At 55.2% G+C, this 50,549-nt stretch carries 45 protein-coding genes; 16 read left to right on the top strand and 29 right to left on the bottom strand.

Annotated features, from left to right (window positions below):
• The 10 genes from RRY12_08565 to RRY12_08520 form a co-directional block, all read right to left on the bottom strand.
• A partial coding sequence (locus RRY12_08565) for a CGGC domain-containing protein (protein MEG2184715.1) occupies window positions 1-447 on the bottom strand: 447 nt, incomplete at its 3' end.
• A 222-nt stretch (window positions 448-669) separates the two neighbouring features.
• Complete coding sequence (locus tag RRY12_08560) at window positions 670-1,539, bottom strand: tetrahydrofolate dehydrogenase/cyclohydrolase catalytic domain-containing protein (GenBank protein MEG2184714.1); 870 nt, start codon at window positions 1,537-1,539, stop codon at window positions 670-672.
• Between the two features lie 23 nt (window positions 1,540-1,562).
• Window positions 1,563-2,192 (bottom strand): cyclodeaminase/cyclohydrolase family protein, encoded by a 630-nt coding sequence (locus RRY12_08555; GenBank protein ID MEG2184713.1) that lies wholly within the window; start codon window positions 2,190-2,192, stop codon window positions 1,563-1,565.
• A gap of 188 nt (window positions 2,193-2,380) precedes the next feature.
• Entirely contained in the window at window positions 2,381-3,787 is a 1,407-nt protein-coding gene (lpdA, locus tag RRY12_08550; GenBank protein MEG2184712.1) for a dihydrolipoyl dehydrogenase, read from the bottom strand.
• Entirely contained in the window at window positions 3,787-4,779 is a 993-nt protein-coding gene (locus tag RRY12_08545; GenBank protein MEG2184711.1) for a lipoate--protein ligase, read from the bottom strand. The genes lpdA and RRY12_08545 overlap by 1 nt, the downstream gene beginning before the upstream one ends.
• A 1-nt stretch (window position 4,780) precedes the next feature.
• The gene (gene gcvPB / locus RRY12_08540; protein MEG2184710.1) at window positions 4,781-6,211 is read right to left on the bottom strand and encodes an aminomethyl-transferring glycine dehydrogenase subunit GcvPB; all 1,431 of its coding nucleotides are present in this window, start codon (window positions 6,209-6,211) and stop codon (window positions 4,781-4,783) included.
• A complete protein-coding gene (gcvPA, locus tag RRY12_08535; protein MEG2184709.1) occupies window positions 6,208-7,530 on the bottom strand; it encodes an aminomethyl-transferring glycine dehydrogenase subunit GcvPA in 1,323 nt (440 codons plus the stop codon). Before gcvPA ends, gcvPB begins: the two co-directional genes overlap by 4 nt.
• 37 nt (window positions 7,531-7,567) lie before the next feature.
• A complete protein-coding gene (gcvH, locus tag RRY12_08530) occupies window positions 7,568-7,945 on the bottom strand; it encodes a glycine cleavage system protein GcvH (GenBank protein ID MEG2184708.1) in 378 nt (125 codons plus the stop codon).
• Window positions 7,946-7,991: 46 nt separating this feature from the next.
• Window positions 7,992-9,083, bottom strand: a complete 1,092-nt coding sequence (gcvT, locus tag RRY12_08525; protein ID MEG2184707.1) for a glycine cleavage system aminomethyltransferase GcvT — start codon at window positions 9,081-9,083, stop codon at window positions 7,992-7,994.
• An 87-nt stretch (window positions 9,084-9,170) separates the two neighbouring features.
• Window positions 9,171-9,749, bottom strand: coding sequence for a GDSL-type esterase/lipase family protein (locus RRY12_08520; protein MEG2184706.1), 579 nt, complete (start codon window positions 9,747-9,749; stop codon window positions 9,171-9,173).
• A gap of 524 nt (window positions 9,750-10,273) precedes the next feature.
• Here RRY12_08520 and RRY12_08515 point away from each other — a divergent pair.
• From RRY12_08515 to RRY12_08495, 5 genes are all read left to right on the top strand, one after another.
• Entirely contained in the window at window positions 10,274-11,176 is a 903-nt protein-coding gene (locus tag RRY12_08515; protein ID MEG2184705.1) for a LysR family transcriptional regulator, read from the top strand.
• A gap of 106 nt (window positions 11,177-11,282) precedes the next feature.
• Window positions 11,283-11,516, top strand: a complete 234-nt coding sequence (locus RRY12_08510; GenBank protein MEG2184704.1) for a hypothetical protein — start codon at window positions 11,283-11,285, stop codon at window positions 11,514-11,516.
• A 110-nt stretch (window positions 11,517-11,626) separates the two neighbouring features.
• Entirely contained in the window at window positions 11,627-15,784 is a 4,158-nt protein-coding gene (locus RRY12_08505) for an EAL domain-containing protein (GenBank protein ID MEG2184703.1), read from the top strand.
• Window positions 15,781-18,948 (top strand): diguanylate cyclase, encoded by a 3,168-nt coding sequence (locus RRY12_08500; GenBank protein ID MEG2184702.1) that lies wholly within the window; start codon window positions 15,781-15,783, stop codon window positions 18,946-18,948. The genes RRY12_08505 and RRY12_08500 overlap by 4 nt, the downstream gene beginning before the upstream one ends.
• Before the next feature lie 173 nt (window positions 18,949-19,121).
• Entirely contained in the window at window positions 19,122-20,762 is a 1,641-nt protein-coding gene (locus tag RRY12_08495; protein MEG2184701.1) for a GLUG motif-containing protein, read from the top strand.
• A gap of 125 nt (window positions 20,763-20,887) precedes the next feature.
• Here RRY12_08495 and RRY12_08490 read toward each other — a convergent pair whose 3' ends face one another.
• From RRY12_08490 to RRY12_08475, 4 genes are all read right to left on the bottom strand, one after another.
• Entirely contained in the window at window positions 20,888-22,861 is a 1,974-nt protein-coding gene (locus RRY12_08490) for a TRAP transporter permease (protein ID MEG2184700.1), read from the bottom strand.
• Window positions 22,845-23,996 carry an alanine racemase gene (alr, locus tag RRY12_08485; protein ID MEG2184699.1) on the bottom strand — a complete coding sequence of 384 codons (1,152 nt, stop codon included), beginning with the start codon at window positions 23,994-23,996 and terminating at the stop codon, window positions 22,845-22,847. Before alr ends, RRY12_08490 begins: the two co-directional genes overlap by 17 nt.
• A gap of 85 nt (window positions 23,997-24,081) precedes the next feature.
• A complete protein-coding gene (locus RRY12_08480) occupies window positions 24,082-25,035 on the bottom strand; it encodes a TAXI family TRAP transporter solute-binding subunit (protein MEG2184698.1) in 954 nt (317 codons plus the stop codon).
• A 116-nt stretch (window positions 25,036-25,151) separates the two neighbouring features.
• The gene (locus RRY12_08475; GenBank protein MEG2184697.1) at window positions 25,152-25,346 is read right to left on the bottom strand and encodes a helix-turn-helix transcriptional regulator; all 195 of its coding nucleotides are present in this window, start codon (window positions 25,344-25,346) and stop codon (window positions 25,152-25,154) included.
• A gap of 153 nt (window positions 25,347-25,499) precedes the next feature.
• Between RRY12_08475 and RRY12_08470 the strand changes: the two genes are divergently transcribed.
• Both RRY12_08470 and RRY12_08465 read left to right on the top strand, forming a co-directional pair.
• Window positions 25,500-25,895, top strand: a complete 396-nt coding sequence (locus RRY12_08470) for a helix-turn-helix domain-containing protein (protein ID MEG2184696.1) — start codon at window positions 25,500-25,502, stop codon at window positions 25,893-25,895.
• A 640-nt stretch (window positions 25,896-26,535) separates the two neighbouring features.
• Window positions 26,536-28,629 carry a M28 family peptidase gene (locus RRY12_08465; protein MEG2184695.1) on the top strand — a complete coding sequence of 698 codons (2,094 nt, stop codon included), beginning with the start codon at window positions 26,536-26,538 and terminating at the stop codon, window positions 28,627-28,629.
• A gap of 164 nt (window positions 28,630-28,793) precedes the next feature.
• Here RRY12_08465 and RRY12_08460 read toward each other — a convergent pair whose 3' ends face one another.
• From RRY12_08460 to RRY12_08440, 5 genes are all read right to left on the bottom strand, one after another.
• A complete protein-coding gene (locus RRY12_08460) occupies window positions 28,794-28,952 on the bottom strand; it encodes a helix-turn-helix transcriptional regulator (protein MEG2184694.1) in 159 nt (52 codons plus the stop codon).
• Window positions 28,953-29,014: 62 nt separating this feature from the next.
• Window positions 29,015-29,650 carry a DNA-3-methyladenine glycosylase 2 family protein gene (locus RRY12_08455; GenBank protein ID MEG2184693.1) on the bottom strand — a complete coding sequence of 212 codons (636 nt, stop codon included), beginning with the start codon at window positions 29,648-29,650 and terminating at the stop codon, window positions 29,015-29,017.
• Window positions 29,647-30,300, bottom strand: coding sequence for a GntR family transcriptional regulator (locus RRY12_08450; protein ID MEG2184692.1), 654 nt, complete (start codon window positions 30,298-30,300; stop codon window positions 29,647-29,649). Before RRY12_08450 ends, RRY12_08455 begins: the two co-directional genes overlap by 4 nt.
• A 152-nt stretch (window positions 30,301-30,452) precedes the next feature.
• Window positions 30,453-31,679, bottom strand: a complete 1,227-nt coding sequence (gene pepT, locus RRY12_08445) for a peptidase T (protein MEG2184691.1) — start codon at window positions 31,677-31,679, stop codon at window positions 30,453-30,455.
• A gap of 33 nt (window positions 31,680-31,712) precedes the next feature.
• Complete coding sequence (locus tag RRY12_08440; GenBank protein MEG2184690.1) at window positions 31,713-33,143, bottom strand: sodium:solute symporter family protein; 1,431 nt, start codon at window positions 33,141-33,143, stop codon at window positions 31,713-31,715.
• Window positions 33,144-33,576: 433 nt separating this feature from the next.
• Here RRY12_08440 and RRY12_08435 point away from each other — a divergent pair, with 433 nt between their 5' ends.
• Complete coding sequence (locus RRY12_08435; GenBank protein ID MEG2184689.1) at window positions 33,577-35,217, top strand: bifunctional aspartate transaminase/aspartate 4-decarboxylase; 1,641 nt, start codon at window positions 33,577-33,579, stop codon at window positions 35,215-35,217.
• A gap of 147 nt (window positions 35,218-35,364) precedes the next feature.
• On the opposite strand, the gene RRY12_08430 is transcribed toward RRY12_08435, so the two are convergent.
• The 4 genes from RRY12_08430 to RRY12_08415 form a co-directional block, all read right to left on the bottom strand.
• Window positions 35,365-36,207 carry an ATP-binding protein gene (locus RRY12_08430; protein MEG2184688.1) on the bottom strand — a complete coding sequence of 281 codons (843 nt, stop codon included), beginning with the start codon at window positions 36,205-36,207 and terminating at the stop codon, window positions 35,365-35,367.
• A complete protein-coding gene (locus RRY12_08425; GenBank protein ID MEG2184687.1) occupies window positions 36,197-37,099 on the bottom strand; it encodes a helix-turn-helix domain-containing protein in 903 nt (300 codons plus the stop codon). Before RRY12_08425 ends, RRY12_08430 begins: the two co-directional genes overlap by 11 nt.
• A 162-nt stretch (window positions 37,100-37,261) precedes the next feature.
• The gene (locus tag RRY12_08420) at window positions 37,262-37,867 is read right to left on the bottom strand and encodes a cytidylate kinase-like family protein (GenBank protein MEG2184686.1); all 606 of its coding nucleotides are present in this window, start codon (window positions 37,865-37,867) and stop codon (window positions 37,262-37,264) included.
• 78 nt (window positions 37,868-37,945) lie between these two features.
• Window positions 37,946-39,316 (bottom strand): MATE family efflux transporter, encoded by a 1,371-nt coding sequence (locus tag RRY12_08415; GenBank protein ID MEG2184685.1) that lies wholly within the window; start codon window positions 39,314-39,316, stop codon window positions 37,946-37,948.
• 141 nt (window positions 39,317-39,457) lie between these two features.
• Between RRY12_08415 and RRY12_08410 the strand changes: the two genes are divergently transcribed.
• From RRY12_08410 to RRY12_08400, 3 genes are all read left to right on the top strand, one after another.
• Window positions 39,458-39,676 carry a DUF1659 domain-containing protein gene (locus RRY12_08410; GenBank protein MEG2184684.1) on the top strand — a complete coding sequence of 73 codons (219 nt, stop codon included), beginning with the start codon at window positions 39,458-39,460 and terminating at the stop codon, window positions 39,674-39,676.
• Window positions 39,677-39,718: 42 nt separating this feature from the next.
• A complete protein-coding gene (locus RRY12_08405; GenBank protein ID MEG2184683.1) occupies window positions 39,719-39,946 on the top strand; it encodes a DUF2922 family protein in 228 nt (75 codons plus the stop codon).
• A gap of 159 nt (window positions 39,947-40,105) precedes the next feature.
• A complete protein-coding gene (locus RRY12_08400) occupies window positions 40,106-40,342 on the top strand; it encodes a (2Fe-2S)-binding protein (GenBank protein ID MEG2184682.1) in 237 nt (78 codons plus the stop codon).
• A 102-nt stretch (window positions 40,343-40,444) separates the two neighbouring features.
• Here the strand turns inward: RRY12_08400 and RRY12_08395 are convergent, their stop codons facing one another.
• Complete coding sequence (locus RRY12_08395; GenBank protein ID MEG2184681.1) at window positions 40,445-40,996, bottom strand: biotin transporter BioY; 552 nt, start codon at window positions 40,994-40,996, stop codon at window positions 40,445-40,447.
• A 241-nt stretch (window positions 40,997-41,237) separates the two neighbouring features.
• Between RRY12_08395 and RRY12_08390 the strand changes: the two genes are divergently transcribed.
• From RRY12_08390 to RRY12_08380, 3 genes are all read left to right on the top strand, one after another.
• Window positions 41,238-42,350 (top strand): NCS2 family permease, encoded by a 1,113-nt coding sequence (locus tag RRY12_08390; GenBank protein MEG2184680.1) that lies wholly within the window; start codon window positions 41,238-41,240, stop codon window positions 42,348-42,350.
• 12 nt (window positions 42,351-42,362) lie between these two features.
• Window positions 42,363-42,911 (top strand): phosphoribosyltransferase family protein, encoded by a 549-nt coding sequence (locus tag RRY12_08385; protein MEG2184679.1) that lies wholly within the window; start codon window positions 42,363-42,365, stop codon window positions 42,909-42,911.
• Window positions 42,912-43,077: 166 nt separating this feature from the next.
• Entirely contained in the window at window positions 43,078-44,004 is a 927-nt protein-coding gene (locus tag RRY12_08380; GenBank protein ID MEG2184678.1) for a LysR family transcriptional regulator, read from the top strand.
• Here RRY12_08380 and RRY12_08375 read toward each other — a convergent pair.
• The 4 genes from RRY12_08375 to preA all read right to left on the bottom strand — a co-directional run bounded on the left by RRY12_08375 (window position 44,001) and on the right by preA (window position 47,052).
• A complete protein-coding gene (locus RRY12_08375) occupies window positions 44,001-44,552 on the bottom strand; it encodes a hypothetical protein (protein MEG2184677.1) in 552 nt (183 codons plus the stop codon). The genes RRY12_08380 and RRY12_08375 overlap by 4 nt on opposite strands.
• A complete protein-coding gene (locus RRY12_08370) occupies window positions 44,545-45,303 on the bottom strand; it encodes an ImmA/IrrE family metallo-endopeptidase (protein MEG2184676.1) in 759 nt (252 codons plus the stop codon). Before RRY12_08370 ends, RRY12_08375 begins: the two co-directional genes overlap by 8 nt.
• Window positions 45,293-45,640 carry a helix-turn-helix transcriptional regulator gene (locus tag RRY12_08365; GenBank protein MEG2184675.1) on the bottom strand — a complete coding sequence of 116 codons (348 nt, stop codon included), beginning with the start codon at window positions 45,638-45,640 and terminating at the stop codon, window positions 45,293-45,295. Before RRY12_08365 ends, RRY12_08370 begins: the two co-directional genes overlap by 11 nt.
• A 221-nt stretch (window positions 45,641-45,861) precedes the next feature.
• The gene (gene preA, locus RRY12_08360; GenBank protein MEG2184674.1) at window positions 45,862-47,052 is read right to left on the bottom strand and encodes an NAD-dependent dihydropyrimidine dehydrogenase subunit PreA; all 1,191 of its coding nucleotides are present in this window, start codon (window positions 47,050-47,052) and stop codon (window positions 45,862-45,864) included.
• 513 nt (window positions 47,053-47,565) lie between these two features.
• Between preA and RRY12_08355 the strand changes: the two genes are divergently transcribed.
• Together RRY12_08355 and RRY12_08350 are read left to right on the top strand one after the other, a co-directional pair.
• The gene (locus RRY12_08355; GenBank protein MEG2184673.1) at window positions 47,566-48,216 is read left to right on the top strand and encodes a tetratricopeptide repeat protein; all 651 of its coding nucleotides are present in this window, start codon (window positions 47,566-47,568) and stop codon (window positions 48,214-48,216) included.
• Between the two features lie 41 nt (window positions 48,217-48,257).
• Entirely contained in the window at window positions 48,258-49,700 is a 1,443-nt protein-coding gene (locus RRY12_08350; GenBank protein ID MEG2184672.1) for a lectin like domain-containing protein, read from the top strand.
• A gap of 129 nt (window positions 49,701-49,829) precedes the next feature.
• Here RRY12_08350 and RRY12_08345 read toward each other — a convergent pair.
• Window positions 49,830-50,549: hypothetical protein (locus RRY12_08345; GenBank protein ID MEG2184671.1), on the bottom strand; the 720-nt coding region annotated here is incomplete at its 5' end.

The raw sequence follows: 50,549 nt of genomic DNA, 5'->3' as shown, positions 1-50,549 counted from the left end.
CTCGGCTTCGCAGTCGTGGAAGGTCTCCATTTCGTGATCCTTATAAAGGCCTTCTGCGCGCTTTTTTGTCGCGTTGGTGCTTTTGAAGGTGCCGTACGCAATATTTTTATAGCCCTTTTTCAGCACTATGGCCTTGATGTATTCGAGGTTCGGGCAGCGGTCGTGATGATAATTGTCGGTAGTCACGCAGGAGGCGAGATGCACCGCCACTTCATCCTTTTTGACGTCGGTCTGCGCGCGCAGCTTGTTTGAGAGATGCTCAAGGTGCGAGGCGACGCTCCCGCCGCAGCAGCCGCCGCAGTCGAAGGCGATGTAGCGCGTATCAGGGCCGTAGCCGCATTCCTCAAAAAATCCTTCGCGGTCGTAGAAGCATTTCATGCAGGCAAAGCCGCTGCACCTGCGGCGCGCCACTTCGCACTGGATGATGACGACAAGTTTGATGCTCATAAAAGATTCCCCCCGATAAAATTATTTCCCGTAAAGCTATTATAGCCGCAGAGCGGCGCCCTGCAAGCGCCGCAAATATAACCGGCGCATGGAGGTTTTGAAGCTCGCGTTATACTCCCATACGGCGCCAACGCGGGGGGGGGGGGGACGCTGCCTCCGTGCGCCGGTATTTCAAGAAACGGCGCACGGAGTTTTCAGCCTCAAGCGGGTCAGGTCAGAATATCAAAGGCTGTGCGCGCCACATTCCAGCGTTTTCTCCGCCGCGGCTATGACGTTGCCGGCAAGGATGGCGGTGGTGACGGCCCCAACTCCGCCGGGGACGGGGCTGATGGCCTCCACGATGGGCTCAACCTCGGAGAAGCGCGTGTCGCCGCAGATGTTGCCGCCGTCGTCCACATGTATGCCTACGTCCAGCACAACCTGCCCCTCTCTGGCACACTCCGCGCCAATCATGCCGGCCTTGCCGGCCGCAACCACCAGAATATCCGCCTCTTTGCAAATTGCGTGAAGATTTTTTGAGCGGCTGTGGCAGGTGGTGACGGTTGCGTTTTCGCCCAGCAGCAGCATGGAGACGGGCTTGCCAATGACGAGGCTGCGCCCTACCACCACGGCGCGGCGGCCTGAGATGGGAATGTTGTTGTATTTCAGCAGTTCCAGGCAGGAGGCGGCCGTGCAGGGCGCATAGCCGCCGTCGCTTCCGACAAAGACCGCGGCGAGAGAGCCATCTGTGATGCCGTCCATATCTTTAGCGGGCAAAAGAGAGGCGCGGACGGCCTCGCCGTCTATGTGCCGGGGCAGGGGGCGGAATATGAGCACTCCGTGTATCTTGTCGTCCTGATTGAGAGCGTGCATCTCCGCAAGCAATTTATCCTGAGGCACAGATTCCGGCAGTATCACCTGGCGGACGCTTATGCCCACCTTATCGCAGCGCTTCAATGCGCTGCGTTCATAAGAAAGATCGTCCTCGCGCGCGCCCACCCGCACTATCGCGAGGCAAGGAGTCACGCCTCTTGCCCGCAGCCTTGAAGCCTTGATCTGTAACTTCTCGGTCAGAGCTTTTGCCGTTTCCGCGCCCTTTAATAAAGCAGCCATAGCAGTTTCCTCCTTAGTTGACTCTATTTAAGCTGTGACATGACCGCCGTGAAAACCGCGTCAGCCCTGTCCGTGCCGGAGATGAGCATATCCACCGCATGCTTGTTGAGCTGCTGGGCATAGGCGCGATCGGCCATAGCTTTCGTGTTTATGAATACGTTCAAACTCGCGGCGCTTAGGGCCGCGCGGCAGCAGACGGCGGCGCATCCTGCGTCGCTTATTGCGATTTTTGAGCCGATTTGGGAGAAACGTTCTATCACTTCAAGAGCCTCTATGCAAAGCTCCATTATCTCCATAGGCGCGCCGCAGGCTTTGCGCAGCGCTTCTGCCATGACGCTGGCCTTCTTTGTTCGCTCTTCTTCCGTCTCATTCGGCATTCCATAGGCCCGAGAGAGGGGTTCAAATACTTCGGCGTCTTTTTCCACCAACAGAAGCAGCTTATCCTGCAGTTCGTCCGACCTGGCCTTCAGGTTTAATATTTCCTGCTGTACATCGGCGTATTTCTGTTTGCCTACGGTGAGGCTGCCCACCATGTTTCCCAGCGCTACTCCGATGGCGCCTACCAAGGCGGCCGCGCCGCCTCCGCCCGGCACCGGCGCACAGGAGGCGAGCCGGGCGACAAAGTTGATACCGCTCAATTCAGTTATTTTCATTATTTTTCTTCCTTTTCAAGTCGTCAGGGTCGCCCCCGCAGTTGATTAGGCAGTCTATGCTTATTGGGCGAAATTATTTGATCAGCGTTTCTCTAATGTTTATTAAAAAGAAGGCCCGGCCCCGGCCGCTTGTTGCATAGCCGGCCCTTGGAGCGGGCGAAAGGTAGTCTCAGGCGTGGTGCTCGCTTTTATTTTTTCTGAGGCATGCTGTGGATGGAGCGCCCGTGAGCGGACTCTACAGCCTCTGTGACGGCCTCGCAGAAGGTTGGGTGCGGCCTCATCGTCAGCGTCAGCTGCTCCGCCGTCAGGTGGTTCGCACAGGCGGTGGCAAGTTCCGCTATCATGTCTGTTGCACGCTCGCACATGAGCTGCGCGCCAAGAAGTATCTCGCTCTCCGCGTCAAATACCAGCTTGATAAATCCGCGTTCTCCGTTTTCGATGATCGTTTTCCCATTGCCGGACATCATATATTTGCCCACCAGCAGCGACCTGCCGTCGGAGATAGCCTCCGCCTCTGTCATGCCCACGCAGGCGATCTCGGGGTCGGTATAGATGCAGTTTGGTACAAATTCCAGACAAACGCTCGGTTCTTCTCCAGCAAGCCGTTCACAGACGGTGATAGCCTGAGCGGAGGCTAGATGAGCAAGCTGCATGCCTCCGGTGACGTCTCCTATGGCGTATATTCCCGGCACGGGCGTCTCAAAACGGTCGTTTACTACGATGCGGCCATTGCACAGAGGCAGGGTAAAGCCTCCGCAGAAGAGGCCCTCCGTCTCTGGGTCGCGGCCGTTTGCGACAAGTATGCTCTCCGCCTCAAGCTCGCATTCTTTCCCGTCGGAGGTGAAGCGGCACAAGAGTCCGCCGCCCTGTTGGACGACTTCGTTTACCGTGGATTTGCCGTAGACCTTTATTCCGCGTTTTTTGAGGACGGCTCCAAAGTTTTTGGAGATATCGGCATCCCAGACGCGCATCAGACTGCTGCGCACCACAAGCGAAACCTCGCAGCCAAGGTTTGCAAATACAGTGGCAAACTCGACCGCGATGACTCCCGCGCCGAATACCAGCAGTTTTTTCTTCACAATGCCGCTGTCGCTGAGAAGTTCGTCGCTAGTGATGACTCCGGGAAGTTCGCAGCCGGGAAACTGTGTACGCGCGGGAACTGAGCCGCTGGCTATCAGGATGTTTTTCGCATAGATCATTCTTTCATCGCCTGCGGGAGGGGTGAACTTCACGCGCCCTTGCCCCGCGACGGCACCGGAGCCGGCAAGACGCATGACGCCGTGGGATTTGAGAAGCTGCTCCACGCCGCCGCGCAGCCTTTCGACGACCTGGTCCTTGCGCGCGTACATTTTTTCCGGAGAACAGGAGACGTTGTCAGCCTTCAGCCCAAGCAGCTCAAAATCGTGGAGGGCCTTGGAGAAGAGCGTAGAGGTATAAAGCAAAGATTTTGTTGGGATGCAGCCGCGGTTAAGGCAGGTGCCGCCGACCTCCCTGCGCTCAATGAGACAGACCGAAAGCCCCAGCTGCGCCGCCCTGATAGCGCCCACATAGCCTCCCGGCCCGGCGCCGATGATTATCAGATCATAGTTATCCATTATTCCGCCTCCATAAGGATCGAAGAAATGTCAAGGAGCATTTGTTTGCGCGCCTCTTCGCAGGGAAGCTCGGCAAGCGCGCCGCAAAGCGCCTTTGATGAAAATTCCGCGCCGCGAAGGGCCTTTTCAGCCGTTTCGGAGAGCTCGGGGTCCATGGAGTCTGTAAAAAGACGCACCTCCGCGACCCTGCCCGCCTCTACCTTCAGATGCACTTCCGCGCCGCCCCAGACAAAACGTTTTTTTCTGGTGAATAAAAAGTCCGGCTCAGACTCAAGCCTCCAGGCGGCGGAGGCAAATTTTTCAGTAAGCGCCCGCAGGCGTCCGCCGTCCAGTTCGGAGAGCGCTCGCTCTTCGCAAGCTACGCCGTACTCTGCGCAAAAGGCGCTGCGCAGCGCCGCCGTCATGCTTTCGACTGTGATGGCGCTTTCAAGCTCCGATAGGTTGACTACCCTGGAGCGGACGGAACGGACGCCTTTATTTTCCAGCTTATCCTGCGCTACGTTTAGATATTTGACCATGCGCGAGGTGTCGGCGCTTATCAGCAGCGTGCCGTGATGACAGCGCCGCCGCGCGGAGGACATAAAGGCGTTGCCGGAGAACTTCCTGCCGTCTATCGTGATGTCGTTGCGTCCGGAGGCCTCAGCCGCCAGCCCGAAGGAGCGAACGGCGGCAAGTATCACGCGCAGCTGACGTGCCACATCGTAGTCTGGGTCAGCCGCCAGAAAGGAGAAGTTCAGGTTCCCCAGGTCGTGGAAGACCGCGCCTCCGCCGGAAAGGCGGCGGGCGAGATACCCGCCGTCCTTTTCAAGCTGCTCTACGCGGCATTCGGCGCGTCCGTTTTGGTTGCGGCCGATGACGACCGTCTGCCGGTTTTGCCAGAGGTACATGGTACAGCTCTTGGGCTCCGCCTCCCGCATCAAATATTCTTCAACGGCCTGATTCCTGTATGGAGTATATCCGTCTGCGATGACAAGAGCTGTCTTTTCAATCATCTTAGAAACCGTGACGGATGACCGGCGTCCTCGCCGCAGCCACTTCATCCGGGCGTCCTACCGCTGTGGCCAGGGGGGCGTTATGCAGCGCCTCAGGCTTGCTGGCCGCCATCTCAAGCAATTTGACGATAGAGCGCGCCGCCTCGTCCAAAGTATCTTTTGTCTCCGTCTCCGTAGGCTCGAACATCAGCGCCTCATGCACTATCAGCGGGAAGTACATGGTCGGGGGGTGCATGCCGCAGTCAAGCATCGCCTTCGCGACATCGCTTGCCGTGACGCCCGTCTGTTTATGCAGCTCCTCAAGCGTCAGCACAAACTCGTGCATACAGAGGCCGTCGTTTGAGGTGGGGCAATGCTCCTTGAGCAGGACGCGCAGATAGTTCGCGTTCAGCACGGCGTTCTGCGACGCCTCGCGCAGCCCGGCTCCGCCTAAAGAGAGGACATAGCACAGAGCGCGCACGCAGACGAGAAAATTGCCGTAGAAGGAGCGGACTGAGCCTATTGATGAGGGCGCCTCTTTAAACGCAAAGCCGCTCTCTTTCCGGACGATGGACTTGCCGGGCATATACTTCGCAAGTATTTGCTTCGCGCCCACCGCAGCTGCGCCCGGGCCGCCCCCGCCGTGCGGCGTAGAGAAGGTCTTGTGCAGATTGAGGTGGATGACGTCAAAGCCCATGTCGCCGGGGCGCGCCGCGCCCATAATGGCGTTCATGTTGGCGCCGTCATAATAGCAGAGGCCGCCCGCTTCGTGAACGATTCTGGTGATTTCGAGTATATTTTTATCGAACATACCGAGGGTATTTGGGTTCGTGAGCATGAGGCCTGCGGTATCGGGCCCAACTGCTGCGCGCAGGGCGTCAAGGTCGACGCTGCCGTCTGCGGCGGAGGGAATGTTCACCGCCTGAAAGCCCGCCATAGCGCAGCTTGCTGGGTTGGTGCCGTGAGCGGAGTCTGGAACTATTATCTTGTCACGAGCCGCGCCGCCGTTGTCAAGCTGGTAGGCCTTGATGAGCAGCAGCCCCGTAAGCTCGCCGTGCGCGCCGGCCGCCGGCTGGAACGTCATGGCGTCCATGCCCACAAGCTCGGAGAGCAGCTCCTCCAGCGTCGCTAAAACCTCCATGCAGCCCTGCATGGTATGTTCCGGCTGGAGCGGGTGGATTGCCTGAAAACCTTTGAGCGCGGCAATCTCCTCATTGACTGCGGGATTATATTTCATCGTGCAGGAACCGAGCGGGTAAAAACCGCAGTTGACCCCGTAGACCTGTTTGTTCAGCTCTGTATAATGGCGGCAGAGATCCACCTCCGCCAACTCTGGCAGACGTGGAACAGTTCTGCGCTTCATCTCGTCGGATATTCCGTAAAACGGCACGTCACAGACGGGCAATGGGGCGCATCTGCGTCCTGCGGCGCTTCTTTCAAAAATCAGCTTCATTTGCCGGCTACCTCCTTCAGGACAGAAACGAGCGTATCTATCTGCTCCCTGCTGTTCATCTCCGTGGCGCACCACAGTATACCCTCCGCTACGGCCAAGCCGCCCAAAATGCCCTTTTCCTCAAGGATAGAGAGCAGCTCCCCTGTATCTACTGGGCAGGCGGTGACAAATTCGTTAAAAAATACACCCGGATATGCCAGATGGAAGCCCTGGATATTTATTATATTAGCGGCCATATAATGCGCTTTAGCAAAGCACTGTTCGGCGACCTCGCGCATTCCCTCCGGCCCCATCACGGCCATGTAGACGCCCGCAGTCAGGGCGCAGAGCGCCTCGTTAGAGCAGATGTTGGAAGAGGCCTTCTCGCGGCGTATGTGCTGCTCGCGGGCCTGCAGCGTGAGGACAAAGCAGCGTCTGCCCTCTGCGTCACGCGTCTCTCCTACGATGCGCCCCGGCAGCTTGCGCTGCATTTTCTCCGTACAGGCCATGAAGCCAAGATAGGGGCCGCCGAAGGCCATCGGTATGCCGAGGGGCTGCCCCTCGCCTACTGCGATGTCTGCGCCGCACTCCGCCGGCGTTTTGAGGACCGCCGCCGCAATCGGATTGACGTTCATGATGAACTTGGCGCCCGCCGCGTGAACCAAGTCAGCGATGGCCGCGCAATCCTCGACAATGCCGAAGAAGCTGGGCTGCTGCACGCACACGCAGGCGGTCTTATCATCAAGCGCGGCCTTAAGCGCGTCAACATCCGTCCTGCCGTCCGCTGCGGGAATCACTACGCATTCAGCGCCCGCGCCGTAGCAGTAGGTGCGCATAACCTTAATGACCTCCGGGTGGCAGGCGCCTGATATGACGACCTTCTCGCGCTTGCGGTCGCGGCACATAGCGGCGGCCTCGGCGGAGGCGGAGGGCCCGTCATAAACGGAGGCGTTGGCGGCGTCCATGCCAGTCAGTTCACAAATCATAGTCTGATATTCAAAGATAGACTGAAGAATGCCCTGGCTGATCTCAGCCTGATAGGGGGTATAGGCGGTGACAAACTCCTCTTTTGCGGTCACACGCTTCACGATGGAGGGGATATAGTGGTTATAGGCTCCGGCTCCGCGGAAAATACATGGGAATACCTTGTTCTTTGCGGCCATCATCTCCATGCTCGCCTTGACCTCCATCTCGGACATTCCGTCCGGGAGGTCAAGTGCGCCCTCTTTCAGACGCATACTTTCGGGGACGTCGGCGTAAAGCTCCTCAAAAGATGAGACTCCAACAGCCTCAAGCATCTCCAGCCTTTGCTTCATTGTAGAAGGAACGTAGCTACTCATAAAAATCAATCCTTTCTGCCTTCACAGGGCGGAGGGACTACATGGCCTCGCAGTATGCTTTGTACTCTTTCTCGTCCATCAGCTCGCCATAGGCGGAAATATCTTCGACCTTTATGAGCCACGCGCCGTAAGGATCTTCGTTCACCAGCTGAGGCCTGTCGGCCAGCTCTTCGTTGATTTCAGCCACCGTGCCCGTAACGCCGGAAAAGATGTCGCTCACCGCTTTGACGCTCTCGACATCGCAAAAGGCCTCGCCCGCCGTCACTGCATCGCCCGCTTCGGGCAGGTTTATAAAGACCAGTTCGCCCAGCTGATCCTGTGCATAATCGTCCAGACCAAGCAGCGCACAATTATCGCCAAGTTCTTTGACCCACTCATGTGTTTTTGTGTACTTAAGATCGCTTTTGATATTCATAATATTTTCCTCCTAGGTTTTTTTGGATTATGGTTTATATGATCGCTTAAAGAATCGGGATATCGCGCGCCGTGTTGTAGAAGGGAAGCGGAACTATCTCCACCGGCACGCGCCTGCCGCGCACGTCGACCTCCAGCTTGTTGCCCAGCACGGCAAGCTCAGGCTCCACGAAGGCCATACCAGCGCTCGCGTTGATCCACGCCATGAAGGTTCCAGATGAAACGAAGCCAACCTTTTTATCTCCGTCATATATATCTTGATGGTCGCGAATGACGCCGCGCCCTATCACCTTTACACCGACGCGCTTTTTTGAGGGCGTGCCGCGTTTTATCAATCCGGCCTTCCCTATGAAATCGGGCTTGTCCATTTTTACTGCAAAATCCAGCCCCGCAGTCAGCGGGTCAATCACTTCGCTTATCTCATGGCCGTAAAGCGGAAGCGCGGCCTCTGTGCGCAATGTATCGCGCGAGCCCAGGCCGCACGGCTCGACGCCTATGGCAAGCAGCGCGTCCCATACCGCCGTCGCGCCCTCGTTTGGCATAAAGAGCTCGTAACCGAAGGAGCCGGTATAGCCGGTGCGTGAAACGAAGCAATCTACCCCCGCAATGACGACATTCTCTGTAAATGTATAATATTTTGTCGGAAGCGGCGTACCGGAGACTATCTCCGAAATCTTAAGCGACGCCGGCCCCTGCGCCGCTATCTGCGAATAGTCGTCGCACATATCCGTCAGCTGGACGTCGCCTATGAGGTGATCCCTTATCCAGTCCACATCCTTCGCCGCATTGGAGGCGTTTATGACCAGATAGTAGCTGTCCTGATTGCGGCGGTAGACGATCAAATCGTCGATGCAGCCGCCGTCCTCATAGAGCATCAGAGAATAACGGCAGCTGCCGTCCTTCATGCTGTCAAAGCTGTTGGAAAAAAGGTTGTTTACGTTCTTCAAAGCGTCTGGCCCGTCAAGGCGCGCCTCACCCATGTGGCTGCAGTCAAACATGCCCGCTTGCTCGCGCACTAATTTGTGTTCTTCCAGAATGCCCTTTGGGAACTGAACGGGCATATGATGCCCCGCAAAAGAAACCATCTTGCCGCCAAGTTCAATGTGCCTGTCATAAAGCGCGGTTTTTTTATCCATCATTTATTTCCTCCTTAAGTATGTCGCAGCCGAGCAAAAATGCTCCTCCTCAGCTGTCTTGTGTTATATTTTTTGTGTATTTTTTCACTTTTAACGGAAAAATTTTTGCGCGGCAGCAGCCTCAGCCATGACGCGGTGTCCCGCAACCGATGGATGAAGCCCATCGGGAAAATAGGCGCGGCTCCAGCCGCACTCCCTGGAATAAACGTCAAAGGCAGCCGCGAAATCTACCATGCGCAGCTTGAACTCGCCCGAAAAAAGCCGCAGCCATTCGATATAGGAACGCGTTTTTTCCGCAGTCGCACCTAAACCCAACAGGGAGCTTCGGCCTCGCGCCGCCTCCGCGTGCGGCGGGATCGGCGTGCCTATAACAGGGCGCACGCCGCAGGCGGCGCACTGATGCACCATCGCCGTCACATTAGGTTTGGCGCACTCCCAAGAGCCGGCGGCCAGGATGTCGTTGACTCCGCCCATTATCAGCACCGCGTCGGGAGATTGGGAAAGAAGGATATGGTTCAGCCGCGCAAGCATCCCGCCGGTGCTGTCGCCGGTGACGCCCGCATTGGCCCAGCTGCTCGCCGTCATGCCGGCAAGAAGGCTGACCCAGCATTCTTCTGTACGGACGCCGTAACCGGCTGTGAGGCTATCTCCTAAACATACGACCTTCATGGCGCATACCCCCGAACCTCTTGATTAATTTTTATATTTCACAGTTATCTTATGCGTTCATTTTACGCAATCGATAAGGCATTTGCGAAGCCCTATAATTGATATATAGCCCTATGAAAATTGATATAAGAAGAGCGATTTGATCTCTCCATAAATCCGAGCGTCGAAAAGCATGCCAAAGAGGCGCAAATAGGCGGTACACGCCTTGTAAAGCTTGGGCGAAAAGGATAAATCATATTAAAACACCAGCCTTCCTGTGCGCTTTTCATTTTTCCTATAGCGGAATATCTCTTCACCACGCTATATTGACGCGGCATGGAGAATATGGTATGTTGTTATCGATACTTCAAGAGCAGTTAAATAATTTATATATGAAAGCCTGTATTAAAGAACTGATGAAAGAGATGGGCTAAGGCCGTCGTCTCTGTTGGTCGGTGTCAATATTCTGTAGTTTGCGCATAGTATTCGTGGATGGTATCGCAAGAGAACTGCGTGGCAGTAGGCGAAGGCGGGGCGTTTAAGATATGAATTTAGTAAGCTTGACCTATATCATCGAGGTGGCAAAGAGCGGCTCTATAAGCAAAGCGGCCCAGTCGCTGCTCATTGCGCAGCCAAATTTGAGCCGTTCCATTAAGGAACTGGAATCTGAGCTGGGCATCACGCTCTTCAACCGCACCTTCAAAGGCATGACATTGACGCCGGAGGGCGAAGAGTTTCTGGGCTACGCAAAAAAAATCATCGGGCAGATAGAAGAAATCGAGCACATGTACAGAAATAAAACCAAGATGGAGGCAAAACAGATATTTTCTATTTGTGTGCCGAGGGCAAGCTATATCGCAAACGCCTTCGCCCGTTTCTCTTTGAAGATGACAGACGGCGCCGCTGAGTTCTATTATAAAGAAACAAATTCATCACATACCATAAGCAATGTGCTCTCCTCCGAATATAATCTCGGGATAATCCGTTACGCAAAGAAATTCAGCTCCTATTTCAACAGCATGTTTGAGGAAAAAAGGCTGGCGCACAGGCTGGTAAAAGATTTCCGGTATGTTCTCATCACGCACCGCGAGGGCGCGCTCGCCTCCCAAAAGCAGATACGCCTCTCCGACCTGGATTCTTTTATTGAGATAGCCCACGCAGACCCCTTTGTCCCCTCCCTGGCGCTTGCGGCCATCAAAAGGGAAGAACTGCCGGAGACTGTGAAGCGCCGCATCTTTGTCTTTGAGCGGGGCAGCCAGTTTGACCTGCTGGCCAATAATAAGGAAACCTTTATGTGGGTCTCCCCCATTCCAAAGCATCTGCTTGAACGTTATAATCTGGCGCAAAGAGAATGCGCGGACAACGAGAAGGAGTATCAGGACGTTTTGATATACCGCGAGGACTACTATCTTTCCGAGCTGGACAAACTCTTTTTGCTGGCTCTGTAAACACCCCCCTCGACTGTGCCCATCTTCTCAAACAGCTCCGCAAGCTTCAACGTCTTTATAAGCGGCGTGCTGAGACTGGAAGGACGCGCGCCTTCGGCGCCGCATGTTGTACGAAACGACGCTTGTTATTAAGAACGCAAAAATAATTATCCGCGCCAGAAATTCGCCGCCGGGCTTGCAAAAGCACGTCGGCCCATTTGCCGCAACGCTCGTCGAAGACGCCCTGCGCGCCAGTGCAGGAGCTCTTGCCGTGGTGTGGGTTTTGCAAAAAAAGTGCTGCAAATTGCCGCAAATAGGTGCTACAATAGAGGCGTTATCAATTCTTAATTGTTTTTATTGATTGTTTCTGGTGATCGTTCTATTAATTTCAGGTTTTGCGTATCGGCGCTGCACGGCTGTTACAGCGGTCTATTATTCCGGCTATGCCCGGTGTGAGCGGTGAAGAAAAATATGAAGAAGCGGGCTGGGTTTCGACTGGTCTTTCTGTTGGTCTTTACAATTATTTTCGCGTTCGCGGGGTGCGTTTCCGCAAACGCTTCCCGCGTCGTACGCGTCGGCTATTACGTTGTGGACGGGCTGCAGGGCGTGGACGGACGCGGCAGATACACCGGCTACACCTATGAGTATTTGCAGGCGATAGCGCAGTACACGGGCTGGAAGTATGAGTTTATCCGCGCGCCGTTCGCGGAGCTTGAAAAGATGCTTGTGCGCGGCGAGATCGACATTCTGCCGACGCTTACGCGCACGCCGGAGCGTGAGCTGAAATATGACTTCACGACGCAGCAGGCGGGCGTCGGAGGCACGAGGCTCATCGTGCCCGGCGGCAACACCACTCTCGCCTACGAGGATTTCGGCGCGTTCGACGGCCTCGCCATCGGCGACATCAGGGGCATGGACAACGCGCGCACGCCGCGCCAGAGGCAGTTTGAGGAGTACGCCGCAAGAAACGGCTTTAGCGCGCACATCGTAAAGTTCGCAACGCCGAAGGCGATGCTTGCGGCGCTTGACGCAGGACGCATAGACGCGGCAATAACAAGTGCGTCGCGGAGCATCAACGGCTACCGCGTCATTGCAGATTTTGCCATCACTCCGTTTTTCTTCGGCGTGACGAAGGGCAATAAAACAATAAGGGACGGGCTGGACTACGCCATCTCGCAGATAAAACTTTACGAGCCGTTTTTCGACAAGCGGCTCGCCATCCACTATTTCGGCGGGGCGGGCGGACACTCGCCCGTATTTTCCAAAAGAGAGCTTGAATATATAAAAACGCATCGGACGATACGCGCCGTCTATGACGCGGCGTGGCAGCCCATTGAGTTCCGCGACGAAGAGACGGGCCAGTATGCGGGCATCATGAGCGACATTTTAAAAAACGTCAGCCGCACTACGGGGATGAAGTTTGAGTTCGTGCCGGGAAACGGCTTTGAAGAGGCCTCCGACATCTACCAAAATGGCGACGTGCAGATGATGACCGCCATAAACCACGATTTCGGCTGGGCTGGCGAGCAGGGCGCGAACATCTCGCAGACTGTGCTTGAAAGCCCCGTCGTCATGGTCATCTCCCCCTCCTTTAGCGACGCGGAGTATACGGCGGCGCTGCCTAAAGGCTATTACGTGACAAAAAAATATATGGAGCGGCACCCGCAGACTAACGCCGTCTATTTTGAGACGATACGCGAGTGCCTCGACGCGGTGCTTACGGGGGAGGCGCGCTTCACCGTAGCCAATTTCTACGTCGCGGAATATTATCTGCTTCAGGAAAGATACCGCACTCTTGATTTCAGAAACATGGCCGGCATAACGGAGAACGTCTCCGTGGCCGTCTCAAAAGAGGCGGGGCCGACGCTGCTTTCCATCATCAACAAGTCGCTTGAAAGCCTGCCGCAGGACGACCTTTCCAAAATAATAAACGCGAACACCGTAAACAAGGCGCGCTTTTCGCCTGTAGAATTTTTATACGCGCACCCCGGGCAGAGCGCCATGGCGCTTCTTTGCCTCCTGATCCTGGGAGGCGCCTTCTTCATCCGCCTTACGATAAGCCGCAACAGATACAGAGACACGCTCACAGCTGTGAAAAAACAGGGCGAGGTCATCCGCCTCATGACGGAGAGCATGGCGGCGGGCCTCTCCGTGAGGGAGGCCGACGAAAAGCTAACGCTGAAATATACGAGCGACAACCTTTGCCAGCTGCTTGGCTATTCCGCAGAAGAGTTTGCGCGCGAGGCGCACGGCTTTTTTGCAAGCCTAATCCCGGCGGACGAGGCGGGGCCGCTTTATTCGCGGATAAGGGCGGCGCTTGAACGCGGCTGCGAATATCAGGAGCAATACCGCGTGCGCAAAAAGGACGGCTCCTTCATCTGGGTGCAGGACACGGGCCGCAAATTTGTAGACACGGACGGCGCAGTGCGCATAAACAGCGTCATAACGGACATCTCGCCGCTCAAAAACGCGATGGAGGAGCTGCGCGCCCTTGCCGAATACGACACTGTGACGCCGGTCTTCAACAGGCACACCTTTTTTGCGCGCACGCGCGAGATGCTGGACGCGGACCCGTCGGGCAAGTACGCCATCATCTGCTGGGACATCGCGCGCTTTAAAGTCTTCAACGACATCTACGGCATGGCCGGCGGCAACGGCCTGCTTCGCGCCATAGGCAAAGACACGAACGACGCTCTGCGCGGGCGCGGCCTCTGCGGACGGCTCTACGCGGACAATTTCGTGCTCTGCGTGCCGCTTGAACTGCTCGACGCAGAACACCTCGCGCAAAAAATGACAGATGGGCTGAGCCGCTACGGGTACGATTTCGAGTTCGTGCCAAACATCGGCATCTACGTCATAGACGACAGAACGGTGCCGGTGGAGCTGATGTGCGACCGCGCCGGCATCGCGCAGCGTTCGGTCAAGGGTGGATATGAAAAAATATGCGCCTTCTACGACGACCGTTTCCGCGACCATCTGCTCTACGAGCAGGAGATAATAAACGACATGAGGCCCGCGCTCAACAACGGACAGTTCGAGCTGTGGCTCCAGCCGCAGTACAACCTGACCACCGGCGCGATAGTAGGCGCGGAGGCGCTCGTGCGCTGGCTCCACCCGCGCAAGGGATACCTCTTGCCCAATGCCTTCATCCCTCTCTTTGAGAAAAACGGCTTCATAACGCAGCTTGACCTCTATATGTTCGAGGGCGCCTGCCGCCTGCTGCGCAAATGGGAGGACGAGGGATATACGAACGTGCCCGTCGCGCTGAACCTCTCGCGCATAGACATCTACAACACAAACCTCGTCTCCACGCTTGTCGCGCTCGTTCAGAAATATCGGCTGCGCCCCGAGCTGCTGAAGCTTGAAATCACGGAGTCAGCCTACATGGAGGACCCGGAGCAGATAATAAGCATAGCGAAGGAGCTACAGGCGCACGGCTTCAAAGTTGAGATGGACGACTTCGGAAGCGGATACTCCTCGCTTAACGCGCTGAAGGACATGCCGGTGGATCTGCTGAAGCTCGACATGAAATTCATAGCGGACAGCGGCGACACGGAGCGCGGCGGAAACATACTGAACTCCGTCGTGCGAATGACGAAATGGCTGGACCTGCCCGTGCTTGCCGAGGGCGTAGAGACGCAGGAACAGGCGGACTATTTAAAGAGCATCGGCTGTCTTTTGGCGCAGGGCTATCTTTATTCAAAGCCGCTGCCGGTAGACGAATTTCGCGCGCTGCTTTCAGAAAGCGCCACTGAGGAGCATCCCGCGCCGCAAAAATCAAAGGGCGCGCCGCTTGCAAACAAATTCTGGGACCCGAAGGCGCAGCACACGCTCATCTTCAACAGCATCATGGACGCCGCCGCCATCTTTGAATATCACGACGGCATACTAGAGCCGCTGCAAACCAATGAAAAATTCTTCAACGTCATAGGCGGCATGACGCGGGACGAATTTTTAAAATACTCAAAAGACGTGACTCCGCTGCTCTTTAGCGATGACAGAGGGCCTTTCCGCGCCGCGGTGGAAAAAGCGGCCACAGAGGACGAGGAGACCGAAGCGCTTGCGCGGTGGAGCCGCAACGAAGCCGGCGGCTGCTACGTCTGGCTGCGCATCAGGCTGCGGCTTCTCGCAAAGTCGATGGACAGATACGTCCTCTTTGCCGCGATAGAAAACGTGACGGAGCAAAAAGCGCTCGAAACCGCGCTCTACGAAAGCGAAGAGACGCTGCGGGCCGCCTTCACGCTCACAAACATGAACATCTGGCAGTATTTCCCAAAGGAGCGCGTTGCGCGCGAATTTGGAAAAATGCAGCCCGGCTTCCACAACCCCAAGGTGCTGACGAACTATCCTGAGTCGTGGCTCGACCTGGACATCACGCACCCGGACGACGCGGAGCAGTTTATCGCGATGCACAAGGCGATAGCGGACGGCGCACAGACCGCCTCATGCACCATCCGGCTGAAATATGACGACGGCCTCTACTACTGGGAGACGCTCCGGCTCACCGCCGTCTACGACATAAACGGCAAATTCATAAAGGCCGTCGGCACCGACGAAAAGGTGGCGCCCCCCGGTGAAACAAGGCGCGCGGCGGACGCAGACGGGGCAAAGGACGGAGACGCGCAGTGAAACCGCTTTCAAACACCGCAAAAATAGTTTCGGCGGCGGTGCTCGTATTTATCGCATTTATCTCCGCCTCAGCGTGGTTTGTCTTCATCATACGAAGCAGCATAGAAAACGAAGCCCGCACCTCCCTTGAAAGCTTCACAAAGACCGGCGTGCGCTACATAGCCCACCACACGAAAGACCTGCTTTCCGCGGTCAAGCTTTCCGCAAACTTCGTAAGCCGGTACGACGACCTATGGTCGGACGAAGTCCTTTCCGTCCTGAAAAAAGACGCGGGCGACGGCGCCTCCTTCGCCGTCATCGACATGAACGGAAAGGCAAAGACGACAGACGGCCGCTTCGTGCGGCTTGCGGACCGCGAATATTTCCAAAAGGCAAAGGCGGGCGAAAGCTCCATATCTCAGGTCGAAATCTCGCGCCATGACGGAGCGCGTGCCGTCGTCTTCGCAGCCCCCATCGTCCGCTCCGGCGAAGTGCGCGGCGTCCTCACGAAAACCTACAGCGAACAAAGAATGCGCCATATATTCGACGCGCCCGTCTACGGCCGCCAGGGCTTCTTCTTCATAGTGGACAAAACCGGCAACGTCATACAGCCGCCGACAGAACGCCCCTCCGGCACCTACAACGAACACCCCAACGTCTTTGACATAACGGAGGCCGAAGAAAGCGACCGCTCAAAGAGCAAAGAGGCGATAAAAAGCGACATGGCGCAAGGCCGCGGCGGCCTCTACAAATTCACCTTCAAAGGCTCGCGCAGGCTCATGTACTACGCGCCCGTCGGAATAAACGACTGGTACATGATGGCCGTCGTGCCATACGACGCGCTCGCCTTCCGGTTTGCCGGATTCACGCGCGCCGGGCTTTTCGTCTCAGGCGTAGTGGCGCTTGCTCTGCTTATTTTAATGACGACGATAATAACCATACTCCGCAGCAACATCAAAGAGATAGAAAGATCCAAAAAGGCGCTTGAGGCGATAAGCGAAAACGTGCCAGGAGGCGTCTCCGTCTGCACGGTAGGCGACGACCCGAAATTCGTCAGCTTGAGCCGAGGCTTCCTCGAGCTTCTGGGCTGCGCCGACGACGAAGAATTTGCAAAAAAATACGACAGAAAAGTCTTGAACACCATCCACCCCGACGACAGGCAGATGGTCCTGGACGAAGCGGCGCGCCAGCAAAAAGAACACGACTTCTTTGAGATAGAACACCGCATAGACCGCGGCCGCGACGTCATCTGGGTGCGCGGGACAAGCCGCATAGTCCGCGTGGAAGACGCAGACTACATCTACTCCATCGTCTGCGACATAACGCGAAGCCGCCAGACGCAGGAAGAGCTGGCGCTGAGCGAAGAGCGCCACCGCATAGTCATGGAAAACACCGAAGAATACATCTTCGACTGGGACCTCGTGCGCGACACGCTCTACTGCTCCCCGAAATACGTCGAAACCTACGGCGGAACAGACCACGGCGAGAACGTGCGCAAAAACTTGGGCCTCGGGCAAAAAATACACAAAGAGGACTGGCCGCAGTTTGACGCGCTCGTAGAGTCTCTTCTCACAGGCGCCGCCGACAACGGCAAAATGGAGATGCGCCTAAAGCCCCTCTGCGGCGGCTACACATGGTGCGGCCTCCACGCGCGCGTCATCCGCGATAAGGACGGACGTCCCGTCCGAATACTCGGCATCGTAAAAAACATAGACGAAGACGTCAAAGCGCGGCAGGCGCTCATGCTCCGCGCCGAAACGGACGACCTCACCGGCCTTCAGGACAAAGGCACAACGGAACGCCTCATAACGGACTACCTCGAAGGCAAAAACGCAAACCCCGCCGCTCTCTTTGTAATAGACATAGACAACTTCAAAGGAATAAACGACACCTACGGGCACCTCTTCGGCGACATCATGCTCTCCGAACTTGGCGGCATACTCAGAAAAACCTTCCGTGGCGGCGACATCGTAGGCCGCATAGGCGGAGACGAGTTTATGGCGCTCATGAAAAACGTAAGCGACGGAGAAGCAGTCATAAAAAAAGCGGAAGAGCTGCTATCCGCGCTGCCGCAGAACGCGCTTGAGGGCGGAAGCTTGCGGGAATGGCACGTCACCTGCAGCATAGGCGCCGCCCTCTACCCACGCGACGCGGCCGACTTCGTATCGCTCTACGAAAAAGCCGACTCCGCGCTCTATTCGGCAAAACTTTCCGGCAAAAACCGCTGCGCGCTCTACGACGATGCCGCGGCCAAAAGCGCCGCGAAAAAACAGCCAAAGACCGCGTTCGACCTGCCGGAGCTTGCCGCAAAGCCAAAATCATTCAGAGACAACCTCTGCGAATACATATTAAAAATGCTCTACACCTCAAAATCCGCGGCGGAGGCCATACAGCTCTGCATGGGCATAGCGGGGCGCTACTTCAACGCCAGCAGGTGCTACATCATAGAATACGACCTCGAAAACGGCAGGCTCAACATGCCATGGGAATGGACGCGCGCTGACATCGCCCCCGTAAGCGGCGACTACACGGACATGGCCATCCCGTGGTACCTCATGCCCGAAGTGCGTTTCGCGCAGAGCGACCTAGCCTACCTGCCGCGGCCGGAGGCGATCCTCGACGAAAACGGCGCGGCAAAACTGCACGGCGAAGGCGTAAAGGCGATGATCTCCTGCGCCTTCATGGAACGCGGCGAAGTGACCGGCTTCATCGGCATGGACGAATGCGTCACAGACGGGCGGCCCGCCCCCACCGACGAAGAACGCGAGACAATCTCGATGATAGGCAACATCTTCGGCGCCTTCATCGCAAAAGAACGCGCAAGAGAACGTGAGCGCGAAAGCTCCGAAATATTCAACTCGCTCTTGAACAACACGCGCCAGTGGGTCTACGCGATAGACGCGGACACCTTCCAGCTCACCTACTTCTGCCCGTCGCTGCTTCGCTTCGCAAAGGACTTAAAACAAAAAGACCTCTGCTACAAAGCTCTGCTGGGCCGCGACGCCCCCTGCGCCGACTGCCCCGCCGTCTACATAAAAGAACACGGCCTGCAAAGCCACGAAGTGGAAAAAATAATGGAGCCCGACGGCTTCAGCGGCCTGATAAGCGCGGTAATGATGGCCGAACGCGCCGACGGCAAAAGATACTGCCTCCTCTCGCTGCGTGACATCACAAAATATAAATAAAGGCAAAAGATAGCGCCACAAAAGAACAACCCGATATAAAGCCTTGACCACCGGCGAAGCAGCGTGCGAAGCGCTGAAAAAAGGATAGCCCCTCTCGGTGATATAATAAGAAACCGACGCGGTTGTACCGGCCTTACTTAATGTCGGTCAATAAATATTTGGAGGATTGCTTAATGATGATAAATACGATCAAAGGCGGATACTTTTATCTGCTGGCGGCGATTGCGGCGGTGCTGCTGATAACGGCGGGTTGGGCGCAGACGGCCAGCGTGGAGCCGACGGCAGAGGCAGAGGTCTTAAAAATAGCCACGGCGGAAGAGCTTGCGGCATTCAGAGACAGAGTCAACAGCGGCGAAGTATCGCTTGACGCAAAGCTAACGGCAGACATCGACATGGGCGGCTCGCACTGGAAACCAATAGGCGAAAAGATACTTTCGGAAGATTTCAGCGCGGAACAACCAACAACAACCGCAAACTGCGCCTACGCCGGCGTCTTTGACGGCGCAGGACACGCAGTTACCAACTTCACCGTCGACTCAAAAGACGCGGTCGTGGTTTCCGCCTTCCCTGACCAGCATGGAATCTATACAGCCGCCGCACTTTTTGGCATCGTAGACTCGGGCGGCACGGTTAAAAACCTCACCGTCTCCGCCGATGTCACGAACGAATCTTATAAAGCCGGGGCCAACAATATCATCGTCCTTACCGGCGGCATAATAGGCTACAACTCCGGCACCGTCGCCAACTGCACAAGCAGCGGTACGGTCACGCCAAACGGCCAATATAGCATGGCAGGCGGCATCTCAGGATTTAACGACGGCGGCACGATCACCAACTGCACAAACAGCGGCAAGATCACAGTCGATGGCGACTTAAGTCAAGGCGGAGGCATCGTTGGGCAGGCAAGCGGCACAGTTACCGGCTGCACAAACAACGGCGACGTTACGGCGACCTCACAAGGCGGTTCTAGCGGCGGCATCGCCGGGTCGGCGAACCCCGGCGTCACAATCAGCAACTGCACCAACAGCGGCGCGGTCGCCGGCATAACTGCCGGAGGCATCGCAGGGAACACAGGCGCCACAATCAGCAATTGCGCCAACAGCGGCAAAGTAACGGCAAATGGTACGTATAGCTTCGTCGGCGGCATCGCTGCATATAACGGCGGCGAAATCAACAACTGCACCAACAGCGGCGTCGTCACAGCAAATCCCACAGACAGCTGCGTGGGAGGCATCGCTGGGATTAATGACCCCTACGGCACAATCACCAACTGCGGTTTTCTAGCTGATGCGGCGCTGCCCGCCATCGGCACGGGCAAGACAGCGTACCCTGAAGTTGTCGCGGTCGTCTCTCTTGACATCACCGCCTACAACCAGACAACCGTCGCGGCTGCGCTCAGTGACGACATCGCGGGCACGGCAATCACGATGGAAACCGGGGAAAGTTTCGTTGTGAAGACCAAACTCCTTCCGGGAACAAATATCGCTTCGCCTGAAAATTATTATGAGATAACAAGCGCGAACGTAACGGACGACGTTGCTTCTGCGGCAATTACCTCAACGGACGTCACAGTTAAAGCGCTGACCGCGGGCAACTCGCAGCTTACCCTAAGACTGAAACTCAAGGCGACAGACTTTGAAAAGGCGGCCGCCGGCAGCTTTGAACCGATTTCCGGGGACGCGCTTGAGGTGACCTTCACCGCGCCAATAACGGTAACTCCCCCTACTGCCGGCAGCTCCGGCTGCAACGCCGGCATTCCCGCGCTTGCGCTGCTTTTCCTGGCATCATTTGCTCTGATGCGCAGAAAATGCTAAGACATACATAAAAGAAAGCGATAAAAAACAACTCTTATCCGACAGGAATCATAATAACATCGGCGCGGCCGTCCCCTTGGGGTCTGCCGCGCCGATGTTATTATGAAAAAACCCGGACATTCGCCTTAGGCTTCGCCCGCTGCGGGTTGCCCGCCCTTTGCTCCCTTTCTGAAATAGAACCCCGCCGCAACAAGCACCGCGATGGAACATAGGCTTATGGTGATATCGTGATGTATAGCGGCAAGCGCGGCGGCTCCGGTGACAAACCGTTCCGGCAGAGAAAGGTCGCGGAAGAACCAGCCCTCGCACGCACCCGCAAACATCATCACTCCAAGCAGCGCGGAAACCACCAGCACCGCAAGCTCCCACCAAACGATGTTCTGCAAAAGCAGCATGGGATTATAAACGAAGCAGTACGGCAGCATGAAGCTCGCTATAGCGATGCGCGTCGCGGTAAGCCCCGTCTTTGCCGGACTTGCTCCTGCTATGCCCGCGCCTGTAAAGGCGGCAAGGCAGACTGGCGGCGTTATGTCCGCCATGATCCCAAAGTAAAAGACAAAAATATGGGCGGCAAGCGGCAGCACCTTCATGCCTATAAGCGCCGGCGCTATTATCGTGCTGCATACGATGTAGTTCGCCGTCGTCGGCAGCCCCATGCCCAGGATGAGACAGGCGCACATCGCCATTACCAAAGTGAGCAGAAGGTTTCCGCCCGCTATCTCGATGATGTTGTTGGAAATGGTAAGACCAAGCGACGTAAGCGACGAAGTGCCTACGATGAAGCCGACGAGAGCGCAGGCAAGCGCCACGCCAAGCGCTCCGCGCGCTCCGTCTTCAAGCGCCTTGAAGATGGCGGCGGCGTTCATCCTCGTGTTTTTCCTCATGGAGCTAACCACAATGACGGAAACAACTCCGATAAAGCCGGCGCGCAGAGGCGTGTACTTCAAAAGCAGCGTCGCTATGATGACTATGACTGGGATGATAAGATGGCCGTCCGTCCTCATTACCTCGCCCAGCACAGGAAGCTGATCCTTCGGCAGCCCCATAAGCCCGCTTTTTCTAGCCCTGATGTGGACGTTTGTGAATATCGCGGTGTAATAAAGCAGCGCGGGGATGACGGCGGCGCCCGCTATCGTCAAATACGGGATGCCGAGAAACTCGCTCATGATAAAAGCGCCAGCTCCCATAATGGGCGGCATGAGCTGGCCGCCTGTTGAGGCGCAGGCTTCGACGGCGCCTGCGTAGTACGGCGGATAACCGACGCGCTTCATGAGCGGTATCGTAAAGGCGCCCGTCGTTGCGACGTTTGCGACAGAGGAACCGCTTATCGTGCCAAGCAGACCGGAAGCTACGACCGCCACCTTAGCCGGGCCGCCGGGGCGGCTTCCTGCTACTGCGAGCGCAAGTTCATTGAAGAAACGCGCGCCGCCGCTCTGCGAAAGAAATGCCCCGAAGATAATGAAGACCACGACAAAGGTAGCGGAGACTCCAAGCGCAAGGCCGAATATCCCCTCCGGCGTCAGGTACATGTGCTGTACTATCCTGCTCAAAGAATATCCGCGTATCTGGAATATACCGGGAACGTAGTTGCCAAAGTAACAGTATGACAGAAAGAGCATACTCAGACATGGCAGCACGTTGCCCACGATGCGCCGTCCCGCTTCCACAAGAAGCGCCACAGCGGCAACGCCAAGATATATCTCGGCGTTGGTGGGAGCCGCTCCGCGCCGCGCTATGTCGTTGAAGAATACGACGATATAGCCTGTGACGACAAAACCCGCCCCGGCAAGAAGCCAGTCGTACCACGGAGTTTTGTTCTTAGAGCCTTTGCGCGTCGCGGGATAGAGTATAAAAACGGCGACTATGGCAAAGGTGAGATGTATCGCGCGCTGAATGGCAAGCGGCATCGTGACAAGCCCAGCCGTCGCCAGATGAAAAACCGACATAGAGGCAAGCCATAGGCTTATAAACTTTCCGGACAGCCCTGACAGTATCCTGTAACGGCTCTCCGCGTCATACTTTTCAATAAGATTTGTTATCTCCTCGTCGTCGCTGGTAAGTTCGTCCAGCAAATCAGTCTTTTTATTCAACTCCGCCATTTTTCTTCTCCTTATCCTCTCCGATATAGATCCTCGGGATGCGCCCACGGAATAGGCTGAATGCTTCGCAGGCGCTCGTACCTATCGACCGCCCAAGCTCATCCGTCAATATTTCTTCATCGTTCTGAACGCCGGCAAGCACCACCTCGTCGCCCGGCTGTGCGTCTGGGACATCTGTTATCCTCAAGAAAATCTGGTCGCAGCAGATGCTTCCAACGACTGGAACGCGCCGTCCGCGCACCAGAGCGCAGGTCTTTCCCATGTACATACGGCTGTAGCCGTCCGCATATCCGATGGGGGCCACTGCGATAAGATCGTCGTCGCGACAGACGTAGCGCAGTCCGTAGCCGAAAGATTCACCGACAGAGGCGCGCCGAATGGAGGTTATCTCAGTGCGCACTTTAAAAGCGCAGTTGAGCTCCACGGGCCGCGCCACCTCTTTGGGACAGAAGCCATACAAAATCTTTCCCACACGGACGGCGTCAAGGTGCATTTCGGGATAGAGCAGCGTAGCCGCACTGTTGCAGATATGCCGCACGCCCACGTCAATACCCTGCGCCCCAAGCTCGTCAAGCGTTTTCTTAAAAAGACGAAACTGCATCCGCGTAAATTCGTTCTTTCCCTCGTCCGCAACGGCAAAATGGCTCAGTATGCCGACCGGCTCGACGCCCTCCATTGAGTAAAAGCGGCTGGCGCGCGAGATAAAATAGTCCGGCGCAAAGCCGCTTCTGCCAAGCCCCGTCTCAATCTTGTAATGCACCATAGCGCGGCGCCCCTGTGCTTTGCCGCACTCATCAAGAGCCGCAAGAAATTTTTCATCCGCGCAGACCGTTTCTATGCCGTGCTTCACATAAAGCGGCGCACAGCTTTCAATAGCGGGGCCGATGACCAGAACGCCGCCCTCAAAACCTGCCGCGCGCAGCTCTAGCGCCTCGTCCGGCGTAGCTACTGCAAAGCGCCGGCATCCAGCGTCGCTTAACGCGTGAACGGTCGGGACAAGCCCCATGCCGTAGGCGTTCGCCTTGACGACGGCGATCATCTCAGTCTCTTTGACATATTTTTTGATATTTTTATAATTTTCCTTAATTGTGTTTAAATTTATCTCTACCCATGTAGGGCGGAATACAGGAGCCAAACCTATCATCTCCTTGAAAAAAGGTATAAAAATAATAGGAACAGAGATTTGCTCTGTTCCTATCGAACAAGAGGCTGTGAAATAATTATTTAATGACTCCGATTTCTTTGTAATACTTCACAGCGCCTGGATGCAGCGGGATCATTATGTTCTTCGCGCCCTCAGGCGTCATGTTCTGCATGTTTGCGGAGATCGCGACAAGATCCTTTTTATTCTCAAACGCCGTCTTCGTCATCTGATAGACAGTTTTTTCGGGAAGGTCGGCCGTCACCGTTATAATGTTCGGCCCGGCGTAAGTCTTCACGGCCTTCGGCTGTCCCTTATAGCTGTTTGCCGGAATGGTGAACTTGAACCAGTACGGAGACTGTTTGAGAACTTTATTGATGATGTCGTCGGAAATATCGATGAACTCCACCAGCCCCAGCGTCGAAGGCTCAACGACGCCGCCCATGCCAAGCGCGCCAAGCATTATCGCCGCGTCTATGTGTTTATCCGCGAAGGCTCCGCCCGTATCTCCGACGCCAAGGTTCTCCCCCTTGATGTCCTTGTCCGGGTCAAGTCCAGCCGCCTTCAGCAGCTCGCGTGCGCTCAGCTCCGTACCGCTCGCCACGGCGCCTATTGAGACGCGCTTTCCCTTGAAATCCTTCAGACTTTTGATGCCGCTGCCCTTCGCCACCATTATCTGCACAGGTTCGGGATAGAGCGGAAGCATACCGCGCAGATACTTATGGTTCTGTCCCTTATATTTGAGAAGGCCGTTATAGGCGTTGTAATAATTGTTGTCCATCGTAGCAGCCTGGATCTCTTTTTTCTCCATCAACTGTATGTTGTGGACGGTGCCGCCCGTTGACTGCGCGTCGGCTTTTAACTCCGGCACGTATTTCGTCCAGATTTTTGCAAGGCCGGCACCCACCGGATAATAGGTGCCGCCAGTGCTGCCCGTGCCGATAGTTACAAAAGAGGTGGCCGCCATAGCCGATGATGAAATGATAAATGTGATGAGTGTAAGGAACAAAACCGCAAAGATACTTTTCTTCATTGTTAAGCCTCCCGTAAGATAAAAATCAAAATTTATGCTGCAAGAAATTCGTAGCCATTCCTGTTTCGTAAATTAATTTCTGTCGGCGGAAAACATCATGGAGCTTTTTACAAAATTTATTTCAGCCATTCGCCTTCTTGTCCTTCCAACCCGAAGAACTGGGCAAGCGCGCGGCATATCCTCTCGTCTGGGAAACTGAGCCCCCTTTCTATTCGGGAATACCTCTCCGCCGATATCTGAAGCATTTCAGCCATCTGACTCTGCGTCATTTTCTCCTTAAAACGCATAAAGCGAAGCTCTCTCCTGTTCACAAGTACATATCACCTTCTTCAAGAACAAAATAAATCTTGCAACAAGATAAAGTATATTCTTAAAGCAAGATATGTCAATTATAAAATTCTTTCTTCATGATATTAATGTAGTGTTTAGACCACTGGTCCGCAGTGAATTAAGGAGCTATAGCGATGCTTGGAGAAGAGATACGCGCAAGAAGGAAGAGACTCGGGCTGACACAAAGAGAGCTGGCACGGCTCATAAACGTAAAGGCTAATACTATGTGCCAATATGAGAACGGCACCAACGAAATGTCGTTTGCCGTCTTAAAAAATATAGCCTCGGCGCTCAAATGCTCCGCGGTCGAACTTGCCTACGAAGAAATCGGCGCACAACGCGCGGCAGAAGAGACACGAGCGCCCGCAATCAAGGCGGATGCGGCCGTTGCTTTCGCCGACCCGCTTGATGCGGAAATTGTGGCAATGCTGAAAGAGCTTGACCGCATCGCAAAAGAAAAGGTAATAGCCTACATGAGAGACCAAAAGGTGATCACAGGATACTACAAGGCGATAAGAGAAAGAAATTAAGCGACTAAGACCAGCCGTTGTTTTCGGTTTTAGCTTTTGAGTTTGCTTTAGTAGCGGCCCGAGCGCGTCGATGGCGGAGGCCGTCTTTGCGTCGCTGCGCCGCAGGTGTTCCAGCGCAGCCACCCTCATTGTTTCAGACAGCCATTGACCTTCGTAAGGGCTGCCGAGCCGCGACCCCCACAACGCCCACAACGCCGACGGCCCCGTCGTCTGCATAAAAAACACAGCCTGCAACGCCACGAAGTGGAACAAACAACGAAGCCGAACGCGCCGACGGCAAAAGATACCGCCTCCTATCACTGCGCCGCATCACACGATATAAACAAATGTAAAGATAAATATCAAACATAAAAGAAATAGAGAAAAAAGATAAATTTTCATCCCACGATATATTTACAATTCATCAATCTAATAGTAGAATGTATACTTAGTATTTTATATTTGTCAGAATATAAAAAAACTCGCTTCTATATTAACTAAAAGGGGCGGTTAAGAGTAAAGGGCACAAATATTGATCATAAGTATTTGCATCAAATTATCATATTATTTCCACCCCTAAGTTTGAGTTCACATTTTTGAGAGCTTTTGAGACTTGAAAATGAAACTGCAAGGCTAAATTTTTAAGGAGATGAACGCTAGGATGGGCAAGTGGTTAAGGCAAATCGTTTTTGTGGTGCTAATGGGTGCGCTGGTCGCGGCGAGCGGCGGTTGTGGAGGGAGCAGTTCCACAGATAATGTAGTGAATGCAGATGGGGCCGTGCTTCCAAAAGATCCAGCAAATTGGACTGCCGCGGAAAAATCGGCTTGGATAAATCAAGGAACCCTTCTCTTGAATCAGATAGTTTCTACGGAATTTAGAGGCAGAATGACCGGTGACACCGGTTATACAAAAGCAGCAATGTGGGCCGCGGCAAACTTTAAAGCATGGGGGCTTGAGCCGCTTGACGGCAGTTACTTCCAGGACTTCAACCTTTCTTATAGTATGCCCATCAACAAATCACCTGTTGTCAAAATTTTAGTCGACGGCAAAGTGTGGAAATCCACCGCCAACGGCGACTATATTGATGATAAGTTTATCAAGGACATTATGTCTGCTCACGGCACCAATACTGGAACGGTCAAAAGTAAGCTGACTTTCTTGGGCTATGGTATCGACGCCACCGGTGCTAATGTTTATGCAAACAACGAGTTCAAGCATGTCAATGCGGCGACTGTATATCGCAACGACTTCAACGAATATGTAGGACTGACATGGGCTTCAGGGGCAGACCTCGCGAAGGACGCTCCGACGAAAACGCCACTGGACGTTGCCGACCGCGTTGCAATTTTTAGAAACGGTACGCCCAACTCTTTGAGTAATGTGGATTACCGGCCAACGCCGATTTTAGGCGGCGAACTTGAACCCAAGGATTATCAATACACCGTGGGCAACGATTGGATACGCCACGACGAGCATTATCTCAAAATTGGAGTTGCAAGACAAAGGGGAGCTGCGGGGGCACTGTACAATCTGATGGTTGCCAACCCCAACATCCGCTATCAGCCGCCGGTAGGCAAGAACGCGTTCCAAATAGTCTTGGTTGGCAGCATTGGCCGCAATACAAAAGACGGTACTTTGAGTGAAACCACATACACCAACGGTACGGGCGACAGCAGATTATTAAACGACCTTTTTGCAAAACAGCTTGAGCTTGAGGCCGAATCAGGAGGCACAAAGCACACTCTTACAGACCTCATCGCCCGCGCGAAAACGGTTAAGAGTCCCGCTAAGGGCGGCAACGGCCCTGTACGTGCCATTCCAATGAAAAATTTTGGTGATGGAAGAGGAAATGTGCCGGATTACCCACAGTTCCTTTACCAGGCGACGGCAGACCTTTTTAAAGGCCCCAATAGCGAAGTAGGAGCCGTAAATGGCCCGTATGACAAGAATTATGACGCATCTATCGCAACAAACTCCTTTAATTTTGATGATCGAATCGAAATTGAAATTTCTACTGAAGCGCAGAGCAGCGTAGACGCTAAAGGGATGAACGTTGTTGGAGTAGTCAGAGGAAGCGAGTTCCCCGACGAGTATGTAATCTATATGAGTCATTTCGACCACTGCGGCTTCGTAGGGCCGTATATGACGGCAGGTGCGGCGGATAACGGAGCCGGCAGTACGGCGAACATGATTGCCGCCCGCTACGCAGCAATGATGGCGGCGGCAGGAAATAAACCCAAGCGCAGCTTGGTCTTTATTCTCGACGGAGCAGAAGAATCAGGCATGAATGGCGGGAAAACAGCAGCTGCGTGGTTTGCGGCCAACGGCAGGGAGAAAGTCAAGGCGGTATTCCATACAGACTCTACGTTCGGTAAAGGAAACGGCAACATCACACTGTCAACGAGTATGTCAGCCGGTTTAGCCCCGCTTGTCGATGAACTTCTAAATTCTAGCCAAGGCAGGAATCATCCTTGGGGAGAGGACGCTTCTGATATCAACCCAGGAGCTAACATTATTATGAAGACTCCAACGAGCACAGGGCAAGCTAAATACATCGGCCGTCCCAGGACTGATACCGCCGCATGGCAGGATCAAGATATGCCGGTGGTGATCAATGTCTCAGCCAGCGAGCAAAATAGTACGACATCGCTGTATCATGCCCCCTATTACGACAGAGATTATGTGGCCGATCGCCTGATAGCTATTTTAGGCATAGCAACGGCTAATAATATGTGTACGGTGGCTAATAAATAACGAGTTTTTGGTGTAGCATAAAACGAGGGCGTAGAAATACGTCCTCGTTTTATGTTTTTAAGGCGACATTGTTTATATGCAAGAATGGCAAGCGTTAAACTTCCCGTATGTGCGTTACACTCTAAAACTACGCTATGAAGCGCTGGTGTTCCGGTAAGAAGATCTTACCTGCGGATGTCTCCTATATAGAGCGTCTTGCCCAACGGCGCTAAGACCTTAAGCACTGTGTCAAGCTGCGGGCTGGTATATCCTTTTTCCATCCGCGTGATGACAGGCTGTTTGACCCCGCTTAGAGCCTCCAGCCTCTTTTGTGAAATGCCCATCTCGGCCAAGTTATTGGCTTTCCGCGCCCAATTAACATGATGGGACGTCGATGCTTTTCGTTTTAGCTTTTGAGTTTGCTTTGGTTTGCGGCGGCCTCCCAGAAATATAGGCTGGCGGCGCTGCCGGCTGGGGATATTTTCTTTCTGTATTCGTCAAAGAGGCTGCGCGGAAGCTCCGTGAGCCCGTAGACTACGGTCATGCCTTTGCGGATGCCGAAGTCGCCGAAGCTCAGGACGTCTCGCCGCCTCATACAGAAGATGAGCGCCATCTCCGCCGTCCACAGCCCTATTCCGGGCTGGCGCATCAGCGCGGCTGCCGCCTCCGCATCTTCCATGCGCAAGACGTCGTCCAGCGCAAGCGCGCCGTTTGTCACGCTTTCAGCAAGCGCAGTGATGTAGGATGCTTTGCGCCGCGAGAGGCCATATTCGCAAAGCGCCTCCTCTTTTGCCGCGAGCACCGCAGCAGGCGTCACGTCGCCTAGCCCAGAGCAAAGGCGCGTCCAGACGCTTTTATGCGCGGCGTTTGAGATTTGCTGCGCGGTTATGTGATTTACGAGCGCCGCAAATAGGTCTGGTTCGGCGCGGCGGCGCAAGGGCCCGAGCGCGTCGATGGCGGAGTCCATCTTTATGTCGCTGCGGCGCAGGTGTTCCAGCTCCTCAGCCGTCGGCTCAAAATATAAGGCCGCGGCCTCTGTCACTCGTTTACTCCTACGGGGAAGTACATTATGGCGCTTTCTCGGCCGCTTTGGTAGTGGGTGGTCACGGCCTCTTCGGCCGCTTTCGGGTCGCCCGCGGAGATTGCGTTTATGATTGCCTCGTGCTCCTGAACCATTCTGTTGGTGAAGACTCTGTTTTGATACATGAGGTTGCGCTGCATGCACATTTCGTTCCACAGGTCAAAAAGGCGCGTCACCATTAGATGATTTGGGTAATTTTCATATAGTTTTTTATGGAACCGGTCGTTTACGCGGCCGATGAGGTCACAGTCGTCTTTGCGGATACATTGTTTCAGTTCGCCGTTGATCTCCGTAAGGGCGGCGGTGTCTACGACAAACGGTATTTTCGCAAGCTCTTTTACAAGATGCGTCTCCATCACCTGGAGTATTTCGGAGGCCTGGAGGTATTCGTGGAGCGATAAATTGCGCACGGAGTAGCCGATTTTGGGCCGGTAGACGGCTATGCCCTCCGCTATTAATTTTTTCAGCGCCTCGCGTATGGGAGTGGAGCTGATGCCGAACTCTTTCGCGAGGGAATCTATGTTGATATGTCTGCCGGGGGGCAGCTTGTTCTCTTGTATAAGTATTCTTATCTTGTTTGCGGCCTGGTCCGCCAAGGAAGCGTTGTGCATGATTTTACCTCCGTCTATGGGTTGTTAAAGCTTTAGATCCTAAGCCACTCTTAGATTATACCTTATCAAAGAATCAAGGAAAACCGCCATGAAACAAGGATGTTCCATGGCGTGCGTTAGGTTTGCGCTTCGTTAAAGGTTTACGCCGGTTCTCATTTTGCGAAATGTTTGACGATGCCTGTGAGCGCCGCCGAGATTTTTTCCATTGACTGCACCGGGACAAATTCAAATTTCCCGTGGTAGTTATGGCCGCCGATGCAGATGTTGGGGCACGGTATGCCTTCAAAGCAGAGGATCGTGCCGTCTGTGCCGCCCCTCATGGGAGTGTAGTACGGCTCTACTCCGACTGCGCGCATCGCCTCGTTGACAGCCTCTACTATCTCAAAGTGGTCTGAGATGGCTTCGCTTATATTTCTGTAGGTGTCGGTCACTTTTACCGTCACCGCGCCGTCGCCGTATACTTTATTGAGGTAATCGCCTATCTCTTGCATTCTTTCTTTGCGCCGCTTGAAATTTTCGCCGTCGTGGTCTCTGATGTAGAATTTGAGCGTCGTCTGTTCCACTTCGCCGCAAAAATCAAGCACGTGATAGTAGCCCTCGTATTTTTCCGTATGCGCCGGACTTTCGCAGGTGGGCAGCATGTTGAGGTATTCATTGGCTACCAGTATCGAGTTTTTCATCTGGTTCTTTGCGAGGCCGGGATGGATGTTGACGCCGGTGAATGAGACTTTGGCCTCCGCCGCGTTGAAGGTCTCGTAGGTCACCTCGCCCAGCGGGCCGCCGTCCACGGTGTAGGCGAACTGCGGGCAAAAGTGCCTCTTGTCGAGCGTCTTCGCGCCGAGGCAGCCTATCTCTTCGTCGCTAGGGAAGAAAAATTGCAGCTCTCCGTGCCGCGCATTCGGATTATCGTAGAAATACTGCACCATCCCCATTATTTCGGCGATGCCGGCCTTGTCGTCCGAGCCAAGCAGCGTCGTGCCGTCCGTCACTACGAGGTCCTGACCGATATAGTCCGACAAAAACGGAAATCTTGCGCTTTCCATGACGATGTTTTTGTCTTTGTTGAGTACGATGTCGCCGCCGTCATAGTTTTCAACGATGCGCGGCTTGACCTCTTTTCCGCAGAACTCTGGAGTGGTGTCAAGGTGGGCGCTGAAACCTATTGAGGGCGCGCCCTCGCAGTTTGCGGGGATCGTTGCGTACAGGCAGCCGGAGTCGGATATAAAGGTCTCGCTTGCGCCCAATTCCTTTAATTCGCTGGCAAGCACGACGGCCAAGTCCTTCTGCTTTTCGGTGCTGGGGACATTCGCCTGCGCGTATGCCGCCTCTGTGTCTATCTTTACATATTTGAGAAATCTATCAAGCACTGTCTCTTTCATCTAAGAGCGCCTCCGTTTTTTGTTTTGTACGGCTTAAGCCGCTTTGCCGCCGTATATTTTTTCAAGCGGGACGACGCCGTCTTTCTGCGTTAAAGCGGATACTATGTAGATGACCGCGAATGAAAGCGGAACGGTCAATATGGCGCTTTTTATTCCAAACGGAGACTGAAGCACTATCTCCCAGATTATCGTGCCCAAGCCTCCGGCGATTATGCCGCAGAGGCCGCCCATCTTCGTCACGCGTTTTGAGAAGAGCGCACAAAGCAGCGCGGGCGTGACGGAGGCGCCGTACATAGAGTAGGCGTACATCTGGATGGAGAGGATGTCGGGGAAGAAACGCCCCATGAGGTAGGCCAGCACGGCGACGCCAACCGCAGAGATTCTAAGGAACGCCAGTTTTTCCTTGTCCGTGGCCTCTTTACGGATGAAGCGGTTCCAGATGTCGTAGGTGATGTTTGAAGATATGGTCAGCACATACGAGTCGCCGGTGGTTACGATGAAGGACATGCAGGCCGCCATGAGGATGCCTCCAAGAAGCGGCGGCAGGAAGTCGATGGCGAGCTGGAAGATGACCGTGTCGGGCCTCTCCATCTGCGGGAGCAGAAAAATGCCGGTCGTCGTCATGAGGATAATGAGGCCGCAGACGAGTATCTCGGCAAATACCAGCCACAGGCCGGACTGCTTTGCGGTTTTTACGTCCTTCGCCGCGCCGATTCGCTGGATCATATTCTGGTCGCCCAGTATCAGGAAGAATATCGGGAAGATATAGCCCAAAGCCTGCATCAGACTAAGATTGCCAATAAAGCTGTTCTTACCCTCAGGAAGATTCTTCAGCATGCCGAACAGCCCGCCGTCTATCTGCCCAAGAAGCACTGGGATGGCGATGAGAAAGCCGCCGACAAAAAGGAAGGCGCCGATAGCGTCCGTGTAGGCGACGCTGAACATGCCGCCCGTTACTGCCAGAACCAGCATCAGGATGCCGGAAATTATTATCGCAGTTTGCAGCTCCATGCCCGTGGTGAGATTTATAAGGCTCCCCGCCGCTTTGAACTGTGAAGAAAGAATGCCGACGTAGCCCAGCACGATGCAGAGCGTGGCGATGATGCGCGCGGGCGTGCCGTAGCGTATCTCAAAAAGTTCGGGAATGGTGTACGTGGTCGCCTGACGAACCCGTCCCGCCACCATGTAGAGCAAAATCATCCCTATAGGCGCGCCCATAAAGATAAGCACGCCAAAAAGCGGGCCGTTCTTCCAAATCAGGTTTGCGGAGCCGGTAATGCCGCCCGCGCCGCACCATGTGGCAAGCAGCGTGCCGATTAGCACCACCGCAGGCAGGCTTCTGTTTGCGACCGCGAAGTCGTCCGAGTTCTTTACTTTTTTCTTAGTAAGGTAAAAGCCGACAAAAATGACGACTACCAGATATAACACAACGCAGCTAATAATTATTGGACTTGCATTCAACATTGTTTCAGCCTCCAGATAAATTATTCTTATATATCTTGCTTCCTTAACCGCCTACGACCCCAAAAAAACGCCGCGCGCCGCAAATGAAACCGCGGCTGCCGCTTTACCGCGAACTACTCTCCTCCCCATCGCTCCTTTCACGATAATCTTAAAAATCATGCTCTCCCCACAAACCCCTCGCGCAATGGTACATTATTTGCTCAAAATCATATATGATTTTTGTTGTTCCTATATTATCCCTCAAATTACTTTTGTCAATAGACAAAAATTTATTAGAGGCGCGGGCGTGGGAGGTCCGTCACAAAAGGGGCGGCGCGCGCGTCTTTCCCTCTTTGCGTATTTCCCCCTAACGATTTAGGCGGCTCCTACCCATGAGCGCCGCAGCGCGCCGCATATACTTAGCTTATATCAGATGAAAGAGGGGCTATAAAAAATGAACGAGCCATCATCAAAGATACCGTCGAGGGAGCAGCAGATAGCCTATCAAAAGCTGAGCCCCTTCGAGCTTAAGAACGTCCTCATACAAATGGCCGCAAAACACGCGGAGGCCACCTCCTCCGCGATGCTGAACGCCGGGCGCGGCAACCCGAACTGGCTTGCGCCGGAGCCGCGCGAAGCCTTCTTCACGCTGGGGCGCTTTGCCATCTCGGAGTGCCGCCGCGTCTGGGACGACGGCATACTCACCGGCATACCGAACCAGGCCGGCATGGGCGAGCGTCTGCTCAACTGGCTTGAGGTAAACGCAATGCTGCCCGGCGCCGACTGTCTGCGCCGCTCGTTCCAGTACGGAACCAACATGCTAGGCTTTGAGCCGGACGCGTGGGCCTACGAGCTGTGCGACGGCATCCTTGGCGACCACTATCCGACGCCGGACAGGATGCAGCGCCACTGTGAGGCGGTCGTGCGCGACTACGTCATACAGGAGCTGGCCCACGGCAACCCGCTCAATCAGGATTTCGACCTCTTTGCAACGGAGGGCGCGACCGCGGCTATGGTCTACATCTTCAAGACGCTCGTCAACAACCGCCTCGTAAAGCAGGGAGACACGATAGCGCTTGGCACGCCCATCTTCACCCCGTATATAGAGATACCGGAACTGCCGTGGTACGCCTTCAACACAGTGCAGGTCTACGCCGACGAGACGCAGATAATAAACGGCGACGAGCGCCATACATGGCAGTATTCCGACAAAGAGCTTGAAAAGCTGGCCGACCCGAAGGTAAAGATATTCTTCATCGTCAACCCGAGCAACCCCGGCTCCGTCGAAATTTCGCAAGAGACGGCCGCCAAAATCAAAAAAATAATCGAAACGAAAAATCCGCACCTGATGATCGTCTGTGACGACGTATACGCCACCTTCGCCGACGACTATCATTCTCTTTTTGACACCATCCCCTACAGCACAGTATGCAGCTACTCCTTCTCGAAATATTTCGGCTGCACCGGATGGCGGCTCGGCGTCGTGGGCGTTCACCGCAAAAACATCTTTGACGACACGCTGCGGGCGATGCCGCCTGAGGAAAGAGCGGAGGTCGGAAAACTCTACGCCGCAATGGAGCTGCACCCGGAAGAGATAACCTTCATCGACCGCATGGTGGCCGACAGCCGCGACATCGCGCTCAACCACACGGCGGGCCTCGGCGTGCCGCAGCAGATACAAATGGCGCTTTTTGCGCTCTACACGCTGAACGACAAGACAAACGCCTACAAGACGCTGACGAGGACGATAGTCCGCCGCCGCTACCAGAACTTCTGGGGCAACCTCAAGTGGCCGCTGCCTCTGTCGCCCGACAGCACAGCCTACTATCAACTGCTTGACGTGGCTCTTTGGGCCAAGGAACGCTACGGAGAGGCCTTCGCCCAGTGGCTGAAAAAAAGCTACGAGCCGCTTGACATCCTCTTCCGCCTGGCCGCCGACCCGAACATCGTACTGCTCCCCGGCGGAGGCTTCGACGCCCCCGATTGGTCTGTACGCATAAGCCTCGCCAACCTCCCCGACCACGCCTACCGCGAAATAGGCAAAAGTCTGGTAAAAATCCTGGACGAATACTACGCCGAGTTCCAGAAGTCGTAGAAGGGAAGGAAACGGGAGGAAAAACTGAAGTAAAAAGAAGGGGCAAGAGCAAAAGGCCAGGGCACAACGATAAACAACAGAACAGTCAATTTTCAATCCAGCACGCAAATAAAGGAGGACGCCCCTATATCGCGCCCTCCTTGTCTTTCACGCTTCGTTTCCGCTTTCCAGCAGTTTTTGCTGCTGTGGGAGTTCTCTTCTGCGGTCCTGCGCTCCTTTTAGGTTTATCCAGCGACTGCTGGATTTGTCGCAGAGGCGGCTTAGGATCATGGCTCCTCTTGGGCCGGCGCATTCGGCGAAGGCGGCGGCGTCCGCTGCGTCGGAGGTGACGGCGGTGGGAAGGCCCGCGCGGTAGCGGCTGTCTATGGCGGAAAAAAATTTCTGCGAGCACCACTCCGTACAGCGCAGCGCGCCCGCGTCGTCTATTATGGCAAAGCCGGCGCAGCGCATCGCTCTTTCCGCGTCGGAGAGGCCGCCGATGTTTGATTTCAGCGCCTCAAAATAGTCCGCAAGCGTCACAAAGAGCACGCTCGCCCCGCGAGAGGCGGCCTCAGCCGCCATAGCGCAGGCAAGGTGCGTTTTGCCGGAGCCTGAGGGCCCAAGCAGCAGCATTGAAAAGCCGCGCGCGGCGCACCCGGAGGCGAGATTTCGCGCCGTAAGCAGCAGTTTGTCGCCGTTTGTCTCAAAGGAGGCAAAGAGGCAGCGTGAGTATCTGGGCGGCACGGGAAAACCCGTAGGGCCGGCCTCGCGCCTCTTTTCGTCAAAACGCGCGCATTGTATGTAGCGCACGACGAAGCCCTCTCCCTCCTGAAAAACTTTCGGCCTATAGCCGTGGTAGCGGCAGAGCTCTGCGCCTGGGCAGCGCGCCTCGCAGCCCTCATAGTTTTTCGCCTCTAGGAAGGCCGCGGGCGCGCCGTATATACGAGGCCTCTGCGTGCAGAGAAAACGCGCCGAAAGCCACGCAAAGACCTGAGCCTCGTCAGAATACATCGCAGGCCTCCGAAGAGCATCCCGTCAGCCGCGCCATCGAAGCCGCCTCCCAGCGGCTCAGCTCGCGCGCGTAGTCGCTTGCCGCATCTGCGTGCCGCGTGTGCAGTTCGCGGGAAGTGCGGCTTTTCTGCCCGCGCAGCGCCGCCGCGACGTAGCAAAAGCCAAGCGTTGAAAGCGCGCGTCCGTTTTTTTCAAAACGCGAAGCGGCAGTCTGTATCTCGCGCTGCACACGCGCAGGCAGGTGGCTTTTTTCGATCTCGGCAAAAGCTGCCCTCTTCTCCTCGGAGAGTTCGCTGCGTCCCGTTTTGAGCATGAAAAACTCCGCCGTGGCGCGCATCGCGGCGGGCACTCCGTCAAGGCAAGGTGGCGTCCCGTCATCGGGGGCGCAGCGCGCCTCCAGATACGAAGTATCTGATTCTTTTGATTTTATGTTGGGCTGGGACTGTTTGTACGACGCGCCGTCAGGGGCGTTGCGACGCTCAGTCGCGGCGGGACGCAAAATTTTTTCGCCAGCACGCGCCGCCGCTTTGCCGCGCGCCGCGTCGCAAGCGCAGAGGCCACGGGCGTCCACAGATTGCTCCGCTATATTTTTAAAGTCAGCTTTTATCAGATAGAGATTGCTCATTTGTTCGCCCTTTTCGTTAAAACGAGGGCGTTTTACGATGAGCCCGCGCGCTTCAAGCGACGCGGTGGCGCGCTGAACCTGCCGCGTGCTGCATCCGGCCATAGCGGCGACCCTCTGCGCGCAGGGAAAACATTCCCCTGCCCTGTCCGCAAAGCCGCAAAGCAGCGTGTAGACGATTTTTTCATAGACGGAAAGCCCGGGCAGCGAGAAAAAATCCATCGCCACCATCGCCCGCCAGCTTTTTTTGTTGTTGTTTGAAGTTTGCATATCGCTCACAGTCATCCCCTCCTCTCTTGTAATGTGCTGACGAGGGGACAAAAATACAAATAAAGCGCGGGCCTCCTCGCGCAGACAAAGACAAGCCGCCGCACGGCGCGAGGTTCGCGGGTGAGATGCGGCGGCTTGTTATTGTTTTTGCGAGGGGCGTCCCTACGCTTTATTTTTTACGAATGTTTCGATAACCGAGACGGCGCCGTCCACTCCGATCTTGTCGGTACAGATGCAGAGGTCGAAATCTTCCACCTGGCCCCATTTGCGGTCCGTGTAGAATTCGTGGTATTTCGCGCGTTTTTTATCCACGTCCATGACGCGCTTTTTTATCTCTTCTTTTGTGAAATCGAGCCCCTCCGGCACCATCGACATTTTGCGGGCGACGCGAACGTCGAGGCTTGCGTGGATGAAGCAGTTTATCGGGTCCATCGCGCGAAGGATGTAGTCGGCGCAGCGCCCGACGACGACGCACGGGCCGCGGGCGAGCGTGCGTATGAGTTTGCTCTGCCCCTTATAGATGAGGTCTGACGGAAGATCCTGATAGAAAACGGGCATCGCAAAGCCCGGCATGATAGGGCATATCGGCGGGGAACATTTTTCCTCGTTCTGCTCGATGAATCCGGCGTCATATCCGCCGTCCTTCGCCAGCATGTCCACCAGCTCCTTGTCGTAGAACTTTACGCCAAGCCTTTCCGCCAGCTTCATGCCGATCTCATGTCCGCCGCTTCCAAACTGCCTGCTTATTGTGATGACACAGTTGACCATATCCTCACGTCCTTTCAGGATTTTTCAATATTATAACGCTAATACGGTGCTTGCGGGAGGCATAAAGGCCCGCAAAACTCACAATGTGGCGGACGTCTGGGGCTTGCGCAGCCAGCGCAGCATCCACGCAAGAAAGCCAAACGCGATGAGGCAGCCGCCCGCGTCCCCTACGACGAAGGCCATCCAAAGCCCTTTGAAACCGAATAACTCAGGCAGGATGAAAAGAGGCGCGAACATACAGACGACATGCCGGCAGAAGGAGAGCGCAAGCGACGCAAAGCCGCGTCCCACGCCCTGCAGCGCGGAATTTGTCACGACCGTCACCCCCATGAACGGGATGCCAAGATAGGCGATCCTCATGCCGGGCACGCCAAGCGCAATAAGCTCCTTGTTAGATGAAAAGAGCCTCACCAGCTGCTCGGCGAAAATAATCGCAAACCCGCCGCTCACAACGTAGAAACCGACCGCCATGCCCACCGCCCAGTAAACGGAACGAATGACGCGTTTGGGGAAGCCTGCGCCGAAATTGTAGCCTATGATAGGCTGCACCGCCTCGCCCACGGCAAGCGCCGGCAAAAAAATGAGCGAATCAATGCTGAAAAAAATGCCCATCGCAGAAAGCCCAAGCTCGCCGCCGTATTTCAGCACCAACTGATTGAAAATAGTCATGTAAAGCACAAACGATATCTGCATAAAAAACGGCGCGCTGCCGACGACGCAGATGCGCTTCAAAACGTCCAGACGCAGCCGGCCGAGAAAACAGGCGCGGATGCGCAAAGGGGCAAGCCGCGTCCAGAAATAGGCGAGGCCGAAGACGGCGGAGACGGCCTGTGCCGCAACAGTGCCGATGGCGGCGCCCACGACGCCCATATCAAAGCCTACGATAAAAACGGCGTCCAGCACGACATTCATCACGGCGCCAAGAATCTGCGTACACATCGCGTACCTCGGGCTGCCGCAGGCGCGCACGATGGCGTTCACCCCAAAGCCTATAAGCGCAAACGGCGCGCAGAGCATGATTATTTTAAGATAGGGCAAAGCCAGGGCAAGCACCTCGCCGCTTCCGCCGCTCAGAACGAGCGCCTCCTTCGCAAAAAACCAGCCAACTACGGCAAGGACGACGCCCGCGCCGGCAAGCAAAGTAAACGTGATGCCAAGCGCCTGCTCAGCGGCGCGCTTTCGTCCCGCGCCGAACAAGATGGCCACGCGCGACGAGCCGCCGACGCTAATCAGCATCGCAAAGGCGATCATAAAAATCATTGTCGGAAAAGCCACCGTAATGGCCGCAAGTCCTACCGTCCCAACATACTGCCCCACAAAAATGCGGTCTACTATATTATATATAGCCCCCGCCACCATACCCGTGATGGCCGGAAGCGCGAAACTCAAAATCAGCTTCGGGATAGGCAGCGTCCCCATCGCCGATTTCTCCGGTATTTTATTTTTCATTGCGCCGTCCTCTTTCTATGATGATTCGGTCATTATAACACAGCCCGCCCTCGTTTACAAAACTTTCCGGCTGCAACGTTTGTATTTATTACCACCACAAAGCACTATTATAGTTATCACATATAAAAAGGAGGAAACAACATGGCACAGGTAAAGGCAATCTCATCGGCGCTCCGCCTCACTCTCGCACTGGGCGAAGCCGACGGCAAGAAGATCACAAAGACCGTCTCGCTCTCAAAGATCGGCAGCCAGGCGACAGCCGCCGCTCTGTCCGCAGTCGTAACAGCGCTTGCGGAACTTCTCGCCTACCCCGTGGCCTCGGTCAAGAAATACGACACGGGCCTGCTCGAAAGCGAATAAAGCGCGGCTTTGCACATATCCAGTAAAAGGAGGTGAAAATCAATGAAAAGCATACGCATGAAATTCATCACGGAGGACGGTAAAAACCTCTTCGTCAGCATGGACTACGCCGCCGCCGCTCTTGCGGAAGAGGGCGGCGCGGCCAAGGTAAAGGCGGCTGTGGACGCGATAATCGCAAATCAGCCCTTTGCTCAGGCCGTAGTCAAATGCGAAACGGCCGAGCTTATAGACCGCAGCGTCACCGCGGTAGACCTCACCCCCGCGGCATAACCACAAAACAAACAGCACAACCGCTCCGCAGGCCCCGACAAAGGCGCCTGCGGTTTTTTTTATTATTTTAATTTTTAATAAGATGGAGGCCGCGCTGCGTAAAGCGCTTATAATCGTATAATAAAGAAGTAAAAAACCGAACTCAACGGAGGCCGCGATATGCAAAAGACAGAAGAAAATCAGAAAAACGACAGCGAAACGATATGCTGGTGCTCCGGCGTCACGCGGGGGGAAATAGTCAAAGCCTATAACAACGGCGCCCGCACTCTCTCAGAGATCCAGCAAATGACAGGCGCCTGTACAGTGGGACGGTGCGCCGAGCTCAGCCCCAAAAAACGCTGCTGCGCGCCCGACATAAGAGCGCTGCTCAAAGAACTTTCACTGGAAAACGACTGAAGCCTTGACAAAAAACGCGCAAGCCGCCGCCATCCGCGACGCCCCCTTGCTTTTATCCCGCCGCACGGATACATAGCACCTATCTGTTTACGTTTATTACATCTATTTCATCGCGGCGGCGAGCGCGCCGCTTTTTTTCAGGCGCTCGGCTATGAAGGCGGCAAGCGCAGCCTTTATGACGTCACCTCCGATAGTTGCGAAAAATCCGATGGAAAGCACGCGCCATACGCCGGCGTTTGCCGCGCGCAGGTACCAGTTCAGGATGACGTAAAGATAGGCGACGCCCACGACGTAGACAAAAATCACTCCCGCCATCGCCGCCGCGAAATATTGGAGCTTCGACACGCGGCGGCCGCCGCGCGCAAAACGCTCCGAAAGCGCGCCGCAGATCCACGCGCAGCCTATGAAGCCGATGATATAGCCGAAGGAGGGCGCAAGAATGGCGGCCGGCCCCGCAGTCGAAGTGAAGACCGGAATGCCTATCAGCCCCATCAGCATGTAAAGCGCCATTGCAGCGGCGCCAAGCCGCGGCCCCAGCACGAAGCCGGCGAGCATACAGACCAAAGTCTGAAGCGTGAACGGCACAAACGGCACGGGAATCATAAGCCGCGCACCGACAGCAGAGAGCACCGCGAATATCGAAACAAGCACCATAGATTTTATCTTCATGCTGACTAGAATAATCAATGAACGACGATGTGTCAAGCTGTAATTTTAAATAAGTTGACATAAAAGCGCGCTCCTCATCCTATTTCAATTCTATTCCGTCCCGTTCCTCACTAATCTGTGATTCTCACCTCATATATGAATCAGGTTATTGACATATCAGAGGCTGAGTAGTAATTTTATTGACGTTTCGTAAAATTACGGTTTTTAGATGTGGAGGAAAATTCTTATGGAATCATATTTAACAGACTTGCTCGCGGCGCTTGCCGTCGTGCTCAACGGTGTGCCGCAGGGACTGCTGGCCATCTCTTTTGGATTTGCGGCCTTTCCCACCGCTCTTGCCTTTCTTGTGGGCGCGGCCGGCTCCGTCGCCTTTAATTCAGTAGCCACCATCTCATTTCAGGCGGAGACGATAGCGCTTGCCGGCAGCATGGGCAAGACGCTCAAAGAACGCCTCACTCTCGTCTTCTGGGGCGGCCTTTTTCTGCTCTTTCCCTCAATGCTCGGCCTTAATGAAAAAATCGTCGAGGCCATCGGCCCAGTCATCGTAAGCTCAATGATGGCGGGCGTCGGCGTAATGCTCGCCTACATCTCAATAGACATGCTCAATTCCGAAAAATATTCCGGCTCAGTCTCCATGGTGGTGGCGCTTGCAACGTGGTTTCTCACCTTCGACCTAGCAAAGACTATAATCATCTCCGTCTTAGCCGCGACGGCAGTCTACAACTTCCTTAAAAAGACTGGACACGCGGAGCCAGAACCGCTTGTCGTAAATGAAGACCGCGAACGCTTCACCACCGGCAACATCTACTTCAAAATATGGGAGCACCCGCGCATACTGGTGAGCGCGCTTGCCATAGCCTGCCTCAACATCGGCGCAAACATCAGCTTCGGCAAAATAACTGGCAGCATCGCAAACACCAACGCCAACATCGACCACCTCGCCGTCTACTCATCGCTTGCCGACATGCTCTCCTCCTTCTTCGGCGGAGGCCCCGTCGAGGCGATCATATCGGGCACGGCCACCGCACCGCACCCAGTGACGGCATCCGTCATGATGATGCTCATAATGGCGGCCATACTTCTTTTCAAACTTCTGCCTACAATCGGCAAATACGTCCACAGCTCCGCCATCGCGGGATTTCTCTTCGTTCTCGGCGTATTCGTCACCTTCATCTCAAACATACAGGGCGCGATCGCTCAGTGCCCTGCGGCGCAAGGGCCGTTCGGCTTCTCCCCGTGGGGAATGGCGGTGGGCGCGACGGTCATAGTATCCGCGCGCTGGAACCCCTTCTACGGGCTGCTCGCCGGCGTCGCCATCAAAATCGTCTTCGGACTTTAAGGAGAACTCGCCATGAAAGAATTTTACGACCTGAAAATCTGCGGCATCACGCGCCCGCTGCCTAAGGTGCGCATAGCGCCCGGCCTTTCCATCGCCTCGTTCGTCATGCTTGGAGACACGACGCTCGTTGAAAAATGCGCAGACGCGCTTGCTGCAAAACTTAAAACACTCGGTGCGGTAGACCTCCTCGTCTGCCCCGAGGCGAAGGGCATACCGCTCACGCACGCCATCGCGGTGCGCCTTGGCGTAGACTACATCGTGGCGCGCAAATCCGTCAAAAGCTACATGGAAGAGCCTCTCACCTCAGAGGTCAAGTCCATCACCACCGCCGGCACGCAGATGACCGTAATAGACGGAGCCGACGCAAAACGGCTCGCCGGCAAACGCGTCTGCGTAGTGGACGACGTCGTCTCCACCGGCGGCTCGCTGCTCGCGCTTGAATCGCTGCTTGCGCGCACCGGCTGCACCGTCGTCACAAAGGTGGCGGCGCTGCTTGAAGAGGGCGGCTACGACGGACATGACCTAGTCTACCTTGAAAAGCTGCCCATATTCAAAGACTAAAAATAACTGAACTCGCGCCGCGCAAAATGTTCCGCGCGTATAACAAACAGACGCGATAATTGGGAATACGAAGAGGCCGCCGTCATCATGAGGCGGCTTTCTGCATTATCTGTTATCATAGGCATACAACGAAGACAACGAAACGGGCGGCGGGAGGAAGTATAAAATGAACAACATCCAGCATCTCAGATATGCGGTAGAGGTGGAGCGCACCGGTTCTATATCGCGCGCCGCGGAAAACCTCTACATGGGCCAGCCGCACCTCTCAAAAGCAATCCGCGAGCTTGAAGAGGACATGAACATCACCATCTTCAACCGCACCACAAAGGGCGTCGCCCCCACTCCGCAGGGCGAGCGCTTCCTGGAATACGCGCGCAACATCTTGGCGCAGATAGACGAGCTGGAGTCGCTCTACAAACCCTCCGGCGCGCGCAGCTTCAGCATCTCGCTGCCCCGCGCAAGCTACGCGGCGGCCGCCTTCGCGAAATTCGCAGCCCTCCTCGACGACGCGGAGGGGCTTGACTTAAGATACTGCGAAACAAACCCCATGCAGGTGATAAAAGACGTAAGCGAAGGCAGAAGCGACATGGGCATCGTGCGCTGCCAGATAATACATGAAAAATATTTCCTGTCCGCGATACACGAGCGCAGCCTGAAGTCCGAGCGGCTCTGGGAATTTGAATACATGGCGCTCATGTCAAAGCGCCACCCGCTCGCCATGGCGCCGGAAGTGACCTACTCCGGCCTGCGCCACTACACAGAAATAGTGCACGACGACAACTCCGTGCCCGCAATGCCCGTCTCAGAGGCGCGGCTTCTTGCGCAGACACACGAAAAAAAGAAAAAAATAGCCGTCTACGAACGCGGCATCCAGTTTGAACTGCTGCGCGCGCTGCCCTCCTCCTACATCTGGGTCTCCCCAATGCCGGAAGCGACGCTTGCTCTGCACGGCCTCGTCCAAAAACGCTGCGGCGACGCCGACAACAAATACCACGACATCCTCATCTGGCGCAGCAACTACACCTTCACCAACGAGGACGACAGCTTCATAAAAAAACTAAAAGCGGAGATAGGGGAAGTAGCCCCAGCCTAAGAGCGCCCGCGGCTGGCGGCAAGAAAATCTGAAAAGCTGTCATAACCAAGCCGCCGTCTTCTGGCCAGCATTTTTTGCCAAATGGCGTTGCCCTGGTTTTCGTCTATCAGGCCAGCGTCCATTGCCTGTTTTAGGATATCCGCCGTCGTAACGTGAACCAGGCCATACGCTTTTACATAATCCAGTATATCCCTCAAATTGTTGCTCGCCAGGATCCCATCCTGTTCCTTTGCCATAGCTATCGCCGCAGCTTCGCCGGCGCCTATGATTTTATGCCCCGCGTCGGGAATCGTTGTAAGTTTGTAATAAATTTCATAGGCCGCGGCACCTACTATGATCGACCGCACTTGCGCCTGCTTGTCCATGACAAGAACGTCTATCTGTGACTTGAGCCCTTTAATGTGATTAAGCCCAGGATGTGAAAGTTCCTTATAAACCTGCTCGGGGATAATTATCCTGCCGGGGTAGAGCCTCGCAACAATGCTTTCGCCGTCGACCCAAAGAAACGCAGAAATGCAGTCCGTATCGAAAAACAGCGGCTCAGTCAATTATTTCCGCCTCCTCGTCTCCTCCGTAGACTAAATCTGAACGGAATGCACAAAGAAGCAGTTCCTCATATTTTCCGGCGGCTATCAACCCCTTCTGCAAAGCCAGTTCCGCCTGTTTGATATAGCTGCCGTAGGTCATGTACTGTTTATCTGGCGGAAGGGGACGATAGAGCGCCGTAGCACAGCCCATCATTTCAGCTCTGCCTCGAACGCTGCTTTTTAAAAATTCCTCCACACGGGAACGCTCCATACAGCGGCTCTCCTTCAGGCGGATAACAGCGGCCTGATGGCTGACGCCAAAATATTGTTCAAGCAGGATGACGTCATCAAGCGAGAGCTTGCCGTCTTCATGGACTGCCGCAAAACGTGCGGCGCGACTTTCAAGCTCGGCGGCGGGCATAAGAAAATACGAGGCAAATATATCCGCCTCCTTCTCGATGTCATTTCCACAGCCGATTTTTTTTCCACAGATAGAGGTCATATTGTCGTCAAAACGCATATGATAAAATTCATGCGCCAGTGAAAACCGCTGACGGCCTAATGACATGCCGGAGTTCACGGCTATCACGCAGTTTCCGTCTTCTGTCCTGACGCACATGCCGCTGAGCTTGTCGCCCATAGGATAATAAACCAGCGTCAGCCCTTCAATATTCTGTGCCAGAGAAAAAACATCTACAGGCGAACCGCTCTCCGCGCCCAGTTCCTTTCTGTACTGCATCGCTTTGGTCATCAAATCAGCTTTATCTGCCATGTGCCTCGTCCTTCAGCAGGCCGCTCAGAAATTCCAAGTTGAGAGCTATCTTATTGACGGCGCAGACAGCCCGCATCTCATCGCGAGAGAGGTCGCTGCATCGGAAGGCGCAGGCAAGCGGCCTTCCAGCCGAGTCATTTGCCACGGCAGCCGCCGACACGCCAAAAAGCGACGCAAGCTCGTCTAGCATAACAGCGGAGATGCCGCGCTCGCCCTTTTCTATCTTGCTTACAAGGCTTTGATCCACTTTTAAAAAATCCGCGATGCTCCGCTGGCTGAACCCGGAGGCCTCCCGGAGCCGTTTAAGATTATTACCAACGTTTTTGCAGCTCGTCATATTCACCACGCCCCTTTATTTTTTATTTTTATATCTTTTGTCATAATTTAAACAATATATTTTGCGATTATTATGACACAAACCATCGAGATTTTCCACCTTTATCTTCTTGCTGTCGCATCCGCTCTGGAATTTTTTAAGTACGTAATTTTGTATGCGCGCGTCAAAGCGCCCCCGGACTTTTGCCGGGGGCGCTGCTGTCTGTTGTTTTTTTGCGCTTTTTAGTTTATGCAGTGTTCGGGGCAGATGCCGCGGCAGAGGCCGCAGCCGTCGCATTTCTGCGTGTCTATCAATATGTTTCTGTCCTGCATCGTTATCGCCTGATAGCCGCCGTCGCGGCAGCTTATGACGCACTTGCCGCAGCGCAGGCAGTTGTAGGAGTCCCATTTTGGGACGAACCTGTTGTCTCTGTCAAGCGCGCTGTGGGGCGCGACATGTTCAAGCGCTTTGCCGCAGAAGTCGGCGACGCTCTTGTAGTTTTTGCGCGCCATGTATCCTGAAAGTCCGCAGCAGAGGTCGTTTATGATGCCGTAGCCGTGCTCCATTACGGCGGAGCATATTTGCAGCGTGGAGGCGCCCACGAGGATGAACTCCACGGCGTCGCGCCAGCCGTATACGCCGCCGCTTGCCGAGATAGGGATCGAGACGCTGCGCGCTATCTCCATCACGCTGCGAAGCGCTATCGGCCGGATGATGCGTCCGGACATGCCGCCCGCCACTCCCACGCCGCCCACGTTGAAGACGGGGTGCGCGCTTTCGATGTCGATGTAGGGCATGGAGCTTATCGTGTTGATGGCGCAGATGGCGTCAGCTCCCTCCTGCTTGGAGACGGAGGCGCCCAGTACGATGTCGGACATCGAAGGCAGCTTCACTATGACGGGCAGCTTTGAGGCCGCCTTCACCCAGCCTATCAGTTCTTTTATCTGAGCGGGGTTTTCACCGATGGAAATGCCGCTTCCTATCTCGCTGCAGCCGTGCGGGCACGAGAAATTAAGTTCAAGCGCGTCAGCACCTGCGGCTTCGCAGTCCGCGGCGGCGCGCTGCCAGCACTCTTTTATCGGGCTGTGTCCATAGAGGATGCTTGCTATCACCGCTCTGTCGGGCCAGCTTTTTTTCAGTTTCTGGATGTCGTCGCAGGATTCTTCGTTCGTCTGCTGCGATGTAAGCTCAATATTGGTGAAGCCGGCGATGCCGCCCGGCCCCCTCACCGTGTGGATGCGCGGGGAGACGTTGCGCACTTCGCAGCCTTCCGTCCCCGTGTACTGCGTCAGCGTCTTTATGACGGCGCCTCCCCATCCGGCGCGAAAGGCCCTGTCGATCATCTCTCTGTTCCTCGAAGGCGGGGCGGAAGCCAGCATAAACGGATTTGGCATCTCTATTCCTAAAAAGTCGGTGCGGATCTTCTCTGTCATTTCACATACTCCCTGTCCTCTGTCTAAGTTGGCGGCAAAATTCTCGGCTGTTATATCGCTATTATACTACTACAACGCGGGCGGCAGCGGATACATCCACCAAAAAAAGCAAAGGGTGCATTATATTTTTTTATCTACACTGTGATATACTGTGGCCAGGAGCCAAGTCATTGGGCGGCAGCCGCGGTCCTTGCAGTTTACATCCGCCAGGGACGGAGGTGATGTCTTATGAAACATGACGACTTTCGCGTTTTATTAGAGTTCGGAATGTTTTTGCTGACGTTGCTGACATTTATATTTACCTTTTGTCGCAATTAAAGTATAAAAGACAGAAAAATTACCCCCGAATGACTTTCGCCGGTCTGAGAGAGTAATTTTTCTGTAGACTTCGGTCGAGCCACCTAGGTGACGGCTCCTTTTACTTAAGGTCATTGTATTCCATTTTTTCAAAACTTTCAAGCGAGATAACGCGGCCAGCACGCCGCGTGGATTGCATTATGGAGGGATCTGCAAATGAAGCGGAGAAAAACATTATGGTGCGCACGCCTCATATTCGTATGCGTTTTTTTGCTGTGCGCCACCTTCGCCAGCGCCGCCGACTACGACGCTCTCAACAAAGCGGCCGACGAGCTTTTTGATAACCAAGATTACGCGGCCGCCGCGCAAAAATACGAACAGGCCGTGCAGAAGGGCAGCGGCTGGGCGATGGCGCGCCTTGGATACCTCTATGAAAACGGCATAGGCGTCGCGGCCGACGTCAATAAAGCCTTCAGCCTCTACGAAAAAGGGGCCGCCGCCGGAGACATTGCCGCGATATACAACCTGGGAGCCTGTTATTTCTTCGGCGTATCCGCCGCAAAGGACGAAGCAAGAGGGCTCGCCCTCATCAAAAAAAGCGCAGAGGCGGGCGACGACGGCGCGCTCTGCACTCTGGGCGACCTCTATCAGAGCGGGACGGGCGTTCCCGCCGACAAAACGCTCGCCCTCAAATATTACAGAAAAGCCGCGCGCGCCGGAAGCGAAGACGCCATGAAGGCGATCGCCGCAAAGTACGCAGAGGGAGACGGCGTGCAAAAAGACAAACAGGAGGCGCTGCGCTGGTATGGATACGCAGCAGATCTAGGCGACGAAGAGGCCGCAGCCGCCGTCAAAAAACTTAAATAACGACGCGCGTAACGCAAAAAACAGAAAAGGTGCTGACGCAGATGAAACAGATAAAAAACGTGATTTGCAAAATACTTCTTTTGTCCATGCTCACCCTCCCTCCGGGCTGTGCGGCGCTCGTTTGCGCCGCTTCCGAAGCGCGGGCCGCAGAAAGCCGTTACGACATGCGACAGATGCTGCCCCCCGTCAGAAACCAGGGCGACTTCTCAACATGCTGGTCCTTCGCCATAATCGGCGCCATCGAATCAAACCTCATCAAAAAAGGCGTCGCGAGCCGCGACATAGACCTCTCCGAATACTACCTCTCCTACTACACCTTCAACGACGAATCTGAGACGCTTTACTCATTCCAGTCCGATAAAGAGACCGGCTTCGACACTGGCGCAAGCGACTTCATGTCCACCGCCATCGTCACGCGCGGCACCGGCCCCGTCTACGAAAGCGAAGCCCCCTACCCGCACAGAAAGGCAAAAGCCGTAAAGCCGCCCGTAACCGCAAGAAAATTCAAACTCAAAAACGTCCTCTACCTTGGAGAAGACGCCTCCGACATCCCGCTTGCCGGAGAACGCATAAACGTCGTCAAAGCCGCCATTGCGCAGTACGGCGGCGCAAGCGCCGCGCTCTGCTGCCCCGACGAAGACGGCGTCGTAATGGACGACCTTCTTTCGCCCTCCTACGGCTACTTCACAAACTTTAAATCAGGCGAACCGGAACAGGGCGCAAACTACCGCGAAGCCAACCACGACGTCCTGCTGGTCGGATGGGACGACAGCTTCAGCCGCCTCAAATTCGGCGGCAGAAACGGCCGCGGCCCCAAACCGGCAAAAGACGGCGCGTGGATCGTGCGCAACAGCTGGGGCAAAGGCTGGGGCGATAAAGGCTGCTTCTACGTCTCCTACGAAGAGGGCACCTTAGTCAACGGCATCGTCTACGACGCGGTACCCGCCGTACAAGACGAAAACATCTACCAGTACGACATCCTGGGCGTAGCTGATTTTATAAACGGCGACTTCGTGCCCCTCATTTCAAAAAACCGCGCGATACCGGCGTGGGGCGCCAACATCTACACCGCCCTGCGCGACGAACGGCTAAATTCCGCCGCCGTCTACACAGCGCGCCCGGGCACACAATGCGAGCTTAAAATATACACGGGCGTCGGCTCAGGCTCCCCAACAAACGGCACGCTCGCGCTCACCAAAAGCGTCACCCTCGACGCGCCCGGCTTTCATTCAATAGACCTGCCCGCGCCCGTCGCCGTCAAAAAAGGCGAACGCTTCTCCGTCGTGATGAAACTGACCTCGCCCGCCTCAGAATTTCCGATACCGATAGAAATGCGCGCAGCCGGCGACACAACGCACAAAAAATCGACCTCGCATCCCGGAGAAAGCTGGATATCAGCCTCAGGGAAATATTGGACCGACCTCAACACCATAGACGAAACCGCAAACGTCTGCATAAAAGCCTACGCCACGCCAGAAAAGTAACGCTGCGGCGGCCGTCCACGCACCGCTCCAATACGAGGACGGCCGCCGTCCTATCTTCTTCGCGTAATCAAGATGAAAAACTAAATTCGATTTCGCAGCCGGGCTTAGTTTTTCCGTCGATGTTTCAAGTCAGCTTTGGAATCTGGCTTTTAACATCGCGGCTCTTTTTTGCGCCCCCAACTCTTCGTATAGCGATATTGCTTTCTGCGCGTAGCTTTCGCACGGCTCAGTCAGGCAGGCAGAAAGCGACGCGGACGCGTCCGGCGCGTTTGCTGCGCGCGGAGTGCGGCTGTTATTGTGGACCGCAAGGTACAGCGTCCAGGCTTTTGCCATCGACTGCGCGGCGCGCCAGCTTTTCTTTCCTATGGCGCAGAGGAAGTCGGCTTTTTCCAGAGCGGAGGCGGCCTCTTTGAAATCTCCGGCCTCCGCCGCGCATATTGCTTTCAGGCTGTAGAGTATCGAAGTGCAGTGGCCGCCGCGCGAGCTTTCAAACAATGCTGCGCCGCGCCTTACGTGCGCGGTAAAGCACGGCCAATCGTCCATGTCGAGCGCGGCGTCCGCCGCGTGCGCGTGAAAATGGCTCTGGCCCCAAAAGAGGCCGGCTTTTTCGCATCTTGCTACGCAGTATTCGTACTGTTCAAGCGCGTATTGCGTCTGGCCGCTCCACTGGCGCATCTCGCCGATGTAGCAGCGCGGCGCGAGCAGATTCAGCGTGTAGAATTTCCCCGCAAGCTCCAGTTCTTCAAAGACTCGTATCGAACGCAGGAAGGTCTCTTCCGCGCAGCCGGGACCTCCGAAGACGGAGAGCAGATCAAGTATCTCACGCTCTTTTTCGGACAGCTCGGCCAT

It is taken from the genome of Cloacibacillus sp., assembly GCA_036655895.1.
Taxonomy (GTDB): domain Bacteria; phylum Synergistota; class Synergistia; order Synergistales; family Synergistaceae; genus JAVVPF01.
The sequence above is the reverse complement of the archived record's forward strand: the minus strand, read 5'-3'. Positions and strand labels throughout refer to the sequence as shown.

What these genes read in the sequence shown, in the direction of transcription:
- preA (MEG2184674.1), bottom strand. Translation starts at nt 47,052, where the DNA reads ATGACAGAGAAGATCCGCACCGACTTTTTAGGAATAGAGATGCCAAAT.
- RRY12_08435 (MEG2184689.1), top strand. Translation starts at nt 33,577, where the DNA reads ATGAACGAGCCATCATCAAAGATACCGTCGAGGGAGCAGCAGATAGCC.
- RRY12_08425 (MEG2184687.1), bottom strand. Translation starts at nt 37,099, where the DNA reads ATGCAAACTTCAAACAACAACAAAAAAAGCTGGCGGGCGATGGTGGCG.
- pepT (MEG2184691.1), bottom strand. Translation starts at nt 31,679, where the DNA reads ATGAAAGAGACAGTGCTTGATAGATTTCTCAAATATGTAAAGATAGAC.
- RRY12_08460 (MEG2184694.1), bottom strand. Translation starts at nt 28,952, where the DNA reads ATGGGCATTTCACAAAAGAGGCTGGAGGCTCTAAGCGGGGTCAAACAG.
- RRY12_08545 (MEG2184711.1), bottom strand. Translation starts at nt 4,779, where the DNA reads ATGATTGAAAAGACAGCTCTTGTCATCGCAGACGGATATACTCCATAC.
- RRY12_08365 (MEG2184675.1), bottom strand. Translation starts at nt 45,640, where the DNA reads ATGACGAGCTGCAAAAACGTTGGTAATAATCTTAAACGGCTCCGGGAG.
- RRY12_08350 (MEG2184672.1), top strand. Translation starts at nt 48,258, where the DNA reads ATGAAACAGATAAAAAACGTGATTTGCAAAATACTTCTTTTGTCCATG.
- lpdA (MEG2184712.1), bottom strand. Translation starts at nt 3,787, where the DNA reads ATGGATAACTATGATCTGATAATCATCGGCGCCGGGCCGGGAGGCTAT.
- gcvT (MEG2184707.1), bottom strand. Translation starts at nt 9,083, where the DNA reads ATGATGGATAAAAAAACCGCGCTTTATGACAGGCACATTGAACTTGGC.
- RRY12_08505 (MEG2184703.1), top strand. Translation starts at nt 11,627, where the DNA reads ATGAAGAAGCGGGCTGGGTTTCGACTGGTCTTTCTGTTGGTCTTTACA.
- RRY12_08495 (MEG2184701.1), top strand. Translation starts at nt 19,122, where the DNA reads ATGATGATAAATACGATCAAAGGCGGATACTTTTATCTGCTGGCGGCG.
- RRY12_08520 (MEG2184706.1), bottom strand. Translation starts at nt 9,749, where the DNA reads ATGAAGGTCGTATGTTTAGGAGATAGCCTCACAGCCGGTTACGGCGTC.
- RRY12_08410 (MEG2184684.1), top strand. Translation starts at nt 39,458, where the DNA reads ATGGCACAGGTAAAGGCAATCTCATCGGCGCTCCGCCTCACTCTCGCA.
- RRY12_08515 (MEG2184705.1), top strand. Translation starts at nt 10,274, where the DNA reads ATGAATTTAGTAAGCTTGACCTATATCATCGAGGTGGCAAAGAGCGGC.
- RRY12_08465 (MEG2184695.1), top strand. Translation starts at nt 26,536, where the DNA reads ATGGGCAAGTGGTTAAGGCAAATCGTTTTTGTGGTGCTAATGGGTGCG.
- RRY12_08415 (MEG2184685.1), bottom strand. Translation starts at nt 39,316, where the DNA reads ATGAAAAATAAAATACCGGAGAAATCGGCGATGGGGACGCTGCCTATC.
- RRY12_08440 (MEG2184690.1), bottom strand. Translation starts at nt 33,143, where the DNA reads ATGTTGAATGCAAGTCCAATAATTATTAGCTGCGTTGTGTTATATCTG.
- RRY12_08430 (MEG2184688.1), bottom strand. Translation starts at nt 36,207, where the DNA reads ATGTATTCTGACGAGGCTCAGGTCTTTGCGTGGCTTTCGGCGCGTTTT.
- RRY12_08490 (MEG2184700.1), bottom strand. Translation starts at nt 22,861, where the DNA reads ATGGCGGAGTTGAATAAAAAGACTGATTTGCTGGACGAACTTACCAGC.
- RRY12_08385 (MEG2184679.1), top strand. Translation starts at nt 42,363, where the DNA reads ATGAAAGAATTTTACGACCTGAAAATCTGCGGCATCACGCGCCCGCTG.
- RRY12_08470 (MEG2184696.1), top strand. Translation starts at nt 25,500, where the DNA reads ATGCTTGGAGAAGAGATACGCGCAAGAAGGAAGAGACTCGGGCTGACA.
- RRY12_08560 (MEG2184714.1), bottom strand. Translation starts at nt 1,539, where the DNA reads ATGGCTGCTTTATTAAAGGGCGCGGAAACGGCAAAAGCTCTGACCGAG.
- RRY12_08555 (MEG2184713.1), bottom strand. Translation starts at nt 2,192, where the DNA reads ATGAAAATAACTGAATTGAGCGGTATCAACTTTGTCGCCCGGCTCGCC.
- RRY12_08395 (MEG2184681.1), bottom strand. Translation starts at nt 40,996, where the DNA reads ATGGTGCTTGTTTCGATATTCGCGGTGCTCTCTGCTGTCGGTGCGCGG.
- gcvPA (MEG2184709.1), bottom strand. Translation starts at nt 7,530, where the DNA reads ATGAGTAGCTACGTTCCTTCTACAATGAAGCAAAGGCTGGAGATGCTT.
- RRY12_08400 (MEG2184682.1), top strand. Translation starts at nt 40,106, where the DNA reads ATGCAAAAGACAGAAGAAAATCAGAAAAACGACAGCGAAACGATATGC.
- RRY12_08390 (MEG2184680.1), top strand. Translation starts at nt 41,238, where the DNA reads ATGGAATCATATTTAACAGACTTGCTCGCGGCGCTTGCCGTCGTGCTC.
- RRY12_08405 (MEG2184683.1), top strand. Translation starts at nt 39,719, where the DNA reads ATGAAAAGCATACGCATGAAATTCATCACGGAGGACGGTAAAAACCTC.
- gcvH (MEG2184708.1), bottom strand. Translation starts at nt 7,945, where the DNA reads ATGAATATCAAAAGCGATCTTAAGTACACAAAAACACATGAGTGGGTC.
- gcvPB (MEG2184710.1), bottom strand. Translation starts at nt 6,211, where the DNA reads ATGAAGCTGATTTTTGAAAGAAGCGCCGCAGGACGCAGATGCGCCCCA.
- RRY12_08420 (MEG2184686.1), bottom strand. Translation starts at nt 37,867, where the DNA reads ATGGTCAACTGTGTCATCACAATAAGCAGGCAGTTTGGAAGCGGCGGA.
- RRY12_08480 (MEG2184698.1), bottom strand. Translation starts at nt 25,035, where the DNA reads ATGAAGAAAAGTATCTTTGCGGTTTTGTTCCTTACACTCATCACATTT.
- RRY12_08355 (MEG2184673.1), top strand. Translation starts at nt 47,566, where the DNA reads ATGAAGCGGAGAAAAACATTATGGTGCGCACGCCTCATATTCGTATGC.
- RRY12_08370 (MEG2184676.1), bottom strand. Translation starts at nt 45,303, where the DNA reads ATGGCAGATAAAGCTGATTTGATGACCAAAGCGATGCAGTACAGAAAG.
- RRY12_08450 (MEG2184692.1), bottom strand. Translation starts at nt 30,300, where the DNA reads ATGCACAACGCTTCCTTGGCGGACCAGGCCGCAAACAAGATAAGAATA.
- RRY12_08380 (MEG2184678.1), top strand. Translation starts at nt 43,078, where the DNA reads ATGAACAACATCCAGCATCTCAGATATGCGGTAGAGGTGGAGCGCACC.